This window comes from Novosphingobium fuchskuhlense, assembly GCF_001519075.1.
GTDB lineage: Bacteria > Pseudomonadota > Alphaproteobacteria > Sphingomonadales > Sphingomonadaceae > Novosphingobium > Novosphingobium fuchskuhlense.
In genome coordinates this window covers 168,824-226,494 of the sequence record NZ_KQ954246.1, presented here as the reverse complement: position 1 = coordinate 226,494, position 57,671 = coordinate 168,824, and the positions used below count along the sequence as shown (strand labels likewise).

Here is a 57,671-nt window from a genome sequence, read left to right as displayed (position 1 = left end):
GTGAACGCCGCCTCCAGCGCGCCCGAGGCCTGCGCCACACGGGCAAAAGCGCCCAGCGCCTGCAGGTCCACGTCGCAGGCCGCCGTTGCCGCCGCCGCGCCGGTGAAGGTGACGGCATCCCACGGCTCGCCCGCAGGCGAAAGGCCTTCGTCAAAGCTGCAGGCATCGGCGCGGTAGAGCGAGAGCGTGCCGCCCTCCACATGCACCACAGCCGCAGCATGGCGGCCATAAGGCACGCGGCTGCCGGGGGCGGAAATCGAGACAAGGCCTTCCGGCGCGGCGATCCCCGCCTTCGCCAGCAGGTAATGCGCGATCACCGGCTCGGCCAGCGGCGCGTTCAGCGCATTCAGCCCGGCGAGGCGCAGCACGGCGAGCACATCGCCCCAATCGCCGCCGAAGCCGCCCGCATCCTCGGGCACCAGCAGCGTGGAGAACCCGGCCTCGGCCACTTGCGGCCAGGCCTCGGCAAAAGGCTTCCTCGCCAGATCGGCGAACAGGCCAGCGGCCATATCGGTGAGCAGAGTACGATTGTCGCTCATCAGCGCAGCCCCAAACCTTTAGCGATAATTCCGCGCAGCACTTCCGGCGTGCCGCCGCGCAGCGAGAAGCTCGGGCTCGCGACGAGGATCCACGAGAGCAGGCGCGAAAGATCGCTCTTCCCTGCAAGGTCCGCGTCCACCGCCGCCTGCACCGCGCGCGGCAGGGCCTGTTCGTAGGCGTTGCCGAGGTCCTTGACGATGGCCGCCTCGACCACCGGGTCCTCGCCTGCGGCCAGCTTGGCGATGGTCGACATCGACATCTGCCGCAGCGTCCACATCTCGGCCGTCAGTCGCCCGATCAGCTGCGCGGTCGGCGCGTCCGGCTCAGGCCCAACGGCGTCGATCAGCGCGACAAGCAGCATGTGGCTGGAGAGATAGCGCTCCGGCCCCGAGCGTTCGAGCGCGAGTTCGGCGACGACCTGCTTCCAGCCGTTGCCCTCGACGCCCACCAGCGCGTCGTGCGGCAGGAGGACGTCTTCAAACCAGATCTCGTTGAAGTGGTGCGTGCCCGTCATGTCGATGATCGGGCGGATGGTGATCCCCGGCGTATCGAGGTCGATCATCATCTGCGAAAGGCCGGTGTGGCGCTCGCTGCCTTCCTCGGTGCGCAAGAGGGTGAGCGCGGCGTGGCTCTTGTGCGCGCCGCTGGTCCACACCTTCTGGCCGTTGATGCGCCAGCCCTCGTTGGTCTTCTTCGCCGAGGTGCGCACGCTCGCAAGGTCCGATCCCGAGCCGGGTTCGGAGAGGCCGATGCAGGCGTAGATCTCGCCGCGCGCCATGCCGGGGAGATACTTCTCGCGCTGCGCCTCGGTGCCGTAGCGCAGGAGGAGCGGGCCGGTCTGCCGGTCGGCGATCCAGTGGAGGCCTGCCGGCGCGCCTGCCGCGAGCAGCTCTTCGAGCACGACATAGCGTTCGAGCATCGTGCGCTCGTGTCCGCCATATTGCTTGGGCCAGGTCATGCCGAGGAGGCCGGCGGCGCCGAGCGCCTTCGAAAACTCCTCGTCGAAGCTGAACCAGCAGTTGGCGCGCAGTTCGACCGGCCACTTGGCCTCATGCTGCGCCACAAGGTCGCGAACCTGTTGGCGCAGGGCGGGAATGTCCCCCTCGGGGAGGAACGGATGGAGCGGGAATATTTGCATCGCCGTCGTCACTATGGCAGCGCGCGGGCCATCGCAATCGCAAGATTGCTAGTGGAACCGCCCAGAGGGGCAATTGGGAGAGAAGCCAAGATGATCACCCCGTTCCTGCACGAAGAGCGCCGCGGGCGCGTCGCCATCCTGACCATGGACCGCGCCGAATCGATGAACGCGATCGGCACGCTGGAGGATTGCGACAACATCGTCGACACGTTCTTCCGCCTTGCCAACGACCGTTCGGTGAGTGCCATCGTGCTGACGGGCGCGGGCCGCGCGTTCTGCACCGGCGGCAACATCAAGGGCATCCGCGACCGCAAGGGCATCGGCCCGCTCGACCAGCCCGATTCGACCGCCGCGAACTATCGCCGCGGCGTGCAGCGGGCGACCCGCGCGATGCTCGACTGCGAAGTGCCGATGATCGCAGCGATCAATGGGCATGCCATTGGCCTCGGCCTTGATCTCGCTTGCGTGTGCGATCTGCGCCTTGCCGCCGATACCGCGAAGATGGCGGCGAGCTTCATCAAGGTCGGCATCATCCCCGGCGATGGCGGCGCGTGGACGCTGCAGAAGATCATAGGCTATTCGAAGGCGGCGGAGCTGTTTCTGACGGGCCGCACGTTCGATGCAGCCTATGCGCAGTCCATCGGCCTCGTCGGCGATGTCGTCCCGGCGGACCAGCTGCTGGAGAAGGCGATTGCGCTCGCGGAGGAAATCGCCGCCAACAGCCCCCGCGCCCTGCGCCTGACCAAGCGCCTGCTGCGCGAGGCCCAGCACGGCCGGGCCGGCGATGTGCTCGAGCTTTCGGCCGCATTCCAGGCCATCGTGCACGAGACGGCAGACCACAAGGAAGCCGTCAACGCGATCCTCGAAAAGCGCGCGCCGGTGTTTACGGGGGACTGACATGTCGTCAGGCGAGGCCGCCTTCATCGCCGCGCTGCGAGGCCTTGTCTCGCACCCGGCGGCACGCGGCCTTGCCGATGATTGCGCTGTGCTGGAATTCGGCGGCGAAACGCTGATCGTGACCCATGACATGATGGTCGAGGGGGTCCACTGGCTGCCGGAGCAGGACCCGGCAGACGTGGCCTGGAAGCTCCTCGCCACCAACCTTTCGGACCTTGCCGCCAAGGGTGCGGAGCCCATCGGCGTCCTCCTGGGCTATACCCTGACAGAGGACAACGCCCGTTTTGCCGCCGGGCTGGGCGAGGCGCTGGCCCACTTCGCAGTCCCCCTGCTGGGCGGCGATACCGTCCGCAGCCCCGGCGCGCAGACCGTGGGCCTGACCGCGCTGGGCCGCGCCACGTGCAAGCCGGTCCCCAGCCGCAGCAGCGCGCGGGCCGGAGACAGCGTGTGGATCACAGGCCCCGTCGGCGCGGCGATGCTGGGCTTCGAGGCGCTCTCGTCCGGTAACCCATCAGCCGACACATCCGTTTACCGCCGCCCCGTGCCGCGCCTTGCTGAAGGCCGTGCGCTGGCACCGCTGGTGACGGCGATGATGGATGTCTCGGATGGCCTGCTCCTCGATGCATCACGCTTGGCAGAGGCGAGCGGCGTGACACTCGCGCTCGATCCTCGTGCGATCCCGCTGCCTGCGGACCTGCCGAACGAGCGCGCGCGCGATGCGCTGAGCTGGGGCGACGATTACGAGCTTCTGTTTACCCTTCCGTCCGGCGCCGTGCCGCCCTGCCGGGCACATCGCATCGGCACCGTCCTGCCTCGCGGCGACGCCCCGCTGCTCCTCGGCGAGGCTCCGCCTGCAGGCCCGCTCGGCTTCGAACATTGCTGAATAATCACACACAAAGGCTTGCGGCATGAAAATTATGCACTAGCCTCCTGCCCCGACCCGCGAACGACGGGGACCGGCTGAAAACAGGCCGGTAATAAGAAGGGGGTGTCTGAAGTGAGTTTAACCGTAACCGCAATTGCATTGGGGCTGCTGGCCATTGTCTATGGCTTCATCACCAGTCGCCAGGTGCTCGGCGCTGATGCCGGCAATGCCAAGATGCAGGAAATCGCCGCCGCGATCCAGGAAGGCGCCCAAGCCTACCTGCGTCGCCAGTATACCACCATTGCCATCGTCGGCGTTGTTGTCGCCGTCATCGTCGCAGCAGCGCTCGGGCCGATCTCGGCCGTGGGCTTCGTCATCGGCGCGGTCCTTTCGGGCGTCGCCGGCTTCATCGGCATGAACATCTCGGTCCGCGCCAACGTGCGCACCGCCGCCGCCGCGCAGAAGGGCCTGCAGCAGGGCCTGACGCTGGCGTTCAACGCGGGCGCGATCACCGGCATGCTCGTGGCGGGCCTCGCGCTCCTCGCGATCGCGGTGTTCTTCTGGTACCTCACCGGTCCCGCCGGTTTTACCGTGAACGGCACCGACCGCACTGTCGTGCAGGCGCTCACTGCGCTCGCCTTCGGCGCCTCGCTCATCTCGATCTTCGCGCGTCTGGGCGGCGGCATCTTCACCAAGGCGGCCGACGTCGGCGCCGACCTCGTCGGCAAGGTCGAGGCCAATATCCCCGAGGATGACCCACGCAACCCCGCCGTGATCGCCGACAACGTGGGCGACAACGTGGGTGACTGCGCCGGCATGGCCGCCGACCTGTTCGAGACCTATGTCGTCACCGTCGGCGCCACCATGGTGCTCACCGCGCTGCTCCTCAAGAGCGCGCCCAACCTCCTCGATCTGATGGCCATGCCGCTGCTCATCGGCGGCGTCTGCATCGTCACCTCGATCATCGGCACCTATTTCGTCCGCCTCGGCGGCGGCAAGAACATCATGGGCGCGATGTACAAGGGCTTCCTTGTCACCGCCGTCCTCTCGGTTCCCGCGATCTGGTGGGCGATTGCCCACAGCCTCGGCGGCGATATGGAAGCGTCCATCGGCGGGCAGGCCTATTCGGGCCGTATCCTGTTCTATTGCGCGCTGCTCGGCCTCGTCATCACCGGCCTGATCATCTGGATCACCGAGTACTACACCGGCACGAACTACCGCCCGGTTCGCTCGATCGCCAAGGCTTCGGAAACCGGCCACGGCACCAACGTGATCCAGGGCCTCGCGATCAGCCTTGAATCGACCGCGCTGCCCACGCTGGTGATCTGCGCCGGCATCATCATCGCCTTCAAGCTCGCCGGGCTCATGGGCATTGCCTATGCCGCCACCGCGATGCTGGCACTGGCCGGCATGGTCGTCGCGCTCGATGCCTATGGCCCTGTCACCGACAACGCCGGCGGCATTGCCGAAATGGCCGGCCTCGATGATTCGGTCCGCGAGAAGACCGACGCGCTCGATGCCGTGGGCAACACCACCAAGGCCGTCACCAAGGGCTATGCGATCGGTTCGGCCGGCCTTGCCGCGCTCGTGCTTTTCGCCGCCTACACCACCGACCTCAGGGAGTTCTTCCCGAACCTCAACGTGTCGTTCAGCCTTGAAAACCCCTACGTCATCGTCGGCCTCCTGCTCGGCGCGCTCCTGCCCTACCTCTTCGGAGCCATGGGCATGACCGCGGTGGGCCGTGCCGCAGGTGACGTGGTGAAGGACGTGCGCGACCAGTTCCGCGAAAACCCCGGCATCATGACCTATGACGTGAAGCCGGACTACGCGCGGACCGTCGACCTCGTGACCAAGGCCGCGATCAAGGAAATGATCATCCCGTCGCTGCTGCCGGTGCTTGCGCCGATCGTGGTGTACTTCGTGATCGCTGCTGTCGCGGGCCAGGAGAACGGCTTCGCCGCGCTCGGCGCGCTGCTGCTGGGCGTGATCGTCGGCGGTCTGTTCGTCGCCATCTCGATGACCTCGGGCGGCGGCGCGTGGGACAACGCCAAGAAGTACATCGAGGACGGCCACCACGGCGGCAAGGGCAGCGATGCCCACAAGGCTGCCGTCACCGGTGACACCGTGGGCGATCCCTACAAGGACACCGCGGGCCCCGCCGTGAACCCGATGATCAAGATCACCAACATCGTCGCCCTGCTGCTGCTGGCAGCGCTGGCGGCGCAGGCGGGCCATTGATCCGGCCTTGATCTGAAAAGCCTTCAGGAAAAGCCCCTCCCTGACCGGAGGGGCTTTTTTTGTGCCTGCGACTGCGCCCTCCAGCGGCAGCACAAATCCGTTTCCTATATTCGCAGCCGATCCAATTTGCAGAGACTAGGCGTGTTAGAGTGTCATCTGCGACCAGCATGGCAGCCCTACAACATACAGATTGGTTTCCTTCTGTGCTGTTGAGCGAACTGCAGATTTAACGACTTGAATTGATGATATCGAGTTGGTTACGCCCCCGTAAGGCAGGATGGCTATATGTCGCATCGTTGCCGAAGGGATCGAGTGCTTGACGATGAATGAAGACCATGGGGTTCAGTCGCTTGCACCGCTGGCGTACCATGAACTGGTTGTCGCGCATCTGCGGAGCGAGGAACGGCACGCCTGGGAATGGTCGTCGTCCGGCGTGCTGACGCAGGAAGGGGCCAATGGTGCCCGGGGACGGAGTCGAACCGCCGACACCGTGATTTTCAGTCACGTGCTCTACCAACTGAGCTACCCGGGCATTGCCGTCGTGGGGCGCCGCAAGGGGGCGCTCCGCGCGTTGGAAGCGCGCCTATGGCGAAGGCTGTATCGGTTGTCCAGCCCCTAGATGACGAAATCTAGGCGTCCGGGTCGCCTTCCGGATCGTGGACCGGTCCTGGCAGGGCATAGCCTTCCTCCAGCCAGTTCACGAGATCGCGGTCGCGGCAGCGGGCCGAGCAGAACGGGGTGAAATCGGCCACGCGCGGTTTGCGGCAGATCGGGCAGCGGCGGCCGGAAGCCGCGATGGCGGGCGGGGCGGAGTCGGTCATACGGCTATGGCCTGCGCGAAGGTGGCGCTCGGCGCAAGGGCTGCATCTTCATGCCACTGGATGCGCCGGCCGGTGCGGCGGGTCAGTTCGGCCTCCCAGTCGGCGCGCATCGCGCGGCGTACGGCAGGGTGCGCGGTGAGCAACAGCACACCGGGCTGCGCCACACGCTCGCCCTGCCGCAGCAGGCGGCGCGCGGCGGCGGCCGCCGGGCTGCGCGCGAACCGCGCCACGAGCGAAGGGCGCTCCAGCCGCGAGACCAGCTGAACGAAGCCGAAGCCGTTCATGCCGGTGCGCTCGCCTTGCCAGCCCGTCCCGGCCCCCGCTCCCGCCAGCGCGGCGGCAAGCGCGGCATCGATGGCCTGGCGCTGTGCCTTCTCCGCCAGCGAAGGGAAATCGATGCCCACCGATCCGGCGATATCGAGCCGCAGCAACGCCTGAACGGCCGCCGGCACCGCCGCCAACGCCAGAGCGGGCAGCGGCGGCGGGCCATCGATGTCGATCAGGGTCATCGCCGGCGTGGGGCTGATCACGAGGCTGCCGCCGGCAAAGGAGACCTCGCCCGTCAGCGCCTCGGCCACGAGATCGTCCCACCCGGCCTCGGCAAAGGCGGTGCCATGAATGGGCACGCTGCGCACCGGGCAGGGCCCGGCCGCCAGTTCCTCCTGCAGCGAAGGGGCGGGGCGCGGTTCTTCTCGCGCCGCAGGGCGAACTTGCGGCAGCTTGGTGCGGCCCTTTTCGGCAATGGCGGACCGGGTCACGCGGACCATGACCGGACGCCCCTCGGTCAGCGCGGGATCGAAGCCTTCGCCCAGGGCCTCGGTGCCATCCGGCAGGCGCACCACGGCGCGGCGCGTGCCGGGAATGCGGCTGACGAGCCGCGCTTCGGCGATGGCCCCCACCCGCCATGGTTCATCCCAGACCACGCGTGCGGCCACGATCTCGCCCGCATCGACAAGGACCGCGCGGTCCTCGCCGATCCCCTGTTCGATGAGCCACTCAGGCAATCGCCAGCCCTGCCGCGCGCAGCAGGCGGCGCGTTTCGTAAAGCGGCAGGCCGACCACGCCCGAATGGCTTCCGGCCAGCCACGTGCAGAACCCCTCGGCGCTGCCCTGGATGGCATAGCCGCCTGCCTTCCCGTGCCATTCGCCGCCGGCGATATAGGCTTCGATCTCGGCGGGCTCGAGCCTCTTGAAACGCACGATCGTCTCGCTCAGCGCCTCACGCAGCAGGCCGTCCGGCGCAAGCACGGCGATGGCCGAGAACACGCGGTGCCGCCGCCCGGAGAGAAGTGCGAGGCAGGCCCGCGCGGTCTCCTCGTCCTCGGCCTTGGGCAGGATGCGCCGTCCCACGCCGACCACGGTATCCCCCGCAAGGATCACCGCATCGGGCGCCTGACCGGCCGCCGCCCGCGCCTTGGCCGCGGCAAGGCGCACGGCATGGGCGCGCGGCAGTTCGCCGGGCAGCGGGCTCTCGTCGATATCGGTCGCGACTACGCGCGATGCGGCGATGCCAAGCCGACCCAGCAGCTCGCGGCGACGCGGACTGGCCGAGGCCAGAACGAGTTCGGGTTGTGGTGAAGCCGACGGCACGGCGGCCGTCCCGGCCCTAGAAGCCGCCAGGCCCCGAACGGCCGGGCATGAAGCGATAGGTGATACGGCCCTTGGTCAGGTCGTAGGGCGTCAGTTCGACCAGCACCTCGTCGCCCACCAGCACGCGAATGCGGTTCTTGCGCATCTTGCCGGCGGTGTGGCCAAGAATCTCGTGCTCGTTCTCGAGCTTCACGCGGAACATCGCGTTGGGCAGGAGTTCGACAACCTGGCCGCGCATCTCGAGGAGTTCTTCTTTCGCCATAGGCGGGGTCGTCTGCCTTTTCGTGTGATCGGTTTCAACGCATCGCGGGCGCCAAATCGCGCCCATTTGCGGGGCGCATAGCGGCTAAGTCGCCAAAAGGAAAGCACCAAGCCGTTTGCTGCACTGCGACAAATTGATACGAAAGGGTCATTGTCCGGTGCGACTGCCCCGACCTAGGAGCGAGGCGGGGGCAGCAACCTTTCGCCGGACAGGAATGGCCGGCCAGCCGATGGGATTTGTCACGATGGTCCTGCCTGATCGCGCCGCCCCCCGCCGACGAGCCCTGCCTCTGGCTGGGTCTCGCCCCGGCCTTTTGCTGGCGATGGCCCTCCTCCCGCTGCCGGCCCTCGCGGTGCCGCCCGTGCAGGACGCAGACGAGACCCCTGACCTTCCTTCCTCCACCACCCCGCCTGCCCAAGCCCAGCCCGCCGAAGCGCAGGCGCCCGCTACCGATCAGGCCGAACCGGACGGCGACATCGTGGTGGTCGCCACACGCGTGCGCGGCGAGGTAGACACCATATCGCCGCCGATCATCTCCCTCGGCGAGGCGGATATCGCCGCATATGGCGCTGGATCGCTGCAGGCGTTGCTCACCGCTCTGGCACCGCAGACAGGCACCGGACGCGGTCGCGGCGACGGCGCGCCCTCCGTGCTCCTCAACGGCCTGCGCATCGCCAGTTTCCGCGAGATCCGCTCGATCCCGCCCGAGGCGATCCGCCGCGTCGATGTGCTGCCAGAGGAAGTCGCGCTGAAATACGGCTTCCGGCCGGATCAGCGCGTGGTCAACTTCATCCTCAAGGACAAGTTCCGCAGCTTCGGCAGCGAAACCGAGTTCAAGGTACCCGGCGCAGGGGGCTTCAACGATCTCAGCGAGGAAATGACCCTCACCCGGATCGAGAAGGCGAGCCGGCTCAACCTCACCGGCACGCTCGAGCGCCGCACCCCGCTGACAGAGGCCGAGCGCGGCATCATCCAGCCTGTGGCGAGCGGGGCCGCCCGTGTCTCCACCGATCCGAAACAGGGCGATTTCCGCACGCTGCTTGCCGATGCGCGCAGCGCCGTGCTCAACGGCACCTGGGCACGGTCGCTCGGCACCGGCGCGTCGGTCACGCTGAACGGCCTCGTCCAGCGCAACGACAACCGCAGCCTCAACGGGCTCAACAGCGTCGTGCTAACCGCCCCCGATGGCAGCCTGATCCAGCGCAGCACGCTGCTGCCTGCCCCGCTGGCCAGCCGCACCGTGGCCGATACCGTATCCGCCGGGGCGACGCTCAATCTTCCCGTCGGCGCATGGCAACTGGCTTGGACGGCGGACGGCAGCCACGTCGCCACCACCACCACGATCGATGCGCGGGCAGACCTTTCCGGGCTGCAGACCCTGGTGAACCAGGGCACGCTGCTTGCCTCGGGCGCGTTGCCGGCCGAGGCGATTCTCCCGGCGCCGCAGGGCATCGCGCGCAGCAAATCGGATACCGCGACCACGCTCGCCACCGTCACCGGCACGCCGCTGCGCCTGCCGGGCGGTCAGGCCGCGCTGACCCTCAAGGCCGGGTTTGCCTATGCCGGCCTGCGCTCTGCGGATTCGCGCCAGCTCGCCGCGCCCGCCAATCTCCGGCGCGGCGATGCGCAGGCCGGTCTCAGCCTCGACCTTCCCATCACCAGCCGCCGCGAAAACTTCGGCGGCACGCTTGGCGACATTGCGCTCAACGTGAATGCCGAGGCGCATACGCTGTCGGATTTCGGCAGCCTGACCGCCTGGGGCGCGGGGATCACCTGGGGCGTCACGCCCCGGCTGACCTTCGCCGCCAACTATATCTCAGGCGAGAAGGCGCCCGGCCTTGCCGATCTCGGCGCGCCGGTCACCGTCACCACCGGCGTCGCGCTCTATGATTTCACGCGCGGGGAAAGTGTGCTGGCCACCGTCATCACCGGAGGCAACCCCGCGCTGAAAAAGGAACGCCAGCGCGACATCAAGCTCTCAGCCAACTGGGACCTGCCCATCGGCAAGGAGTCCGCGCTCTTGCTCGAATATTTCCGCAACCGCTCGCTTGATACGACGAACGCCTTTCCGCTGCTCACCCCCGATGTCGAGGCGGCCTTCCCGGGCCGGGTCACCCGCGATGCGACGGGCCGCATCGTGAGCGTGGACCAGCGCGCGGTGACCTTCGCCGAAACCACCGGTTCGCGCCTGCGCGCCAGCCTCAATTTCGGCGGCCCCTTCGGCAAGCCCGATCCGAACGCGAGGCGCAGCGCCTTTGCGGGGATGCGCCGGCCTGGCGGTGGCGGCGGTCCCGGCACCAGCGGCGGAACTGCCGGTGCCCGCACCGGAGGCGGCGGTAGTGGCGGGGGCGGCGGACGCGGCCCCGGTGCGGACGGGCGCGGCCACTGGAACCTCAGCCTGGCCTATACGCAGGAACTCGACGAGACGGCACGGATCGTGGCGGGCGGGCGCGTGCTTGATCTGCTGAACGGCGATGCGCTTTCGGGCACCGGCATCGCCAGGCGCAGCGCCACGCTCGAAGGCGGCGGCTTCTATCGCGGGTTCGGGCTGCGCGTGTCCGGCACTTACGCCAGCGGAACACGTGTCGACGGTTCAGGCGTGCCGGGTACGAGCCGCCTCGATTTCGGCGATCTCGCCACCTTCAATCTGCGCGGCTTCATCGATCTTGGCCGTATGCCGGGGCTTGTCAGCCGCGCGCCGTTCCTCAAGGGCACACGTGTCGCGCTCGGCGTCAACAACCTGTTCGACGCGGTTCAGCGTGTCACCGACCAGACCGGCGAAACACCGCTGCGCTACCAGCGCGGCTATCTCAATCCGGAGGGCCGCGTGTTCTCCATCGAGTTGCGCAAGCAGTTCTGAAGCTCAGGTCTGGCGCTGCAGCCGAGGCGGCCCCTGCACGAATTGCCGCGCGTTGCTGCGCGCAAGGTCGGCCTCGTGATCGACATAGGCATCCGCGAAGTGGCGCAGGTTTACCACATCGTGCAGCGGCAACACATCCTCGAACTGGATGCCGAAGCGCGCGCTTTGCGACCAGACCACCGTGCCGAACGCGTCGAGTCCTTGTATCCTGAGCACCAGGTTCGCCCCGGGCGTGGGCATGCGCCCGGCCATCGTCACCCGCGCGCCGGTCTGCGAAAGATCGTCGAGCAGGCAGTTTGCCGTACCCTGCAGCAACTCCACTTGCGCCGGAACGTAGAGCCGCACGCGCGGCATGGCCCTACGCCCGGTGATCCGAGGCATCGGGACGATCGGCTGGGGTGTGGGCGTACTCATGATACGCCCGTGTCTGCGCGCGGACCTCTTAAACGACCCTCCCGTCGCGCCTAGCAGCTTTCCCTTATGGGCCGGTCGCGGTGCGGGGATATCTGCGCCGCGCCCCTCCCCAAGCCTGCGCCGAGCGACTATCTGAAGCCCGGCCATGGCGCGCAGCAAGCCCCCTTCTCCATCCGAAACACACTCCGGCCCGCACGTGCCTGAGCCCCTGCTGCCGCAGGCCTCCGAGCGCTTCAACGAAGACAAGGCCACCTATACCGTCCGCGGCTCAGACCAGCCCGATATCGAGCGCGGAGTGGCCGCGATCCGCGAAGTCGTCGCCACGCTGAAGCCGAAGCCGGGCGTCTACCGCATGCACGATGCGCGCGGCGATGTGCTCTATGTCGGCAAGGCGCGCGCGCTGAAGAACCGCGTCGCGAACTACACGCAGGTGGATCGCCTTCCCCAGCGCCTCAAGCGCATGGTCAGCCAGACGCGTTCGATGACCATCGTGACGACCAATTCGGAAGCCGAGGCGCTCCTCCTCGAAGCGCAGCTGATCAAGCGCTATCGCCCGCCCTACAACGTGCTGCTGCGCGACGACAAATCGTTCCCGTTCATCCTGCTGCGCGCCGATCACGCTTTCCCGCGCATCCAGAAGCACCGCGGCGCGCGCCGGGCCAAGGGCAATTACTACGGCCCCTTCGCCAGCGCCGGCTCGGTCAACACCACGATCAACGCGCTGCAAAAGCTGTTCCTGCTGCGCAGCTGCAACGATGGCTACATGGCGCGGCGCGATCGCCCGTGTCTGCTCTATCAGATCAAGCGCTGCTCGGCCCCGTGCGTCGACCGTATCAGCGAGGCGGACTACGCCGAGCTTGTCCGGCAGGCGAAGGACTTCCTCGGCGGCAAATCGGGCGCGGTGCAGAAGGAGATCGAGGCGCAGATGACCGAGGCCGCCGAAGCGCTCGACTACGAGCGCGCGGCCATGCTGCGCGACCGCCTGCGCGCGGCGACCTTCATTCAGGGCAGCCAGGCCGTGAATGCCGAAGGCGTCGGCAATGCGGACGTCTTCGCCATGGCAAACAAGGGCGGGCAGATCGGTATCCAGGCCTTCTTCATCCGCGGCGGTCAGAACTGGGGCCACCGCGCCTTCTTCCCCGGCCATACCGAGGGGCTGGAGGAGCACGAGGTCATGACCAGCTTCCTCGCCCAGTTCTACGAGGAAGTCCCGCCGCCACGCCTGATCCTCGTCGACCGCGAGTTGCCGGAAGCGGACCTTCTCGCCGAAGCCCTGCATGGCGCGGCGGGCGGCAAGGTCGAGATATCGGTCCCCCAGCGCGGCGACCGCCGCCGCCTGATGGAACAGGCCCAGCGCAACGCGGTCGAGGCGCTCGAGCGGCGCATGGCCGAAAGCGGCACCAAGGCGCGCACCTGGCGCGAGATGGCCGAATTCCTCGAACTCGGCGAATCCCCGAACCGGGTCGAAGTCTACGACAACTCCCACGTGCAGGGCGCCCACGCGCTCGGCGCCATGATCGTCGCGGGGCCGGAGGGCTTCCTCACCGGCCAGTACCGCAAGTGGAACATCAAGACAGCGCAGACCAACGACGATTTCGGCATGATGCGCGAGGTGTTCCAGCGCCGCTTCGCCAAAGTGCAGGACGACGACCCCGACCGCGAGGCGGGCATGTGGCCCGATCTTGTGCTGATCGACGGCGGCAAGGGACAACTGTCCGCCGCGCGCGAGACGCTGGAGGCCATGGGCATCGAGGACGTCACCCTGATCGGCATCGCCAAGGGCCCGCACCACGGGCGCGAAGGGCGCGAGGTCTTCCATTTCATGGACGGGCGCGAGAAGATGCTCCCGGTCAATTCGCCCGTGCTTTTTCACCTCCAGCGCCTGCGCGACGAGGTGCACCGCTTCGCCATCGGCGCGCACCGCGCCAAGCGCAGCCGCGCGATCACCGCCAGCCCGCTCGACGAAGTCCCCGGCATCGGCCCGGCGCGCAAGCGCGCGCTGCTGCTCCACTTCGGCACTGCCAGCAGAGTCCGCGCCGCCAGTCTGGAAGACCTCCAGCGCGCACCCGGGGTCAGCGCCGCCGTCGCCCAGGCGGTCTACGATTTCTACCATCCGGGCGCCTGAAACCGGCTTCTTACCGACCCTATAGGGAGAGCTACGCAGCCTCCGCTTGAAATGATCTCCACCACGCGCGGGGCATACCCTGTGGCACGGTCGCATTGCCTTCAGAGCGGCCGTTGATCCAATCTCGACGGGAGCTGCGGCGTGACGCGAAACCGAGTTCTGAAAGGCCTGCTGGCGAGCGCGGGTCTCGTGCTCGCCGCCCCGCCCGTGCTGGCGCAGGACGCCGCGCCCGATGCCGAGCGCTTGCGCTCAGCTGCCCAGGCCGCCAACGCCGCCGCAACGGCCGCCGCCGAAGCCGCGAAGGCTGCCGCCCCCTCCGCAGCTGCCATCTCCACCGCCGCGCCGCCGCCGACCATCGCCCAGCTCACCCCGCCGCCCGCCGCCACCGCACCGCCGGCACTCACGTTTGCCGCTGCGCGCCCTGAACCGGCGCAGGATCTTCTGGGCAACCCCGATGGCATGCCCGTTGCAAGCGCCAGCCTGCTCGCAAGGCTCTCGGCCGACCCCGCGCCTGCCAACCCTGCTGCATCCACCGCCACCGCGGCGCCCGCTGCCCCGCTTGCGCCCACGGCTACGCCGGTCTTCCGCCCAGCCGAAGCCGCTCCACCGCCTGCGCCCATCGCCACGCCAACGGTGCTCGCCGCGCTCGGCGCCGCGCCGGTCGCGCTGCCCTCCGCTGCCGCACTGGAAGCTGCCATCGCCGCCCAGACCACGCCGATCCCGCCCCCCCGCGCCGAAACGCCGGCAGCCCCGGTCTCCGCAGCTGCGCCTGCCCCTCGCGCCGAGTACGCCAGCTTTGCGCCCCGCCGTAGCCGCCGCTCAGCCAACGCGGCGGGCAATGCCCGCTTCATGCGCGCGGTTGTCTCGACTGCTGCTGTCTCGATCGAGATGCCCGACGTCGGCCGTCAGGTCTCGCCGCTCGGCCTCCTGCTCGGCCAGCTCGTCACATCGCAGGAAACCCCCGGAAGCCAGTATGGGCTGCAGGAGGAAATGGCGATGCCCACCCGCCCGCGCCTGATGGCCATGCCCGAAGTCGCCATTCCGCAGAGCTTCTGCTCGGCCGAACAGCGCGGCGCCTTCATGGAAGGCGTCTACCAGCCCGCGCTCGCCATCGCGCAGCACAACAGCGAAGTCGCCGCCGCCTACGTGCGGCGCCTGCGCACGCTCTATGACAACTATCAGCTGAGCGGCGACACCCGCGCGCAAGGCGCGATCGCTGCCGAAGCCCGCGATTTCGCGCGTACCGCCAATGCGGCCGGTTCGATCCAGGACGAGATCTCGGGCCAGTTCGAAGACATCATGACCACCCCCGTCAGCACTTGCGGAGCAAGCCAGTGAAGCCTTTCCTCCCCCGCACCGCCGCCGTCTTCGCTCTCGGCAGTCTCCTGTTCGCGGCCCCCGCGCAGGCCGCCTGCATCGACAGTCAAACCGCGACCGCCGCGCGCATCCACCAGTTCGAGACAATGATGATGGTCGTCTCGCTGCGCTGCAGCCGCATCGGCTACGACATGCGCGGCACGTACGAGACCATGGTTGTCGCCCACCAGGCCCCGTTCGGCCAGGCCGCCACGCGGCTGCGCCACTACCTTGGCGGCGACGGGATCGATCCGCACAGCGGAGGGTTCGATCGTTATGCCACGATCCTCGGCAATACCTATGGCGGCGGCGCAACGACGCTCGCCACCTGCCAGACGCTCGATCAGGTTGCCGGCGAACTCGCCAAGGTGCCCGATGTTCGCCTCCTCGCCCAGGTTGCCGAAACGCTGATCGCGCGCCCCAAGCTCGACGAGATGGCCTGCGCCGCGGAGCATTGAGCTCTCGTAAAAAACACGGTGAGTTTCAGGTTAACCGCATGCCTTTGGCGCTCGTCCACCAATCACCGGGCAAGGAACGCGGCAAGGGAGACCAGACTGTAGGAAAGGGCGCGTCGTCGCACGGTACAGCCTGCCGCCGCCTGTCACATGGGGAGCACATGATGCGCATGCAACGCTTTGGTACCGCCGCCCGGCCCGCCCTGATCGCCGCGCTCTTCGTGTGCGCCGCGGCCCCCGCCGCGCTGCAGGCCCAGATCGCCATACAGTCTCCGCCCGCGCCCGCCGCACCGGTGGCCGCCGCGCCCAACGGCGTCGGCTCGGCCTTCGAGCTGACCTTCTGGCAGTCGGTCACCGGCAGCGAGGACGTTGGCAGCTACGAAGCCTATCTCGCCCGCTATCCCGATGGCACCTTCAGCGGCCTTGCCCGCGCGCGCATTGCCGCGATCCAGCGCGCGACGGCGGTGCAGCCGGCGGTGGCCGCCCCGGTACCCGCAATCCAGCAGGCCATCACTCCGCCCGCCCCGACCCCGGCTGTGCTGACGATGCCGCAGGCTACCGCACCGCTCGCACCCACGCCGGCCGTCTCCACTGCACCCGCCATGACGGCACCCGTCCCTGCCCCAGCCAGCATTGCCACCACGTCCGCCGCCCCTGTCCCGGCAAGTGCCGCCACAAACACTGCCGACACACCGCTGACCCGCCTGCTGGCGCAACTGCGCAGCCCGGATGACGGCACGTCCCAGCCCGCCGCCGGTGCGGCAAGCGCACCTCTGATCACGCCCGCACCGCCGGTGCAGCCGTTGCCCGCGGCAGCCCCCGGTCTTTCCGCGCCGGCAACGCTGCAGCCGGTCAGCGCCCCGGCAGCCGTGCCTGCACCCGCAACTGCACCCGGGCCCATTGTTCCTGCTGCCGCTCCGGTCGCCAGCTATTCCTCTGCCCGCCCGCTGCTTCTGCCGGTGCCCAATGTCGTGTTGCCAAGCTATTTCTGCAGCATCGATGCGCGCAACGAATTCCACAATTCGGCCTATCGTCCGGCCGTGGAAATCGCGACGCGCAACAACGAAGCCGCCGTGGCCTATCTGCGCCAACTCCAACAGACCTATGACCGTGGTCAGCTTGGCCGGGATACCGCCGTGCTCAACGCCATCGCGGCAGAAGCGCGCGCCTATCAGGCAGAGGCCGCCCGCGCCTATGCTGTTCAGACCGCGCTCGTGCACCAGTTCGATGCGCTCATGGCCGTCCCGCTGCGCACCTGCGTCGCCCTGGCACAATAGCGGGTGCAGAGGCGTCTTATTCGGTTCCCTGAGTAGAGAATCAGAATTGCCAAAATGGCACCGATTTTCGCACAGAGCCTCGTTTTGGAGTCCTGAAACCGTCCCCAAGCCGTCCGAAAAGCGCTTAAAACGCGTGCGCAACGTGGCAAATTGCCTCGTGAAAGCGACATATTTCCAACACTATCGCCGATTCGCGGGACTTTCGTCACTGTCTACTTCGAATCGGTACCATACTGTGTTAGTCGCTCTGCAATCAGGGCAAGAACATCGGCCGTCACAACAACGGGCGATGTGGGGAATCAGAGTGGCGGACAAGGCAATCGGGGGATTGTATAATCAGGCACGCTTGCCTGCATCGGCACGTTGGCTTGCCGGTGCTGCGGCAAGCGTATTGCTGGTAACGGTGCAGGCCCATGGGCAGGCTGCGGCTCCGGGCGCACCCGTGTCTACATCCCAAATCGAAAGTCAGTTCTGGGCCTCGGTCGACAATTCCGGCGATCCTGCCCAGTACGAAGTCTATCTCGCCAAGTATCCCAACGGCTTCTTCGCCGATCTGGCGCGGCTCAAGATCAGCAAGCTGCGCTCCGCCGCGCCTGCCTCGCCGCCAGCGCCAGCGCCTGCGCCTGCACCCGCACAGCCACCCGCCCCGCCGACAGGTTCTCAGACATTTACCCCGACCGCTGCGTCGGTTGTCACGCCGCCAGTCGCCACGCCGCCGGCTCCCGGCGGCATGTCTGGTTCCGCGGCAGACATGCCCGAACCTGGCCTGCCCCCCGTGGTGGAGAAACCGACCGATCCTGCCGACCAGCCTGCCTTCGTCACTCCTGCCCCGAAAGCAGAGGGTGAGGACGGTTCGAAACTCAAGAACATCCTGGACAAGATCAAGGGCCCGGCGAAGCCGCAGGGCACCGAGAGCACCCTGCCCCCGGCGCAGACCTCAACCCAGGTGTCGCAGCCGGTAACGCAGTCGGGCCCGCCTCAGGGAATGGTACCCCAGCCGCAGCAGCAGATGGCGAACGGGTATGGCGCGGCCCAATACCCGGCCCCACAACAATACCCCGCACCGCAACAATATCCGCCGCCGCAACAGTATCCGGCGCAGACCATGCAGCCGTCCGCTCCGCCGCCGGCACCGCCGGTGATGCAGCAGCAACCACCGCAGCAAGCGCCATCCTATGGCAGCACGAGCGGCGACCCGGGCAATCAGCGCCCGATCGCGGTTGGCGTACTGCCGGCCGATTTCGCCCTGCCGCCGCGCCCGATCCTGGTTCCGGTTCCGCAGATCAACTTCCCCGCCAGCTTCTGCTCGGCGGATGCGCGCAACGCCTTCCACAACAACGTCTATCGCCCGGCGGTAGAGGCAGCCACGCGCAACAACGATCTTGCCGGCGCGTATCTGCGCGAATTGCAGTCGATCTATGATCGCTACAATCTCAGCGGCACGGTGGAGCCGCAGAATGCGGTGGCGGCGGAATCGCGCGCCTACAAGCAGATCTCGGATCAGGCCTTCTTCACGCAATCGGCGCTCGTCAACGCGTTCAAGGCGCTGATGGTTGTGCCGATCATTCCCTGCGACGCGCCGCGATGAGCACGCTCGGCGCCACGCTCGCGAAGCAGGGGCGCGCCGCGGCGCTCGGCATGGCTGCCTTTGCGTTCGTCTTCACATCATCGAAAGCGCAGGCTGCCGAATGTCCGGATGCATCAACGGTCAGCGCGGCGCGATTGATCGAATTCAAGACCATGCTGATGGTCGTAGGGCTGCGTTGCAAGTCGGTCGGCGTGATGATGGCCGATCACAACGACGAGATGGCCAACCTGCGCAGCACGATGTTCGAGGAAGCGAACCGCCGGTTGCGGCGCTACATTGCCGAAAGCGACCGGATCACACCGGTTGCTGTAGCGCCTGCCCCGCCGGTTGAGCCCGAGCCCGAAGCGGCCCCGCCGCCGCCCAGGGCAAGAGCGGTTGCCGGCCCGCGCGGCAAAGCGGGCGGCCGCATGGCCTCCAAGGGGCGCGGCAGGGTTGTGGCTAGGGGCGGTGCTGCCAGAGGCGGTGCTGCCAGAGGCGGTGCTGCCAGAGGCGGCGCTGCGAGAGGCGGTCTTGCCAAGGGTCCGGCGCGGCCGCCTGCCGCTGGCCCGGCAAAGGCGCGCGCAGGCCTTGCCAAAGCAGCGCCTGCCGCCGCGAAGCCCGCTCCCCGGTCCAAGCGCGAGGATCCTTACGAGATGTACCTCACGCGGGTCGGCACGCTCTACGGCATGGGCGACAACAGCCTCGGCACCTGCCGCAACTTCGACGAGCTGGTGGTGTATCTCTCCGATCCCACCACGCCCAACCGCGCGCTCACGGATGCGGCGGAACGCATCGTGCCCACCACCGTCCTCGAAAAGCAGCGCAACTGCGTGGCACGGCCCTAGGGCTTGCCCCGGGTCAGGGCGCGGGCGGAGTGCCTTGCCGACGGCATTCGGACGTCAGGCCTCGCTCTTGCGCGTCAGCGGGCGGATCAGCCCTTCCTGCGCCACATTGGCCACCAGCCGGCCCTCACGCGTGAAGATCCGTCCACGGTTGAACCCGCGCGCACGGCCCGCCCACGGGCTGTCACACACATAGAGCAGCCATTCGTCGGCGCGGAAATCGTCGTGAAACCAGATCGCGTGATCCAGGCTCGCGCCCATCATGTTGCCCTTTGACCAGCTGATCTCGTGCGGCAGCGTCGCAGTGCCGAGCAAGGTCATGTCGCTGGCATAGGCGAGCACCGCGCGGTGCAGCTTGGGATCGTCGGGCAGCGGCGCCACCGCGCGCATCCAGGTGTGGGAGAGCGGCTCACGCGGAGGGCCGCCCATCCAGTGGCGGGATTCGACCGGTCGCAGCTCGATGGGGCGCGGGGTGAGCATCTGCTGGCGCAGCCGCTCGGGCACCTTGTCGGCATATTCGGCGCGCAATTCGGCTTCGCTGCGCAGGCTCTCGGGCTCGGGCACCGCCGGCATCGCTTCGGCATGTTCCACGCCCGGCTCGCGCTTGTGGAACGAGGCGACCATGGTCAGGATCGGCCGTGTCGCGCCATCCTGGCCCGGCTGGCTTGCCACCACGCGCCGGTTGGCAAAGCTCCCGCCATCGAGATCGCGCATCACCTCGAAATCGATGCCGAACGCCTCGTCTCCGCCGCGCAGGAAATAGGCATGGAGCGAATGGACCGGCCGATCCCCGGGCACGGTGCGCTCGGCGCTGGCCAGCGCCTGCCCGATCACCTGCCCGCCGAACACGCGGCCCACCCCGCCCGGCTTGCGCGCACCGGCAAAGTGGTCGCCGCCGCCATCGGCCACATCGAGCAGACGCAACAGGCCATCGACCAGCGCGGCGGGATCGGCGTTTTCAGGAGCATCGGTCATGGCCAAGGCGCATTGCCCACCTTGACGTTTGCGTCAACGCAAAGCTGACCTCACCCGGCCCCCGGCAGCCGCCGCAGCACCCGCCAGCCCGCTGCCTTCAGGCGATTGTCCACCGGCCAGCGCCCCGGCGCGCGCGGGCGCAGCCCCATGCGCCGGAGCACCGCGTTGAACGCCCGCGCATCCGCTTCGGCAAAGCTCCATTCCGAACGCCACGTGATCGAAAGCGAGATCGCGCTCGAGGGTCCATTGCGCACATAGTGCGGCGCCATCACCGGCACATAGAGCGCCTCGCCCGGTCGCAGCTTCCATTCGGTGCCACCCCGCGCCATGTCCTCGCGCCAGAACAGCTCGCGCCCGCCGCCAGTGTGATAGGTCTCATGCGTTTCGTCGGGCGCGTAGCGGGGGTCACCTTGCGGAAACAGCGTCATCGTCTTCACGCCCGCCAGATGCAGCAGGATGTTGTGCTCGGGATCGAAGTGATACGGCGTCACCCCGCCCGGGCTGGTGATGAAGACAAAGCCTTGGGGCCGCAGCATCGCGCCGGTCCTGGCCTCGATCGCCGGACGCAATTCCTCCAGCAGGGCTTGGAGCAGTTCGCGGTAGGTCGGTACTTGCTCGATGTTCTTGAGCGCTGCCCAGCTGCCGGTCTCGCCAATCCGCCGGATCGTCTCGCCGATGCCAAGCCCGTTGGACGGCGGCACAACGCCATTGAGCCCTACCGGCAGATCGGCGCGGTTGTATTCGCGCGATCCCTCCGGCAGCGCCTCAGCCAGCGCCGCCAACGCATCGAGCGTCAGCAGCGGATGACCGCGCAGGCCATGCGTCAACCGGTGCGGGACTTCGGGATAGGCCGCAGCAAACGCGGTCCGGGCCTCCCGTTCGAAGACAGTGTCACTCATGTCAGACCCTGCGGATTGCGGGAAAGTTCAAAGGCGGCAATGCGGCCAAACAGCGCCCGCCGCGCCGCGCCGCCGATGGCGATGGAATAGCGTCCGATGACGCGCCGCTCGCGCCACAGCGAATCGATCATGGGATGGTCGGGCGCCGCGCAACTGTCGGCCCAGCGCACCCCCGCCCGTTCCAGCAGCGCCAGGTTTTCAAGCTGCAGCAGCACCCCCGGCGAGAAACGCGCAAAATGCTCGTCGAACGCGGTCTTGTAGGAAAACGCCCCTGGCGGGCTGATCAGCGTCGCCAGCATGGCAATCGGCTGGCCATCAAGCTCGAGGCTCAGCCGCTCGAGACAGCCTCGCTCCGCCGCAGCCGTCATGCTCGTTCGAAACAGCCCCGCCGTCTCGCCCGCACAGGCCAGCGCGCTGCCTGCGCTGCCCTTCCAGCCTCGCGCCTCGAGTGCGAGGAACTGTTCGATCCAGCCGGCGATCTCTTCGCTGTCCTGCCGGCGCACGAAGGCGAGCGCGCCCTGTTCGGCCAGCCGCGCCTGCTGGCGGCGCAATTCCTTGCGCTTCTTGCCCGGCAACGCGTGTTCGAGATAGGCCGCCGGCCCCAGCGGCGAGGCGAGCATTGCGCGCTCCTCACGGTGGACCAGCACGACCCGCCGGCGCTGCCGCGCCCCGACCGCAAGCAGAGCATCGGTCAGCGCCGCGTCCAGCGGCAGTGCTGCGGCATGGAGAAACAGCGCGGCACTCGCATGGCGGTCGGCCCAGTCGAGCAGGGCTTCCCAGAAGGTCTCTTCGTATCCCGCCGCCACCAGCGGCGCACCGAGGAAGGCGTTGGCGTGAAGCCAGACCGCCAGATGCGGCAGCGGGTGCTTGCCATAGCGCCCCGCGCGCTGCAGCGGCGCCAGCCCGGCGGCTTCTTCCCCGCTGCGCAGCGCGGCGATTTGCAGACGACCGCGCGGATCGAACCGGGCCAGCCCCGGCAGCAGGTACCAGCTTTCGAAAAAGGGATTGGGGGTCCCCGCCCGCGCCGCCAGCGCATCCCACGCCGCGCGCGCATCCGGCGAATCCCATGCGCGCCAAGGCAGCACGGCGAAGCTGGCACCAGCCTCGCCTGCGCCGGGAAGGTCCGTCTTCCCCGGGCGGATGGTAAAGGATTCGTCGTTCAAGATCGGGTCTCCAGCCGGCAGAGCTAGCAGGAGCGACCCAACATGCGGTTAACACCTAGGCATATTACGCCTTCCGGCGCACGGGCTCAGGCGGGCGCTGTCCCGCCCCGCGCATTGCGCCACCTGCCGATGGCCAGCGGGATGAAGCCCAGCGCCAGCCCGCCGATCCCAACCGTGAGCACCACCGGACTGAAGGTCGGAATGCTCCATGCCGCCACAAAGGCCATGAAGATGCCGCCGATGAAGGGGAACACCGTCTGCGTCATCGCCGCGCGCCTGTCCGTCTTCAAGAGCCCGCGGAAATGCCACGCGCAGGCGAACCCCGTCAGCCCCATGTAAAAGCAGATCTGCAGGCCGATCGCCGCGATCGAGGCCTGCAGGATCGCGGCGACCGAGGGCATGTAGGACGAGGAAAACAGCAGCACCATGCCAAAGCCCCAGATCACCAGCGTCGCGGCCCACGGCGTCTGCCACTCGGCATGGACCGCAGCATAGCGCGGGTGCAGCACCCCTGCGCGCGACATCGAGAACATGCTGCGGCTGAACTGCAGGATCTGCGTCTCCAACGCGCCCACCGTGCTCAGCATCGTCGCCAGCACGATCAGATAGCTCCACGGCGCGGGGAATATCTTGGCCGATATCGCATAGAGCACATTGGTGCTCGACGCCTCGATCTCCTGACCCGAAAGCGCGATCAGGATCACCATCATCAGCACCACGAAAAAGACGATGAGGTTGATCATCGCCCAGAACGCCCCGCTCGATGCATCGGCGGGCTCGGTCTCCTCGCCAAGGTTCATCGTGACGTCCCAGCCCCAGTAGAGAAACACCGAGACCATCGCCCCATCCGCGAACGACTTGAAACTGAACGCGGCCGGCGAAATCCACACCAGCGAAACCGGGTGCGCCGGCTTTCCGGCGAACACATAGACCGCCGCTGCCATCACCGCGAAAATGATCACCGCCTCGGCAATCGTCACGATCACCTGCGCGTAGCTCGCGTGGCGGATGCCGCGCAGCACGATGGCGGTCACCGCGGTCAGCCACACGGCGGCAATCCCCGTTACCAGCGGGGTATTGTCCAGTTGGCCGGGCGCAACCAGCAGCAGGGTCGCCGTCGCCGCGGGCAGCGTGGCGGAGACCATGAACACCACCGAGGCGACCATCAGCCCCCACCCGGCGAAGAACCCCCAGGTGGGGCCGAACACCTTGCCCACCCAGGCAAAGGCCGCGCCGGCGTCGGGCATCACCCGGTTGAGGCTGGCGAAGGCAAACATCAGCCCCAACATCAGCAGCCCGCTGTAGAGCAGACTGCCGACCGAAAGCGTGCCGATCGCGGCGTAGATCGTGCCGGTCGTCACCGCGATGGAGAAGGCGGGCGAAGTGCCGGCAATGCCCATGATGGTCGATTCCACTGCCGAAAGTGCGCCTTTCGCCAGGCTCTGGCCGCCCGCATCGCTCATGCCATGAATTCCCCCGCGCTAGACTGCCTCACGCACACTATCCGCTCGCCCCGAGCCCGTCGAAGGGCCTCGCACAGCACCCGCAGCGCCGCCCAAGGCCTCGCTGCGGATGAGCGTGCTGCCGATATGCGCGATCCCGTCGCGGATATCGGCCTCGATCGCGATCCTCAGCGCCATGGTGTCGCGCCGCCGCAGCGCCGCCAGCGCCTCGCTGTGCCGATCCACCGTGTAATGGCCCGAAATGGTGCGCATCGCGCGGCGCAGGAAAGGCCCCACCTGCAGCCACAGCGATTCGATCAGCGGCAGGAAGGCCGATTGCCCCGCTGCTCCGTAAAGCGCGGAATGAAAAGCATAATTAGCACCAATCCAGCGATCGTAATCGCCCGCCGAGACGGCTGCGTTGATCGCTGCATCGTCCGCCTCCAGCCGCGCGATCAGGGTGTCCGTCACATAAGGCATGGCCCGCGCCGCCGCTTCGGCTTCCAGCACGACGCGCGCGGCGATCAGGTCCTCGAACCGCTCGATCGTCATCGGCGGGATGCGCACGCGCCGGTTGTCCATCAGCTCCAGCGCGCGCTCGGCCACCAGCTGGCGCAGCGCCTCGCGCACCGGCTGCGCACTGACACCCAGCTCCGCCGCGAGGCCCCGTATCGTCAACGCCTGCCCCGGCTCGATCCGCCCGAGCAGGATGGCCTCGCGCAGCCGCATCAGCACCTGCTGGTGCAGCGTGCGCGCGTCTTCCTCCGCCAGTGGACCTGTTGCCGTCATGCCGCCATGTGATCACATTTTTGCGCGCAGGCCAAGCGTGATTGACACCCCCCGCCCCGCTCCATACCACCTTTGGCCAGTGCTCTTCGAGGACCCTGCCGACCGATGACTGCCCCGCAATCCATGATCGCCGATCCGGCAGAAGCGCGCGATTTCCTCGCCGCCAATCCGGAGATCGCCTTCATCGAAGTGATCTTCACCGCGCTCTCCGGCGTCCCGCGCGGCAAGCGCGTCCGGCGCAGTGAACTCATGGCGATCTACGAAAGCGGCCGCCTCTTCCCCAGCTCGATGCTGGTCGCGGACATTACGGGGCAGGACTGCGAAGACACCGGCCTCGTCTGGGGCAACGGCGATCCGGACTACATGCTGCGCCCCGTCCCCGGCACGCTCGTCAAGGCGCCGTGGCTGGGCGATGATGTCGCGCAAGTGATCACATCGATGTACTATGCCGACGGCACGCCCTGCGAACTCGATCCGCGCCACGTCCTCGCCCGCGTGGTGGAACGCTTCAAGCCGCTGGGCCTCATCCCGGTCGTCGCCTGCGAGATCGAATACTATCTCGTCGATCCAGTCCGCGGCCCCAAGGGCGAAGTCCACCTCGCCCGCTCGCCGCATTCCGGCGCGCAGCCCCACCTCATCGACGTCTTCAGCCTGACGGACGTTCAGGATTTCGCCCCCTTCTTCAAGGAGCTGTGGCGGCAGGCCGACGTGCAGGGCATCCCGCTCGAAGCCGTCATTTCCGAATACGCAGCTGGCCAGGTCGAACTCACCCTCCACCACCGCCCCGACGCGCTGCGCGCCGGAGACGAAGCGCAGATGTACAAGCGCCTCGCCAAGGGTGTGGCCCAAACCCAGGGCATGACCGCCACTTTCATGGCCAAGCCCTTCATCCATTCCGCGGGCAGCTCGATGCACCTCCACTTCAGCATGGCGGACGCTGCGGGCAAGAACATCTTCGCGAGCGAAGACCCCGAAGGCACCGGGCAGATGCGCCATGCCATCGGGGGCCTCCGCGAAACGCAGTCCCAGGCCTTCGGCATCTTCGCGCCCAATGCCAATTCCTACCGCCGCTTTCGCGCCAATTCCTACGCGCCCACCGCGCCGATCTGGGGCGTCAACAACCGCTCGGTCTCCTTGCGCGTTCCCGCCGGCCCGCCCGCCTCGCGCCATGTCGAGCACCGCTTTGCCGGGGCCGACGCCAACCCCTACCTCGCGCTCGCCGCGATGCTCGCGGGCGTCCACCACGGCATGGTGAACCGGATCGATCCCGGGCCCGCCGTTGTCGGCGATGGCTACAAGGCGGCGGCGGACAGCCCCTATCAGGTTCCCGGCAACTGGTACGCCGCCATCGACGCGCTCCACGCCTCCACGCTCATGCGCGATTACCTCGGCGATACCTTCGTCGAGATGTACTGCGCGGTGAAGCGCACCGAACAGGACCGCTTCTTCAGCGAGGTCACCGCGCTCGACTATGACTGGTACCTCCGCAACGCCTGACTCTGGGCCTGACGAGGCCCTGCTCCAGCGCCGCGACCGCGCTTTCGGGCGCGGCGCCAAGCTGTTCTACGATGAACCGCTGCACCTCGTGCGCGGCGAAGGGGCCAGCCTCTTCGGCGCGGATGGCCGCCGCTATGTCGACATGTACAACAACGTCGCCTCCGTCGGCCACGCGCATCCGCGCATTGTCGAGGCGATGGCGCGCCAGCAGGCCACGCTCAACACCCACAGCCGCTACCTCAGCGAACCCGCGATTGCGCTTGCCGAACGCCTCACCGCACTCCAGCGCCTGACGGAAAGCGCGGTGTTCTCCTGCTCCGGCACCGAAGCCATCGAAATCGCCCTGCGCATGGCCCGCATGGCCACCGGCGCGCGAGGGATCGTCTGCACAGACCACACCTACCACGGCAACAACCTGGTCGTCGGTGCGCTGACGAACCTCCCCGCCGGCGATACCCGCCACCCCGATATCCGCTCGATCCCCTTCCCCGAAACCCTGCGCCCCGTCGCGCCTGGCCTCGACGAAGAAACCCTGGCAGATGCCTATGTCGCGCGCCTCAAGGCTGCAATCGAAGACCTCAAGGCCAGCGGCCATGGCTTCGCCGCGCTCATTCTCTGCCCGATCCTAGCCAACGAGGGACTGCCCGATATCCCCGCCACCTTCATGGCCAAGGCCGCCGCGCTGGTCCGCGCCGAGGGCGGCCTGATCATCGCCGACGAAGTGCAGGCGGGCTATGGCCGCACCGGCACTTGGTGGGGCTACGACGAAGTGGGCCTAACGCCGGACATCGTCGTCACCGGCAAGCCGATGGGCGCCGGCCTGCCGCTCGCCGCCACTTGTGCCAAGCGCGACGTCGTCGAGGAGTTCCGCGCCGAAACCCGCTATTTCAACACCTTCGCCGCCAGCCAGCTGCAAGGCGCTGTTGGCCTTGCTGTGCTCGATGTGATCGAAGAGGAGGGCCTTGTTGAGCACGCCCGCGTCCTCGGCGCCGAATTGAAGGCCGCGCTGCGCCAGCGCCTCAGCCATGCCTCCGGCCTGATCGACGTACGCGGCAAGGGCCTGTTCCTCACCGCCGAATTCGTCACCCCCGAAGGCGAACCAGACGCGCCCCGCGCCTTCGCGCTCGTCTGCGCGCTGCGCCGCGAAGGCTTCCTCACTTCGGTCGACGGCGCCTTCAACAACTGCGTCAAGATCCGCCCCCCGCTCGTCCTCCCGCGCGAAGATGCGCTCGCCTTCCTTGATGCCTTCGACCGCGTTTGCGCACATGCCTGATATCGCGGCCTACCTCCCCGCCGCCCGCGCCGCGCTCCGCCAGTTCGGCCTCCCCGAAACCGAACCCCACCCCATCGGCAAGAGCGAGAACGTCGTCTTCCGCGCCGATGCGCCGGACGGCACCATATGGGCCCTGCGCCTCCACCGCCCCGGCTACCACGCACTCCCGGCGCTGGAGTCCGATCGCGAACTCACCGCCCATCTTGCCGCAAACGGCCTCCTCGTTCCCACCGGCCGCCGCACCGCCTCTGGCGCTTGGTACACCGAAGTCCAGACACCCGATCCCGAAGGCACCCGCCTTGCCGGGATGACCCTCTGGCACCCCGGCCAGACGCTTGAAAGCCTCATCGGCAGGGCCCGCGGGCCCGACACCTGGCACTGGTTCGAACGCACCGGCGCGCTCCTCGCTGATCTGCACACCATCACCGCCAGCTGGACTGCCCCCCATGGCTTCACCCGCCACCGCCTCGATGCAGACGGCTTCGTCGGCGATGCCCCTTTCTGGGGCCGCTTCTGGGATCTGCCTTGCCTCACCGCCGAGGAGCGCCAGATCCTCACCGATGCGCGCACCCTTGTCACCAGCCGCCTCGCAAAGCTGGCTGATCCGCTCATTCTCATCCACGCCGACGCCCACCCCGCCAACGTGCTCGTCAGCGGAGAGCACTTGGGCCTCATCGATTTCGACGACTGCGCCTGGGGCTGGCCAGCGTTCGACATGGCCGTCAGCCTGTGGAGCGCCTCCAGCGAACCCTGCTTCCCGGAGTTGCGCGACCGCTTCCTCGCGGGCTACGCCGCCCGCCGCGCGCTTCCGCCCGGCGCTCTGAAACAGCTTGATCTGTTCCTGCTCACGCGCACGATCATGCTGATTGGCTGGTTCGCCGAACGCCCTGAATTGGTCGGCCCGGAGTCCGCATGGAAGCCCGGCCTGATCGCTAAGGCATTGAAGGGAATCGCAAACCTGAATCGCACCTCAAGCTGACTTGAGATTCAGGATTCATCCCTAGATTCCAAGGCGATCCCTGAGGCCATAGTACCAGGCGCCCAGCACGCAGTAGGGCACGCGAAACAGCTTGCCGCCTACGAAGGGGATGTAGGGCAGCGAGGCAAAGACGTCGAACTTGGTCATCTGACCGTCGATGGCTTCGGCCAGACGGCGGCCCAGCATCTGCGTCGTCGTCACACCGTGGCCGCTATCGCCTTGCGAGAAATAGACGCTGTCGGAAACGCGCCCCATCTGCGGATAGCGCGTCATCGTCAGCGCGAAATTGCCGCTCCACTGGAAGTCGACCTTCACGCCCTTCAATTGCGGGAACGTCTGGTGGAGCTGCGGCAGGATCTTGCCCTCGATCGAGGCCGGATCGAACCCGCCATAGATCGTGCCGCCGCCATAGAGCAGCCGGCCATCCGCAGTGCGCCGGTAGTAATCCGGGATATAGCGGATATCCTCGATGCAGTAGTTGGTCGGGAAGAGCGTTTCGAGGAGGTCATCCCCCAGCACCTCGGTCGCGATCACCTGGCTGGAGACGGGCAGGATGCGCCCCGAAAGATCGGGCGCGGCATCCCCCAGATAAGCATTGCCGCAAACCAGCACCTTGTTCGCGCGCACCGTGCCCTTGGCCGTGTGCACCACCGGCGCCGCCCCGCGGTCGACATGCGTCACCCGCGAGTGCTCGAAGATCCGCCCGCCCAGGCTCTCGAATGCAGCAGCCTCGCCCAGCACGTAGTTCAGCGAATGCATGTGCCCGCCGATGGGGTCGAACATGCCGCCGATATAGCGGTCAGAATTGATATGCTCGCGCGCCGCCGCGCCTTCGGCGAGGAACATCTGGGTATGGCCATGGCGGTGCCATTCCTCGGTCCGCTCCGCCAGCGTCTTCAGCTGCGGCTTGCTCATTGCCATGATCGCGTTGCCCGCGCGCAGGTCGCACGCGATGCCGTACTTCGCCACGCGCTCGCGGATGATCGACTGCCCCTCCAGCGCCATCGCGCCGAACGCCTTCTCGGCTTCCGCGCCGTAGTGCTGGCGCACTTCCAGCATCCGGCGGCTGTAGCCGTTGACCAGCTGCCCGCCATTGCGCCCCGAAGCGCCCCAGCCCACGCGCTCACCCTCGACCACGATCACCTTGTAGCCGCGCTCGGCCAGCTCCAGCGCCGCGCCCATGCCGGTGAAGCCCGCGCCCACCACGCAGATATCGGCCATTTCCTCGCCCAGCAGTTCGGGGCGTCGCGGCGTCGGATTGGCGCTCGCGGCATAGTACGTCGGCATCCCGGCATAGGGCGAGGCCGGCGAAAAGGTGTCGATCACGCGGTCGGTCGTCTGGAGATTCATGGCATGGCGCTCGCAGAGTGAGTTCTGCTGCCTAACGCCGTCGCTCCCGTTTCGTCAACGGAAATGTGATCACATTATTTGAGCGATGCCTCAAAAGCGCAGCAGACATGGCCAAGCGCGCGCCATTTTGTGATCATGTTTCCACCTCAATCGTGGGACTCGCGCACCGTCTCCATCGCCACGAAAGTGGACGTGCTGGCCACATGCGGCAGGCTCGAGATCTTCTCGCCCAGCACTTCGCGGTAGCGGCGGATATCCGCCGTGCGCACTTTCAGCAGGTAGTCGAAGCTGGAGGCGATCATGTGGCATTCCTCGATCTCGGGAATGCGCAGCACCGCCGCCGCAAAGGCCGCAAGCGCCGCCTCGCGCGTATCGGACAGCTTCACTTCCGTGAAGGCCACATGGTCCAGGCCGAGCTTCCCGGGATCGAGGATCGCGCGAAAACCCCGGATATAGCCTTCCCCAATCAGCCGCTTGAGCCGCGCCTGCGTGGGCGATTTGGAAAGCCCGATGCGCTGCGCCAGTTCGGTGATCGGCAGCCGGCCGTCCACCGCCAGATGAACGAGGATCGCCCGATCAAACCGATCCAACGGCCCGCTATTCGAGCCATCTGCACTTATATCGCCTGCCATATGGCCGAATTTAGGGCGATACGGATTATTGAACAACGAAAATCAGGCAAAAGACCTGACCGAAATCACGTATTCTGAACCACATGAGCAAGCAGCCCGCCTTTGCCCCCCGCATTTCGCCCGAAACCCCGCTGCGCCGCGCGATCACGCAGGCCACGCGCATTCCCGAGCCCGACGCCGTGCGCCCCCTGCTTGCAGCCGCCACGCTCCCCGAAGCGGATCGCGCGCGGATCGCGGCAACCGCCCGCGCCCTGATCGAGGCCTTGCGCGCCAAGGCCCGCCCCGGCCGCGTACAGGCGCTGGTGCAGGAGTTTGCGCTTTCCAGCCACGAGGGCGTCGCGCTCATGTGCCTCGCCGAGGCGCTCCTGCGCATCCCCGACGACGCCACCCGCGATGCCCTGATCCGCGACAAGCTCAGCACCGGCAACTGGGCCGCGCACCTCGGGCAGGGCAAGCCGCTGTTCGTCAACGCCGCCACCTGGGGCCTCGTCATCACCGGCAAGCTCACCGCCAGCGTCGATGCCACCGGCCTCGGTCACGCGCTCACCCGCATGGTCCACCGTCTGGGCGAGCCCGTCATCCGCCGCGGCGTCGATGTCGCCTTGCGCATGATGGGCGAACAGTTCGTGATGGGCGAAACCATCGAGGATGCCCTCGCCCGCGCCCGCCGCCGTGAAGCGCAAGGCTTCGCCTTCAGCTACGACATGCTGGGCGAGGCTGCCGCCACCGCGCAGGACGCCGCCCGCTATCTGGAGGCCTACACCGCGGCGATCCACGCCATCGGCCAAAGTGCCAATCGGGCCAGCGCCGGGCGCGGCGTATTCGCGGGCCCGGGCATCTCGATCAAGCTCTCCGCGCTCCACCCGCGCTACACCCGCGCGCAGGCCCACCGCGTTATGGCCGAACTTGCCCCCCGCGTCCTCGCGCTCGCCGAACTGGCCAAAAGCTACGACATCGACTTCAACATCGACGCCGAGGAAACCGACCGCCTCGAACTCTCGCTGGATATCCTCGAAAGGCTCGCCCACGCGCCCGTCCTCGCCGGCTGGCAAGGCCTCGGCTTCGTCATCCAGGCCTACCAGAAGCGCTGCCCCGCGGTGATAGACTGGATCGTCGATCTCGCCCGCAGCAGCGGCCGCCGCATCATGGTCCGCCTCGTTAAAGGGGCCTATTGGGACGCCGAGATCAAGCGCGCGCAGGAAGCCGGGCTCAGCGACTTCCCGGTCTACACCCGCAAGGTCCACACCGATCTCGCCTATGTCGCCTGCGCCCGCAAACTCCTTGCCGCGCGCGATGCCGTATTCCCCCAGTTCGCCACGCACAACGCGCAGACCCTCGCCAGCGTGCTGCACCTTGCCGGACCCGATTTTACCCCGGGCGACTACGAGTTCCAGTGCCTCCACGGCATGGGCGAACCACTTTACGAAGAGGTTGTCGGCCCCGAAGGCCTTGACCGCCCGTGCCGCGTCTATGCCCCGGTCGGCACACACGAGACACTGCTTGCCTATCTCGTCCGCCGCCTGCTGGAGAACGGCGCGAATTCCTCCTTCGTCAACCGCATTGCCGATCCCGATGTGCCGGTCGAAGCCCTGATCGAAGACCCCGCCGCCGTGATCGCCGCCGAGCCCGAGCCCGGCGCGCCGCACGATGCCATCGCGCTCCCGCAGGCGCTGTTTGCGGACCGCGCCAATGCCCAGGGCCTCGATCTCGCCGACGAACCCACACTGGCCGCCCTCGCCGAAGCCCTTAGCGGCAGCGCCGCGCAAGACCACCGCGCCGGCGATCCCGCCCGCCCGGCCGAACCGGTGCGGAACCCCGCCGATCACCGCGACATCGTCGGCCACGTCCACGCCGCCACCATCGAGGACGCCGCCCGCGCCGCAGCAGATGCCGCCGCCTCGCGCTGGAGCGCCACCCCCGCCGAAGCCCGCGCCGCCGCGCTCGAACGCGCCGCCGATGCGATGGAAGCCGCCCGCGTGCCCCTCATCGCGCTCCTCATCCGCGAGGCGGGCAAAAGCGCCGCCAATGCGCTCGCCGAAGTGCGCGAGGCGGTCGATTTCCTGCGCTACTACGCGGTGCAGGCCCGCCACTTGCCGGAAACCGCCCAGCCGCTCGGCCCCGTGGCCTGCATCAGCCCGTGGAACTTCCCGCTCGCCATCTTCACCGGGCAGATCGCCGCCGCGCTCGCCGCCGGCAATCCGGTCCTCGCGAAGCCCGCACCGGAAACCCCGCTCGTCGCCGCCGAGGCCGTGCGCCTGCTTCACGCCACAGGCATTCCGGCCGCAGCGCTCCACCTGCTCCCCGGCGGTGGAAAGATCGGCGCGGCCCTTGTTGCCGCGCCCGAAGTGCAAGGCGTCGTCTTCACCGGCTCCACCATGACAGCGCGCGCCATCCAGCAATCGCTCGCGGGCCGCCTCAATGCCCACGGCGCCACCATCCCGCTCATCGCCGAAACCGGCGGTCTCAACGCCATGGTGGTCGACAGCTCCGCGCTTCCCGAACAGGTCGTCGCAGACGTCCTCGCCTCCGCGTTCGACAGCGCGGGCCAGCGCTGCTCCGCGCTGCGCCTGCTCTGCCTGCAGGATGACATCGCCGACCGCACCCTCTCGATGCTCAAAGCCGCGATGGCCGAACTCGCCGGGGGCAATCCGGCGCAGCTTGCCACCGATGTCGGCCCGGTCATTTCCGAACGCGCCCGCGCCGGCATCGCCGCCCACGTTGCCCGGATGCGCGCCGCCGGCTTCCCCGTCACCGAAATGCCGCTGGGTGAGCAAACCGCACACGGCACCTTCGTCGCGCCTACGCTCATCGAGCTCAACACGCCGACCGACCTTACGGCCGAGGTCTTCGGCCCCGTCCTCCACGTCGTCCGCTTCCGCGCCGAGGCCATCGACAGCCTGATCGAAGGGATCAACGCCTCGGGCTACGGCCTCACCTTCGGCCTCCACACCCGCATCGACCAGACCGTCGAGCGCGTGTGCGGCCGCATCGAAGCCGGCAATCTCTACGTGAACCGCAACATGATCGGCGCGGTCGTCGGCGTGCAGCCCTTCGGCGGGCGCGGCCTTTCGGGCACCGGCCCCAAGGCGGGCGGCCCGCTCTACCTCGCCCGCTTCGCCCCCGGTGCGGTGCCTGTCCTGCCCCAGGGCGACTATCCTGCCGTGCCCGATCCGGCGCTGGCAGCTTTCGCGCAGTGGGCCTCCCAGCAAGGGCTCGCCGCCGCCGCGCAGACCGCCTGGAACGCCGCAAAAGCCTCACCCCTCGGTTTCACGGCCACGCTCCCTGGCCCGGTAGGCGAACGCAATACCTACCGCCTCGCCCCGCGCGGCCGGATTGCCTGCGCGGCCACTGGCGTCGAGGCGCTCTGGCAGCAGGTGGCTGCCGTCCTCGCCACCGGCAACACGGCGGTGATCGTCGCTCCCAGCCCCGTCGCCGCCCGCCCGGCGGGCTTCCCGCCCGCGCTCGCCGCCCGCGTCGAATGGAGCGACGAGCACCTAACCCGCGTCCCCGATCTTGCTGCCATGCTCATCGACGGCCCGGCAGACCGCATCGCCGAGGCCAGCCGCCAGCTCGCCGCGCGCGAACATGCCATCGTCCCCTTGCACACCGGCACGCCGCTCCACCTGCTGCTCGAGGAGGTCACCCTCTCGGTCAACACCACTGCCGCCGGCGGCAACGCCAGCCTCATGGCGCTTGCCTGAGGGAATTTCACCGCAAGCATCGGAGCGCGCCCGCGCGCCCCTGCCGTTACCCCTCCTGCACAAACAGGAGCCCCTATGCCCATGGCAATCCCCGCCCCCGCACGCTACGCCGACGCCGTGGCCGACCTTGAGACACTCGACGAGACCCGCTGGCAGCAGGTCACCACGCGCGACAGGGCGGCGGACGGCCAGTTTGTCTATGCGGTGAAGACCACCGGCATATACTGCCGCCCCTCGTGCCCCTCGCGCCTCGCCAAGCGCGCCCATGTCCGCTTCTTCACCACCACCGCCGAGGCCGCGGAAGCCGGTTTCCGCCCTTGCCGCCGCTGCCACCCTGCCGCCGCGCAGGAACCGGCGGCCTCGCTGATGCAGGCCATGGCGCACTACATCGCGGACCACGCCGGAGAGAGCCTCCCGCTCGCCCGCCTCGCCCGGCAAGCGGGGATGGCGCCGACGCATTTCCAGCGCACCTTCAAGGCCGCGCTTGGCGTGTCCCCGCGCGAATACCAGGCCGCCCAGCGCCTCGCCCGCTTCAAGCAGGCCTTGCGCGAAGGCGAAGGGGTGCTCGAAGCCGGGCTCGATGCGGGGTTCGGCTCAACCAGCCGCGTATACGAAGCCGCCGATGGCAGCCTCGGCATGACCCCCAGCGCCTACCGCGCGGGCGGGGCGGGCGAACATATCGTTCATGCCACACGCGAAACGGCGCTCGGGCCCCTGATGATGGCCGCCACCAGACGCGGCGTCTGCTTCGTCCAGTTCGGGGAAAGCGCCGAAGCCCTGCTGACACAGCTCGCGGCCGAGTTCCCCAAGGCCGCGCTGCTGCGCGCCGCGCTCGCTGCCGCTGCCCCGCTCGATGACTGGATGGCCGCGCTCGCCGCCCACCTCGAACAGGCTGCGCCGCGGCCCGATCTGCCGCTCGATCTGATCGGCACCGCCTTCCAGATCCGCGTCTGGCGGTTCCTCATGTCGGTCAAGCCTGGCGATGTCGTCAGCTACAGCGAGCTCGCCGCCGGTGCCGGCAAGCCCCGCGCCATCCGCGCTGCCGCCAGCGCCTGCGCCGCGAACCGCATCGCCGTGCTCATTCCCTGCCACCGCGCCTTGCGCGCCGATGGTAGCCTGGGCGGCTACCGCTGGGGGCTTGAGCGCAAACGCGCGCTGCTCGATGCGGAACGGCGGGTCAGAACATCCGCCGGATGATCTCCCGCGCTGCCGCGCTCACATCCGCCCATGTCTCGGCGAAGTCATCCGCCGTCCCGCCATAGGGATCGATCACCGCCGTCCCCTCGCGCCCGGGCACAACGTCCATCAACAAGCTGAGCCGTGCGCTGGGTCCCGCGATGGGCCGCCCCATGAATCCCTTCGGCTGGATCCGCCGCAAATCGCGCAGGTTCTGCTGATCGAGCGCATAGATCTGGCCGAAACGCCGGAAGTCGTCCACCCGCACCTGCCGCGCACGGTAATGCGAGATATCGATGCCATGCCGCTCGGCTTCGGAAATCGCGCGCGGATCGGGCGCATCGCCGGCATGCCATCCTCCGGTCCCGGCGGAATCAATGGTCACTGCCACGCCCGCCAGCACCGCCTCGGCCCGCAAAGCGGCTTCGGCAAGCGGGGAGCGACAGATATTCCCCAGGCAAACGAACAGGATGGAAGGCTGGCTCAAGAACGGCCCCATGCGATCATTTGGTGACGCCTCGTCGCTGGGCTTCGCGGCCCATGGCGACGAGAAACGGATCATCTTCTTGCCTTAGGGAAAACACATATTTGCTGTCGATGTCCAGCCATTGCAGAGCCACAATGGCTTGACCGATCGCGCCGCCCAGCGTCTCGCCCGGCCCCAGCAGCACCACGCGGTCCGGCGCGAACTCGCGAATCGCCACGGTCATCGCCGCCGTGAAATCATAGGGCGCCAGAATCTGGTGCCCGAACGTATAGTCCCACAGCGCCGCCGCCTCGGTCTCGAAGCGGCGCCACACCTTTCCGCGCCCGTCGATCAGCGGCACCTGCGGCGTACCGAACCAGTCCGCCGGCAGCGCGGCACGCGCCGCATCCGCGCTCGCTTGCATGAGAGGCGTGTGGAAGGGCCCATGTCCCGGCAGCCGCAGCGGCGGGCGCGGTAGCGGCGGCAGCTCGGCGTTCAGCGCATCGAGCGCGGTTTCAGGCCCCGCCACCACCAGCATCCCGCCCAGCCGGATCGAGGGCAGCACGCCCGCCCGCGCGCAAGCGGCCTCCACGGCGCGGGCCGTCTCGGGATCGACGCGCCAGTCCTCCCCCGCCATCACGATCACTGCCTGACCGCCGGGTTCATGCGCTTGCGAATTCACGCCCATCGCATCGGCAATCGCAAACCCGTGTTCGCCCGAAACCGCGCCGGCGCAGGCAAGCGCGGTGTACCAGCCCATCGAATTGCCGGTGACGGCGACCACCTCGAACCGCTCCCGGTCCAGTTCTAGAAAATCGAGAAACGCGCAGGCGTGGATCAGCGGCGCCGCCACATCCCCGCGCGGATGCAGCTTCGGGTCGAACTTCGCCGCGCCGTCCAGCGCGGTCAGCGTCGGCTTGCCCGCACCGTCGCGCACCGTATCGAAATGCGCGAGCCAGGGCGAACCGCCATGATGCCGTGCCAGATAGCCCAGTTCCGGGGCGTTGTAGGTCCCCCGCCCGGGGCATACGACAACCACAGTCTCCTTAGCCACGCACCATCTCCAGCGCCTTGGCCACGATCCCGTCACGGCTCGGCAAGGTATGCGTCGCCGCCCGCGCCAGCGGGATGAAGCTGTCGGTCGCCGCCAGCACGCCGAGGGCCTTGTCCGGCGCGCGCAAGGCCATCAGCGCCAGCAGCGCCTCGCTCTGCGAGCCCGTCTCGCGGCACTCGTCCACCACCAGCACGCGGCTGCAGGGCGCCACCGCATCCAGCAGCGCGTCCTGTGCCAACGGCGCGATCCAGCGCAGGTCGATCACCCGCACCGCCACCCCAGCTTGCGCGAGGAGCTCCTGCGCCTGCAGCGAAAGGTAGACGCCGTTGCCATAGGTCACCACGGCCAGGTCCGTGCCTTCTCCATGCACCCCGATCTCGCCCACGCGGATCTCGCTCGCACCCGGCGCTTCATAGACCGAGGTCCACAACCCATCCCCCTCGGCGTGCAGGTCGCGTGTCATGTAAAGCGCGATCGGCTCAACGAAGATCACCACACGCTGCTCTTCATGCGCCAGCCGCACGCATTCGCGCAGCATCAGCACCGCCTCGCGGCCACATGAAGGCACCGCGATCACCAGCCCCGGAATATCGCGGAATACTGCGAGGCTGTTGTCGTTGTGGAAGTGCCCGCCAAAGCCCTTCTGATAGGGCAGGCCCGCAATCCGCACGACCATCGGATTGGTATATTGCCCGTTCGAGAAGAACGAGAGCGTCGCCGCCTCGCCGCGGATCTGGTCCTCGGCATTGTGCACATAGGCGAGGAACTGGATCTCCGGCAGCGGCAGCAGCCCGTTGTGCGCCGCCCCGATGGCGAGGCCCAGAATCGCCTGCTCGTCCAGCAAGGTGTTGATCACCCGCGCCGAACCGAACCGCGCGTGGAGCCGCGCCGTCGCATTGTAGACGCCGCCCTTGGGCCCCACGTCCTCGCCGCACACGATGGCATTGGGATATTGCAGCAGCAGGTCCGCCATCGCCCACGAAATCAGCCGCGCCATATGCTGCGGCTTTTCCATCACCGCCGCTTCGTCGGCAAAAATCGCCGCGCGCGCCTCGGCGCTGGCCAAGGGCTGCTCCACCCCTTCGCGCTTCGGCGGCACGATGCTTGCCATCACCGCCGCCGCATCGGGCAGCTTGGGCCGCTTTATCGCCAGCTCCACCTGCCGCAGCAATTGCGCCTCGATCGCGTCGTACTCGGCCCTCACATCGGCGGCGCTCATCACGCCTTCCTCGATCAGCAAGGCGGCAGAGGCCAGCAGCGGATCGCGCGCGTTGTCCGCCGCAATGTCCGCCTTCGACATATAGACCTGCTGCACGTCGTTCCCGGCATGGCCATAGAGCCGCACTGTCTTCATGTGCAGGAACACGGGCTTCCTGTACCGCCGCGCATAGTCGACCGCTTCGGCGGCCCCGCGCCACGCGTCGGCCAGATCGCAGCCGTCACACTGGATGTAATGCAGCCCCGCGCGGCTCGACCAGTTCGCCTCGATCCAGCCCATCGGTGTTTTCGTGGAAATGCCGATCCCGTTGTCCTCGCACAGGAACACGATGGGCATCGGCGTGCCCTGAAACGCCGCCCAGGCCGCCGTGTTGAGCGCGCCCACCGCCGTCGAGTGATTGGCCGAGGCATCGCCGAACGAGCAAAGCACCACGCCGTCCTTCGCCAGCGTCGTCTCCTCAAGCCCCATCCGCCGCGCGATCCCGATGGAAAACGCCGCGCCCACCGCCTTGGGCAGGTGGCTCGCGATGGTTGAGGTCTGCGGCGGAATCGCCAGCCGTTTCGAACCCAGCACCTTGTGCCGCCCGCCCGAAATCGGATCCTCCGCGCTCGCGGTGAACGAAAGCAGCATGTCCCACATCGGGTTCTCGCCCGGCACGCGGCTGGCGCGGTGGATCTGGAACGCGGCATCGCGGTAGTGGAGGAACGCGATGTCATCCACGCGCAGCGCCTCGGCCAGCGTGGCATTCCCTTCATGCCCTGACGACCCGATGGTATAAAACCCTTCGCCCCGCGCCTGCAGCTTGCGGCTCAGCCGGTCGAGCTGCCGGCTCACCATCTGGCTGTGCAGCAGCGCAGCCGCGCGCCTGGGATCGAGCCCCACCGCGCTCAGCCCCAGATTGCGCAGTCGTTCATTGTGCCGCTGCAAGGTGCCTGCTTCCAGCGCGGCGACAAACTGCTCATGAACCTGCTGTGCGGCGTCCATCAGCGTGAACCGGTTTCGTTTGCGATCATCTGCCACGCACTAGCGGAAGGTGCGCAAGGCGTCACCCCCGCTCGTCCAGCGCCGCGCGCGCCAAGGCCGGATCGTCGGTGAAGAACCCGTCTACCCCGGCCGCCACGAACGTGCGCACATCCGCCATCATCCCGTGCGGCCAACGCTCGCCCGGACCACCGTTCTGCAGGTTCCCGGGCAGAAACTGGTTTTCCGGCCGGAAGGTGAACACCCCCACCTTGAGACCGGTCTTGTGCGCGTCCGCGATCAGCATGCTCGGCGCGCCAGCATTGCCTGCGCCGTCGAGCGGGATCACCCGCCGCAGTGGCGGGCCGATCCACTGCGCATACGTCGCGATCTCGGCCAGGCCCCTTGGCGTCACCATCTCGTCGAACGTCAGCGTGCCCCCGGCCGCGATGATATCGGCGGGCTGCTTCACCTCTGGCGACTGGATCAACTGGAACAGCGCCACATTGCGCCGACCCGCCAGTTCCCGGTGCAACCGCTTGAGGGTCGCAACTTCGAAACACTGCACGATCACCGGCGCGCGCCTGAGGGTATTCGAAGCCTTGATCGCTGCAACCAGCTTGCCCGGCGTATCAAACCCGAGCCCCGCAAAATACGTCGGATGCTTCAGCTCCGGGATCAGCCCGACGCGCTTTCCATGCCGGGCCGCCAGCGCCACGATCTCTTCGAATGTCGCCACCTCGAACGCGCCATCATGCGCCATGCTCTCCGGCCGCAGCGCGCCCAGGCGCTCCTTCGCGCGCAGCGTCTTCAATTCCGCGAGCATGAAGTCCTCGGTAAACCAGCCCTCCTGCCGCTGCCCGTCGATCACCTTCACCGCCCGCCGCGCGGCAAATTCCGGATGCGCCGCCACATCGGTCGTCTCGGTGATGTTGCTTTCATGCCGCGCCACCAGCACGCCGTCCTTCGTCGGCACCAGATCGGGTTCGATGAAGTCCGCGCCGTCCGCGATCGCCTTCTCGTAGGCCGGCAGCGTCTCCTCAGGCAGCCAAGCCGAAGCCCCGCGATGCGCGAAAACAAGCGGCTTGGCGGCAAGCGGCACAGCGGTCATCACCATCCCCAGAACCAGCATGGGCGGCAGAGCGAGGCGGATCACCATGGCGAAACTCCCTGTGAAATCCAGCCGTTATGTTACGCCCATTATAGCAGCGATACCACCCTCAGCGGCGGCAGTGGGCCCGCGCCGGGCTGATCGCGCCAGTCCCGCGCATTCAGCACGCCGCCATCGGCCCGCAAGTCCGCCACCCGCGCCAGATCGATCTCGGCAAAGACCCACTGGTTTTCGCCCTCGGCCCCCAGTGCGATGACGCCGTCCTCGGGCATCCCGCGATCCGGCGGCCCATAGACCCCCGCCGCACCCCGGTTCACATCGACCGCGGGTGACCAGTCGGCGATCCCCACCGTCGGCGATTGCACCGCATAGCACTGCCCTTCGAGCGCCCGCGCCTGCGCGCCCAGCCGTACCCGCCAGTAGCCATGAAGGCTGTCCGTGCAGCTCGGCACCAGCAGCACTTCGGCCCCGGCCTCCACCGCCGCGCGCGCCAGCAGCGGAAACTCGCTGTCATAGCAGATCAGCACCGCGATCCGGCCCAGCACGGTCTCGAACAGCGCAAGGCCGTCCACTCCAGCCGAAACGAACCACTGCTCGCGCTCGAAGCGCGTCATCACCAGCTTGTCCTGCGTGCCCACCTTGCCATTTGGCGCAAACAGTCGCGCCGCATTGCGATAGCGCCCATCCACATCGCGCCGGGGCAGGCTTGCTGCCAGAATGTGCAGGCCAAAGCGCGCGGAAAGCGCGGCATGGAGCGCGTCGACGCGCCCGATCAGCCCCGCCACGCTCGCCAGCGAACCCGCCAGATCACCCATCGTCGCGGGCTCGAGGCTCGCCAGCTCCATTGCGCCATACTCGGGAAACACCGCCAGCGCCGCGCCGCTCTCGGCCGCCCCCGCCACCCAGCGCGTCAGCTTGGCCTCATAGGCATTCCAATCGGCCAGTTGCTCGATCGGATATTGCGCGGCGGCAATAGTGTAGCGGGTCATCACCAGCTCCTCAGCCAATACTGCATGGCTTTCAGACTCTCGCCCTCCTCGCCATGCTCCTTCCACGCAAGGTTCGTCACCAGCCCCGGCACCACGGCATAACCGCGCTTCGTCCAGAACGCATCGTGCGGCACATAGCCCGCGGGCTTCGCCGGGTGGTTCTCAGGCCGGATCACCGCCGCAAAACACGCCGCATTTGCCCCACACGCCCTTGCCTGCGCCTCGCGGTGATCGAAAAACGCATGGCCGATCCCCTTCCCGCGATACGCCGGCATCAGGACGCTTTCGCCAAAGTAGAACAATCGCTCCACGTCGAGCCCCCGCGCCGCAAAGGGCTCGCGGAACTCGGCCTTCTGGTGGATCATCGGCGCCGCCGTCGCCGCCCCCACGATCCGGTCGCCATCAAATGCCGCAACCAGCACCGCGTCCGTTGCCGCTGCATATTCGGTCAGGTACGCGGCCTCGTAGGCCGCATCACCGTCGTAGAGATAGGGGTACGCCGCAAAGACCGTGATCCGCAGCTTGGCCAGATCCCCCAGCGCCGCGCCGATTTCCGCGCCGGTCAGCGGACGGACGGTGACGCTCATCCCCCAAACCTCAACCGACCACCTGGGCAGTCCAGTCGGCGAGATTGTAATACATCGTCAGCCGCGTGATCTTCCCGCCGTCCACCGCAATGAACGCGCCCGCCGGCAGCACATAAGTCTGGCCATCGGCCTCGGGCAGCCCCTCGTCGGTCGCAAGGTAGGCGCCGTGGACCACGAACTCCGCAGCCGCACGGCTGCCGTCGTCGTTCGCCATCAGCACGATGTCCTTGAGCTCTTCCTTGTAGCAGCGCTCCATATGACCGAGGAACGCGGCAAACTTGTCCTTGCCGATCACCCGCTCGCCCTGGTTCACATCGTGCGCGACATCGTCGGCCAGGCAATCGAGCATCCCCTGCCAGTCGCCCGCATTGAAGGCGGCATAGTAGCGGGTCAGCAGGGCAATGGTGTCGGCACGGCGCGTCAAAGATGTCATGGGGGGCGTTCTCCTTCAGCGCTGGGTATCTAGCGAGGCTGGCGGTAATGCACCACATTACAAAAACGCAAAACGCCCGCCGGTCCTCCCCATCTTTGCAAAGCCCAAATGAGGAGTTTGGCAGCCCGCAACGCTGACGGAGGGGTAATCAGGCGAACAGCTTCGCCGCCGTCGTGGCCACGCGCGCACCAAGATAGCGCGCGCCTTCGAGTTCGGTTTCGCTCGGGCTTCGGCTGCCGTCGCCGCCCGCCACCGTCGTCGCCCCGTAAGGCGCACCGCCGACAACCTCGTCATGCCGCATCTGGCCCTGATGCCCATAATCGAGGCCGACGATAGTCATGCCGAAGTGCAGCAGATTGGTGATTACCGAAAACAGCGTCGTCTCCTGCCCGCCGTGCTGCGTCGCGGTCGAAACGAACGCCGCGCCGACCTTGCCGTTCAGCGCGCCGCGCGCCCACAGACCGCCCGCCTGATCGAGAAACGCGGCCATCTGGCTGGAAATCCGGCCAAAGCGCGTGCCGGTGCCGACCACGATCGCGTCGTAGTGCTCCAGCTCCGCCACCGTTGCAACCGGCGCCGCCTGATCGAGCTTGAAATGATGGGCCTTGGCGACGTCCTCGGGCACCGTCTCGGGCACACGCTTCACGTCCACTTCGGCGCCCGCCCCGCGCGCGCCCTCGGCGATGGCATTGGCCATCGTTTCGACATGGCCATAAGCCGAATGATAAAGCACCAGAACCTTTGCCATAACTGTCATTCCCTTGTTGCGCGGAAGGACGCCGAATCGCGCTCTCCGGTCTGTCCGGAATGCCTTTACTGCGCGCCGACCTTCCGGATCAGCCGGATAAACTCGTGCATTTTGTTCGATTTTCCAGAACAAAAGTCCCGAGACCTGGCCATTTGCGCAAGCGCGCATTTTGTCCTATGGGCCGTGCCGTTGCCCCGGCCCAGTGCAGGTTTTTCACGCTTCGTGTGGAATACCCGCGCCGCCGGGGCTTTTGATTTGCCGCGCACCGCCTATCTTCGGTCCAGCGCCAGTGAAAGAATCGCCCATGTCCCGTCGCCGCCAGATCTACGAAGGCAAGGCCAAGATCCTCTACGAAGGTCCCGAGCCCGGCACGATCATCCAGTATTTCAAGGACGACGCGACCGCCTTCAACGCGCAGAAGCGCGGCACGATCAACGGCAAGGGCGTGATCAACAACCGCATCAGCGAGTATGTGTTCACCCGCCTCGCGCACATCGGCATCCCCACGCACTTCATCCGCCGCCTCAACATGCGCGAGCAGCTGGTCCGGCAGGTCGAGATCATCCCGATCGAAGTCGTCGTGCGCAACGTGGCCGCCGGCTCGATCAGCAAGCGCCTCGGCATCGAAGAGGGCGAGCCGCTGCCCCACACCCTGATCGAATACTACTACAAGGACGATGCGCTGGGCGATCCGATGATCGCCGAAGAGCATATCGCCTGCTTCGGCTGGGCGAGCAACGAGGAGATGCAGGACATCTCCAGCATGGCGATCCGCGTGAACGATTTCCTCGTCGGCCTGTTCGCCGCGATCAACATCCGCCTCGTCGATTTCAAGCTCGAGTTCGGACGCATCTGGGACGGCGACTACAGCCGCGTGATCCTCGCGGACGAGATCAGCCCCGACGGCTGCCGCCTGTGGGACATGGTCACCGGCGAAAAGCTCGACAAGGACCGCTTCCGCCGCGATCTCGGCGGTGAGGAAGAAGCCTACCAGGAAGTCGCCCGCCGCCTCGGCCTGCTCGAAAACGACGGCGGCCCCAGCGAAGTCTTCGACCTCGGCGCCCACCGCAAACTGCGCGGCAAGAAGTAAGCTTCAAGGCCAGAGCTTGACCACCTCCGCCTGTCCAGCGGTTGGTTTTCCGTCACTATCGCCCGCCGGCACGAACTTCGCGTTCTTCATCCACGCCTTGCAGGTCGCGTTGTCGAGGACTGTACTACCGCTTGAGCCGGTAACAGTGCAGCTTTGCGGCATGCCGTTCGTGTCTAGGTTCAAGATGGCCTTGACTCGCCCATTCAGCCTGAGCCGGTACCCTTCGATCGGATAGTCGATAACCGTCACCCAACGGTCCGGATCACCGATCGGTGTGGGGGCCTGGTTCGGCACGAGCCGCCCAACCTCGCACTTCCACACCGTGGCTCCTGTATTGTCGACGATGGCTATCGCCTCGAGCCTCGCGTAGACCGTGGTGGTCTTCGTGTAGACGTCATAGGGATTGTCGAGGCTCGGCTCTCCAGGTGTTTCCGACGTCTTTACGTAGGGCGGGGCCAAACGTGCGATGTAAGCGATCCTGCCACCGTACTTGATCAGAGGCGCCTTTTCGAGCGTTGCCGGGACGCTAAAGCTGCTCGACCCATACTTCGTGGAAAGGCAGCCGGGGATCGTATCATCGATTGTTAGGCTGACATCATATTCCCATTCGACCGATGCCTTCACCGTCATCGGGATGCCCATGCGGGTGCGCGACTTGTAGCTTCCGAGAGACTTGGAGTCCCGCCAGACGTTGTGCGAAGCTGAGAATGATCCGGAGAAGCGCTGGTTCTCGGTGTCGTACCGAAACTCGATATCCGGATTGTCATTTAGTGGTTCACAGATAGCGATACTGTCGCCTGCCATCACCCCGGCGAGCTTTGCAGATCTTTCCTGATACTGCTGATCGGTTTCGAATTCACCCTTCTGGCTCGTCAGCAGCCCAGCATTGAGATCTAAGACGGTGGCAAGGTACGCAAACTTGGTGCGGCGACAGGTCGCACCCAGATCCTCCCCGATCTGATAGCTGTTGCGAATCAACTGGTTAGCAAGGAGCTCGCCATTTGTAGGCTTCTTGGCTGCTGGTGCTGTCTGTCGCTTCTTGGCCGGTGCAGCTTCGCAACTTGAGTATGTCGTCAAGGCAAGCAAGGTGCCGAGAACGAGACGGATGATCGACATGTTATTCCAGTCAAATAGTTGACGCACTGCTTCACCTTTGGAGGAGCGTTGGCGGTGCCAAACTGACGCGCAACACTGAATTATGGCGACACTTCACTAAATCCCCAAACACCCCTCACTCCACCACCGGCAGCGCAATATAACTCCCATCAGCCCCGCCAACGCTCACCTTCTGCGTGGCCTTCACGTAATCTCCCGGCTTGGCGTCCAGAATAGACGGCACGAAGGTCTGCGGGTTGCGGTCGTAGAGCGGGAACCAGCTGGATTGCACCTGCACCATGATCCGGTGCCCGGGCAGGAACACGTGGTTCGCCTGCGGCAGCTCGAACACATAGCCCAGCGGCGCACCCGCCTTCAAAGGCCGCGCCTCGGCCAGCGTCTCGCGGAAGCGGCCGCGGAAGATGTCCATGCCGATGGCCAGCTGGTAGCCGCCCATCGCGCGGTCGCCCGCCACGGCATCGGGGTAGACGTCGATTAGCTTCACCACCCAGTCGCTGTCCGTCCCACTCGTCGAGGCGGTGAGGTGCACCACCGGCGCGCCCGCGATCGTCACCGCCTTGTCCAGCACCGGGCCGACAAAGGCCAGCACATCGGGCCGCCCTGAAACCGCGCGCTGGTCGCCCACCAGCCAGGTCGGCCAGGGATTGCCGTCATAGCCCTCCTGCTGGTTCGGCCGGGGATAGTAGGTGACGGGCTTGGCCGGATCGGAGACGTAGTCCACCGTCCCCGCCGCGGCTGCGGGCGCGAAGCCCAGCCCCTCGCCCGGCAGCAGGTAGAGCTTCTTTTCGGCCTTCGCAGCAGGCCAGCCGCCCAGCTTCTGCCACTGGTTGGTGCCGCTCTGGAACGCGGTCACGGTCGGCACATCCATCGGCTTGTCATAGAGATAGTGCGCCAGGAACGGCGCGAGCACGTTCATCCGCCACCACTTGCCGGTGTCCTGATCCAACTCGAGCGCGCCCAGCGTATCGGCCTTCTCGATGGCCTGCCCGTGATACCACGGCCCGATCGACAGATGCAGCAGGCCATTCTTGTCCTGCGGCTTCAACGCCTTCCACACCGCCGGCGCGCCGTAGATATCTTCCTGATCCCACAGCGAGTGGACGAGCAGCGTCGGCACCTTGAGCGGCGCCTTGGCCAGCACCTTGTCCATCGCCTGTTCCTGCCAGAAGCCATCCCAGGCCTGGTGCGCCTTCAGCTTTTGCCAGAACCCGATCTGGTCGAGGCCTTGCGCGGTTGCCAGGGCTCCGGCCGAGCCATACTTCATGTAGTGGGCATAGGCGTCGGCCTCGGCGACCTCATACTTGTTCTCATTGCCCCGCGTCGCCACCTGCTCCCAGATGTAGCTGATGCCGATCTGGCGGAATGCGCCGTTGTGGAACCAGTCGTCCCCGCGCCAGCCATCGACCATCGGGTTCATCGGCACCGCCACCTTCAGCGCCGGATGCGGGTTCACCAGCGCGGCGAGCGCGGTAAAGCCGTCATAGCTGATGCCGATGATGCCCACGCGCCCATTGCTTTCGGGCACGTTCTTCACCAGCCAGTCGATGGTGTCATAGGTGTCCGTCGCGTGGTCGGTCTTCGTCGGGTTCAGGGACGTGCCCACGAAGGGCCGGTTCATCACATAGGTGCCCTCGGAGCCGTGCTTGCCCCGCACGTCCTGCACCACGCGGATATAGCCGCCCGCGGTCACCACGTCGGGTGCATGGTCATAGCCATCGAGCGCCACCGCCATGATCGGCGAGCCGTGCTGGCTGGTCATTTCCTCGGCGTTGTAGGGCGTGCGCGTCAGCAGCATGGCAGGCTTCTGGGCGGCCCCATTCGCGCCCTTTGGGATCATGATCACGGTGTGCAGTTTCACCCCGTCGCGCATCGGGATATCGACCGCGCGCCGTTCGTAGTCGCGCGCTGCCACCGGCTGCACGATGGCGGCCGGCCGCTCGTCATAGACCGGTCCCTTGGCGGGCGCGGCGATCGCCGTCCCGGCACTCGCCAGCAGAAGTCCCAGCAGCAGCCCCGCGCGCAGTGTCATGATCATGCCCCTCCCAATCGAAAGGAGGAGCTTATCAGCAGCCGCCGCGCTGCCAAGCCCCGCGTCAGATCATCAGCGCTGTTTCCAGCCCGTAGATCTGCTGGTTGAACGAGATATCGGTGATCAGGATGAGGTCGCTCGCGGCCAGCGCCGTGCCCGGGGAGAAGGTCGCCAGCAGCTGCTTCGCCTGCGGGCCATTGCCATCATAATCGACCCACAGGTTGCCGCTGTTCTGGTCATAGATGGCAATGTCGTTGGCATCGCGCGCGCTGGTGCCATAGACGAAGCCCTCCGCCAGCAGATAGCCCGAGACATACGGGTTCACCACAAGCAGCGTGTCGGTGCCCGATACGAAGTCGGTGATCCGGTCGAGCCCTTCGGAGGTCGCGGTGCCGATCACGAACTGATCCGCGCCCGCTCCGCCGGTCAGGGTATCGGAGCCGGGGCCGCCGTAGAGGAAATCGTTGCCCGCCCCGCCGATCAGCGTATCGCTGCCGCCTTGTCCGAACAGGTTGTCGGCTCCGTCGCCCCCATCGATGACGTTGTTCCCGGAATTGCCGCCCAGGAGGTTGTCGGTCGCGCCGCCGGTGATCGCAAGCGCGGCACCGCCCTTGAGAACGCCGATCTCCACGTCGGCGCCCAGCGTCACGTTGACCGAGGCGATCACCTTGTCGGTGCCGCCGTTCGGTGCCTCGACAATCTTCGCGCCGGGCCCGTCGATCAGGTATGTATCGTTGCCGAGGCCGCCGATCAGGATATCGGTGCCGCCGCCACCCGCCAGCACGTTATCGCCGTCATTGCCGGTGATCGTGTTGTCGCCCGCATTGCCCGTCGCGTTGATCGCGGCGCTGCCGGTCAGCGTCAGGTTCTCGAGATTGGTGCCCAGCGTCCAGGTGACCGCGGACAGCACCGTATCGGTGCCCTCGCCGGCGTTCTCGATGATCTTGTCGCCGGCATTGTCGACCACATAGGTATCGCTGCCCTTGCCGCCCGCCAGCGTGTCCGCCCCCGCGCCGCCGTCCAGCTGGTCGCCGAAGGCCGTGCCGGTGAGCGCGTTCGCGCCGGCATTGCCGACCAGCCAGATCTTGTGGTCCAGCGCCGCAGCATCGATCCCCACCGCGCCCGTGCCGCTCGTATCGGCAGAGAGCGCGGTGCCGGTGCCCGCCACGATCCGGTCGATCCCGATGTCCCCGGCAAATGCCTTGTACGTGCCCGTCTGCGCGGCAAAGCGGATCTCGTCGACGCCGCTGGTGCCGCTGTCGTGGATTTCGGCCTGCGTCTCCTCGCCCACCGCGCCGACGATATAGACATCGCCGCCAGCCCCGCCGTCGAGCGTGTCCTGCCCCTTGCCGCCGGTCAGCACATCGTTGCCACCCAGCCCCAGCAGCACGTTCGCCCCGTCGTTGCCGGTGATCACGTTGCCGCGCGCGCTGCCTGTGCCGCGCAGCGCTGCAGATCCGGTCAGCGTGAGGTTCTCGATCGCCGAAGTCAGCGTCCAGTCGACTGCTGCGCGGACCGTGTCTGCCCCCCCGCTCGACGATTCCACGATGATGTCGAGCGTGTCGTCGATGATGTAGGTGTCATCGCCAGCGCCGCCGACCAGCCGGTCCGTGCCCGCACCGCCATAGAGCGTGTCGTTGCCCGCAGCGCCCACCAGATAGTCGTTGCCGCCGCCGCCGTTGATCACGTTGTCTGCGGCATTTCCGGTGATCTTGTCGCCAAAGGCCGAACCATTCACGATCTCGACATTGGCAAGCTGCCCGACCCCGCCGATGGTGCCGCCGCCAAAGGCATCGACCATCTGCACGGTGACCTTGGCGCTGGATGTGCCGTAGTCGGCCGTATCCGTGCCATCGCCGCCATCGAAGAACCCGGCCGCGTTGCCGCCGTTCAGCCGGTCATCTCCCGCTCCGCCCAGCACGGTCAGCGCAAGGCCATGGGAGGTGATCACATCATTCCCGCCGCCAGCATCCAGCGTCTGCGGGAGGCCGCTTGCCTGAATATCAATCGTGTCGGCAAAATCGGTCAGGCCAAGATACTGCAGCACCTCGACATTCCTGATCACGCCGCCACCAAACACCGCCGCGCCTGCCGTCAGCATACCCTCGGTCGATAGCGTCACGCCCGCGCCCGCGCCCGCCAGCGAAAGCCGCAGTGTGTCGGTGCCGTCACCGCCGTCGACATCATCTCCGATGCCCGCCGCGATCAGATCGTTGCCGCCGCCCGCCGAAACGGTGTCCTTCTCGCTTCCGGTATCGTCGTAGATCGGCTGCTGGATCACGGCAGGCGCATCGCCGGTGGCCAGCGTATCATCGCCGGCGTCGCCGATCAGCGTATCGCGGCCCGCACCGCCATAGGCGGCCATTGGCCCACCCTCGACAGCGGTGATCGTGTCGTTGCCCTCTTCGCCGAACATGAAGCCGCGGTAGCTTGAAGCGTGGGCGAATATCTTGTCATCTCCGGTGCCGCCGTGGGTTTCGGACGTCGCCTGGATCGTGTCGTTGCCGGCATCGCCATAGACCCTGGCGCCGTTGTTGATCACCGCATTGATCGTGTCGTTGCCCGCACCGCCATGGAGCACCGGCGAATAGGCGGAAGAACCGACGTCGATCACATCGTCGCCATCGCCGCCATCGATCGATTGCGTGTAGTAACCGCCGATCAGGTGATCGTTGCCGCCCATGCCGAGCACGGTGCTGGATTCGGAATAGCCGGTAGAGCGATCGTTCGCGTTGATCGTGTCATCGAAATTGCTGCCCTGTACCCAGGTCAGGTTCTGGATGTTCTGGATCGTCCCGCCACCGACCTTGATCACCGCCTGACTGAAATCGACCGTCACCCCCGATGATGCGCCCATGAAGCTGATCGAGAGGTAATTGCCATAGGCTTCGTAGGACCCGCCATCCACGTTGTCGCCATAGCCGGCATAGAGGTGATCGTTGCCGTCGCCGCCGATCAGCGTGTCGCGCTCTGCTGTGGTATCGATCGAGATCGCGCGCCCGGAATAGACCCCGAAATTGGGCGCCCGGTCACCCGAAGCGATATAGTCGTCCCCTGCGCCGCCATTCAGCGTATCCGCGCCCGCACCCCCGCTGATCGTGTCGCCATCGGCTGTGCCGGTGAAGGTGTCCTTGCCAGTGGTGCCGCTGAAATCTGCCATTGTGCCTCCGCGCCGCGCACCGGTGTGTCCGGTGCCGGTCAGGCCCCCGAGCTGGGTGTGACGATCTGGTCCGGATCTGGCAATCGTTAAAAAGGACCGTATCGGTCTTCGCCGCGGTGCGGCGGCCTCCAAGTGTCATTGCGCATTAAGGCGCCAGCGGCCAAACACCGCAGCCGATGATTCCCCGCGCCCTTGCCCGCATCGCCCTGCTCCTGCTCGCCGCGTTTGCGCTTTCTCCGCTCCCGCTCGCGGCCAAGGCAGCCCCGTCCCCCGCCCCCGCCGATCCGGTGTGGTCGTTCGAACGCAGTGATCTGCCGCTCGATCCCGCCTTCCGCTTCGGCAGCCTGCCCAATGGCATGCGCTACATGGTCCGCCGCAACACCACGCCCAAAGGCACCGGCGAAGTGCGGCTCCAGATCGACGCCGGGTCGCTCGACGAGGGCGATGGGGAGCGCGGCTTTGCCCATTTCGTCGAACACATGGCCTTCAATGGCTCGAAGCGCGTGCCCGAGGGCGAGATGGTCAAGCTGCTCGAACGCGACGGTCTCGCCTTCGGCGCAGATACCAACGCGCAGACCAGCTTCGAACACACGCTCTACATGCTCAGCCTCCCGCGCAACGATCCGGCGCTGCTCGATACCGCGCTGATGCTGATGCGCGAGACGGCGAGCGAGCTCTCCTTCGATCCCGCCGCCGTGGAGCGCGAGCGCGGCGTCGTCCTCTCCGAACTGCGCGACGGGCAGGGCTATTCGCTCGACAACGCGAAGGACCAGATGGCCTTCCTCTACCCGGCCGCGCATTATCCCGACCGGCTGCCCATCGGCACCGTGGATTCGCTCAGGAACGCCAGCGCCGCCGCGCTCAAGGCGTTCTGGGCGCAGCACTATGTGCCGGCGCGGACCACGCTGATCGTCGTCGGCGATTTCGATGTCGATGCGGTCGAAGCCGCGATCCGCGCCCGCTTTGCCGATTGGCCCGCCCGCGCGCCGGTGCCGCGCCCGGATCAGGGCCGTGTCCTCCCCGATCAGCAGGGCACGGCGCATGTCCACCTCGATCCCGCCTTGTCCGAACGCGTCACCATCTCGCGCCACGGCGACTGGAAGGACGAGCCGGACACCGCAGAACAGCGCCGCATCAGCCTCCTGCGCCAGATCGGCTACGGCGCGGTCAACCGCCGCCTACTGCGCCTCAGCCGAATCGTCCCGCCGCCGTTTCGCGGTGCCGGGCTCGGCACCAGCCCGGTGTTCCACATCGGGCGCACCACCAATCTCGTCGTCGATACCGCAGACAAGGGCTGGCGCGCGGGCCTCATCGCCGCCGCGCAGGTCTACCGCGAGGTGCTGAAGTCCGGCTTCACCGAGGCCGAGATCGCCGAGCAGGTCGCCAACACCCGCACCAGCATCGAAAACGCTGCCGCCTCCGCCGATACGCGCAGCAACGAGACGCTGGTCGGCATTGCGCTCCTGTTCCTGCGCGATGAAAAGGTGCCGACCACGCCCGCCTCTGTGCTCGAGCGTTTCAACCGCAACGCCGCCAGCATCACGCCCGCCGCCGTGCTCGCCGCGCTCCGGGCCGATGCCATGGCACTCGAAAACCCGCTGATCCGCTTTCAAGGCCGCTCTGCCCCCGCCGGCGGGGAAGCCGCCCTGCGCGCCGCGTGGGACGAGGCGATGCGCGCGCCCACCCGCATCACCGTGCGCCCGCCCAGCGGCACGTTTGCCTATGCCGATTTCGGCCCCCCGGGCGCGGTCGCCAGCGATACCACCCGCGCCGACCTCGGCATCCGCCTGATCCGCTTCGCCAACGGCGTGCGCCTCAATCTCAAGCACACCGATCTCGAGAAGGAGCGCGTGGTCGTGCGCCTCGCCATCGATGGCGGCGAGATGCTGGATACGCGCGAAAACCCGCTCGGCACCGAGATGACCTCCATGCTCCCCAACGGCGGCCTCGCGAAGCACAGCCAGGACGACCTGCAGACCTTGCTCGCCGGCCGCTCGGTCGGCGCCACCATCGCCGCTGCGGGGGACACTTTCGCGCTGGGCGCGGGCACCACGCGCCGCGATCTCGAGATCCAAATCCAGCTGCTCACCGCGCTGGTCACCGATCCCGGCTGGCGGCCGTCTGCCGACGTCATTTACCACCAGTCGATGACCAACTTCTTTGCGCGGCGCGATGCCACACCCGCCGCCGCGCTCGCCAACACGCTCCCCGGCATTCTTGCCGAGGGCGATCCGCGCTTCACCATCCAGCCGCCCGAGGCCTATCAGGCACTCACCATGGCCGGACTCAAGGCAGCCATCGGCGATCGCCTCGCGCACGGGGCGATGGAGCTCACCATCGTCGGCGATGTCGATCCCGATGCCGCCATCGCCATGGTCGCGCGCACGCTCGGCGCGCTCCCCCCGCGCGAGGACGCGTTCCGACCCTATGAGGACGCCCGCCAGCGCAGCTTCACCGCCCGGCGCGGCCTCACCGTGATCCGCCACAAGGGCGAGGCGAACCAGGCCGTGGTCCGCTATGTCTGGCCCACCACCGACGACCGCGACGCGCAGACCACCCTCGCCTTCGAACTCCTTCAGGAAGTCGTCGGCATCGAAGTGCTCGACACCGTGCGCGAGGCGCTCGGCAAGGCCTATTCCCCCGGCGCCGCGGCCTCGCTTAGCCGGGTCTGGCGCGGCTGGGGCACCTTCAGCGTCACCGCCTCGGTCGATCTCGCCGACGTGGCCGCCACCCGCGCCGCGATCGAGGACACCATTGCAGGGCTCGCCGCCCGCCCCGTCGATCCCGATGTCATCGCCCGCGCCCGCGCCCCCATGCGCGAACGGCTCGACAACCTGCTCAAGACCAACGGCGGCTGGCTCGCGCTGGCCGAACGCGCACAATCGCAGCCCGATCGCATCGAGCGCTTCCTCAAGGCCCGGACGCGGCTCGACGCGCTGACCGGCGCCGATCTCCAGACCCTCGCAAGGCGCTATCTCACCCCCGATCAGGCTGTCGTCGCGCTCGTCCTGCCCGAAGGCGCGCCCGCCCCGGCCCGTTAGGGCGCTATCGGCCAGCCCCGCCCCGGCATACCCTCGCGGCGTATTCGCTAGGGGCCATCCGCTTTGCGGCAATCGTCGCCGAGCCGGACCCGGCCCCCATCTTCACGCTGCGCAACTTCGGCACGATCACCGGCAAAACCGGCGTCACCACTGGCAACGGCCTTGCCCGGATTACCAACGAAGGCCTCATCGTCACGACCGACCAGTTCGCCATCCAGACCGGCGATCTGGCTGACACCGTGCTCAATCTTGGCCGCATCCGGGGCGATGTGGCGCTCGGCGGCGGGAACGACACCTTCACCAATGAAAGCACGATCACCGGCGATGTCGATCTGGGCGCGAACGAAGATGCCTTCCGCAACAGCGGCACCATTCGCGGCACGGTGCTGGGCGGAGAAGGCAATGACCGGTTCGATCACGAGGCCGGGACAATCTCCGCCATCGATTTAGGCGACGGCCTCAACAGCATGGTCAATTCCGCACGGATTACAGGTACGGTGACCGGGGGGATTGGCGACGACACTCTGGTCAACGATGGCGGCCGCATCGGCAGCATCGCGCTCGGCGATGGCAACAACACCCTCATCAATCTCGGCCGCATCGATACCTCTGTCACCATGGGTTCGGGCGCGGATGTCTTCAACAATTCCGGCGCAACCGGCCGCGCTGCGCTCAATGTGGCGATGGGCGACGGTGCCGACCTTTTCGTGCCGGGTGCGGTGATCGAAACGGCCGTCGGCGGTGAAGGGATCGATACGCTGGATTTCAGAGCAACCAGCGGCATCGTCATGGCGCTGGATGGAAGCCGGGCCAACAGCGGCGTTGCCAAGGGCGATGTCTACGCCGGCTTCGAACGGATTTTGGGCTCACTGACGGGGGCCAACACGCTGATCGGCGATTCATCCGGCAACCAACTCACAGGCGGCGATCTGGCGGACACTCTCCACGGCAAGGACGGCGCCGACACTCTGAACAGCGGCGCTGGCGACGACACGATCAGCGGCGGCGACGGCATCGACACCATCAGCGGTGACATCGGCAACGACATCCTGAACGGCGATGGCGGCGATGGCAATGACAGCCTTACCGGCAGCTTCGGCAATGACATGCTGAACGGTGATGTCGGGGACGACACGCTGGACGGCAGTAACGGCAACGATACGCTGAGCGGCGGGGCGGGGCTCGACATCCTGGTCGGGGGGCTCGGTGACGACACCATGACCGGCGGTACGGGGGCGGATATCTTCCGCTTCTCCGTAGCGCAGGGGATCAAGGATATGATCACCGATTTCAGCCGCACGCAGGGGGACAAGATCGACCTTTCCGCGATCGACGCCAACACGGTGCTGGCCGGCGATCAGGCCTTCACCTTCATCAACAAGCAGCTGTTCCACGGTGTGGCAGGCGAATTGCGTTTCACCACTGCCAGCGGAGTGACCGCGATCAGCGGCGACACCGATGGCGATGGCGTAGCCGATTTCACCATCAACCTGCTCAACTTTGCAACGCCGGTCGCCGCGGACTTCGTGCTGTAGAGTGTCAGCATGCGGGCCTGTCCTACACGGCCCGCTTCTGCGAAGGGGTAGCGGGTGCAGCGCCATCCGCTACCCTTTGCCGTTTCCGGCCCATCGCTTCCGGTTTTCCCCGCAAATCCGCAGCGGGAGATTTCTTCTCTGGACCGTGTCAACTGTGTCAACTTGCGCCTGAACTTGCTCTGGCCGCCGCATCGGGGCATAGGCGCAGCCGAGTCTCACAGCCTCTCCGCGAAAGGCCTCCTGCATGAAGATCCGCGTCCACGTCAGCCTCAAGAACGGGGTGCTCGATCCGCAGGGCCGCGCCATTCATCACGCGCTTGAAGGCCTCGGCTTCGATGGCATCAACGATGTGCGCGCGGGCCGCCTGATCGAGATGGACGTGGCCGACGGCACGACCGATGCCGCGCTTGAAGACATGTGCCGCAAGCTCCTCGCCAACCAGGTGATCGAGAACTTCCGCATCGAAAAGGTCGCCTGAAGCCATGGCTTTCACCGCCGCCGTCATCACCTTCCCCGGCTCCAACTGCGACCGTGACATGGCGGTGGCGATCGAACGGATCACCGGCGGCACGGTCCACCGCGTGTGGCACGGCGATGCCGAGCTGCCCTCCGGCCTCGATTTCATCGCACTGCCCGGCGGCTTTTCCTATGGCGACTATCTGCGCTCGGGCGCCATGGCGGCGCGCTCGCCGATCATGCAGGCGGTCGTCGCCGAAGCGGGCCGGGGCACTGCCGTGCTCGGTGTGTGCAACGGCTTCCAGGTTCTCACCGAAGCCGGCCTGCTCCCCGGCGCGCTGATGCGCAACGCCGGCATCCGCTTCGTCTGCCGCGATGTGCCGCTCGTTGTGGAAAACAACCAGTCGCTGTTCACCGCACGCTACTCTGCCGGCCAGCGCATCACGATCCCCGTCGCGCACCACGATGGCAACTACTTCGCAGATAGCGAGACGCTGGACCGCCTCGAGGGCGAAGGCCGCGTCGCCTTCCGCTACGCCGATGCCGTCAACGGCTCGCAGCGCGATATCGCGGGTGTGCTTAACGCTGCGGGCAACGTGCTCGGCATGATGCCGCACCCCGAACGCATGATCGAGCCCGCCCACGGCGGCAGCGATGGCCGCGCCCTGTTTGAAAGCGTGCTGGCGGGTCTTGGCGTAGCGGCCTGATCTCAGGCCTGCTGGCGCCGCCACGCGATGGTGTCGAACAGCGCCGTCGCATCGTGCGCGGTCATCGGTCGGCCGAAGTAGTAGCCCTGGATCTTCTTGCAGCCGAGGCGACGGATCACCGCCAGCTCTTCCTCGGTCTCGACGCCTTCCGCCGTGGTCGACATCTCTAGGCTGTCGGCCATCGCCACAACGGCGCGCACGATCGCCAGGCTCTCCGGGTTATCGCGCGCCGCACCCTGCACGAAGCTGCGGTCCACCTTGATCGTCGAGAACCGCAGTTTCCTGAGGTACCCCAGCGAGGAATAGCCCGTACCGAAGTCGTCGAGCGCGACGCCGCAGCCCAGCGACATGATCCGCTCCAGCGTCTGCTGCGCCGCCGTGCCGTCGCGCACGAAGATGCTTTCGGTCACCTCGATCTCGAGCCGGTGGGGCGGCAGCCCGCTGGCCGCGAGCGCCGAGACCACCACTTCGGCAAAGCTCGGATCCAGCAGTTGCTCGCCTGAAACGTTGACCGCGACCTTGATCGGGGCAGGCCAGTTCATCGCCTGGAAGCACGCCGTGCGCAGCACCCACTCGCCGATCGGCACGATCAGGCGGGTGTCCTCCGCGAGCGGGATGAACTTGGCCGGGCTCACCGGCCCATGGTCCGCCGAATGCCAGCGCAAGAGCGCCTCGAAGCTCAGCGGCGCTTCGGTGATCGCATCGACCACCGGCTGGTAGGCCAGTGCGAACTCGCCGCGTTCCAGTGCATGGCGCAGCGAGAATTCCAGCTTGCGCCGCTCCTCGGCATGGGCATGCAGCGCCGGCTCGTAGTCGAAATGCAGCCCGCCGCCTTCGTCCTTGGCGCGGTAGAGTGCGAGGTCGGCATTGCGCATCAGCGTTTCCACCGTCGCCCCGTCGCGCGGCCCGATCGCGGAACCGACGCTGGCACCGACATAAAGCGTGTGATGGTCAATCTCGTAGGGCTGAGAGAGCGCGGTGATAACCGCCGCAGCCACTTCGCGGATCCGCGTGCCGTCCCCGGCATCGCGCACGACAATGGCGAACTCGTCGCCGCCCAGGCGCCCGCACAGCTCGTTTTCGCTCATCAGCGATTTCAGCCGGCCCGAAACCTTGGCAAGCAACTGGTCGCCGACGAGGTGCCCCAGCGTATCGTTGACCGCCTTGAACCGATCGAGGTCGATCATCATGAAACCGCAGCGCATCCGCCAGCGATCCGCCTCGCGCATCGCCTCGCCCAGCGTCTCGGTCAGCATCAGGCGGTTGGGCAGGCCGGTGAGCGTATCGTAGCGGGCCAGGTAGGCGATCTTGTCGGCGCTCTCGCGCTGCTCGGTCACGTCCGAACCCACGCCGCGGAAGCCGATGAAATTGCCGTTGTCGTCAAAGCGCGGCGAAGCGGAAAGCTCCCACCAGCGGTTGTTGCCGTGCAGCGTCACGTGGACGAGGAGGTTCGAGAAGCTCTCGCGCCGCTTGAGCCGCTCGGCAAGGTCATGGAGCGAGGAATGGAAGTGGCCATTTTCCCAGCTCGTTCCGGCAATCAGCTGGATCAGCGGCTTGCCATCGATATCCTCGGGGTCTTCGCCAAGGGCAAAGGCAAACCGGGGGGACGCCGCCCGCACACGCCGGGTTGCGTCGGTCTGCCACAGCCAGTCCGCCTCGCCCTCCTCGAACTCGCGCAGCAGCAGCGAGACGACCTCGCTCTTTTCCGCCATCCCCGCCTCGGCGACCTTGCCGGCAAGGAACATCCGTGCGGCCTCAAGGCTGCCGACCCACAGGAAGATCACGAAAGTGACCGCCGCAGCCGCCGCCGTCACTTTGCCGAAAAACAGGAACACCACGACACTCGC

The 57,671-nt window shown here is 67.2% G+C and carries 47 protein-coding genes and 1 tRNA gene (2 of these 48 running past the window's edge); 20 read left to right on the top strand and 28 right to left on the bottom strand.

What is annotated here, in order from left to right:
- Positions 1-539, bottom strand: the 5' portion of a protein-coding gene (locus AQZ52_RS15015) for an acyl-CoA dehydrogenase family protein (protein WP_067912749.1). It extends 418 nt beyond the left edge of the window; 539 of the gene's 957 nt are visible here — the first part of the coding sequence; its start codon is at positions 537-539; the stop codon falls past the left edge of the window.
- Positions 539-1,678 (bottom strand): acyl-CoA dehydrogenase family protein, encoded by a 1,140-nt coding sequence (locus AQZ52_RS15010; protein WP_067912746.1) that lies wholly within the window; start codon positions 1,676-1,678, stop codon positions 539-541. The genes AQZ52_RS15015 and AQZ52_RS15010 overlap by 1 nt, the downstream gene beginning before the upstream one ends.
- Positions 1,679-1,768: 90 nt before the next feature.
- Between AQZ52_RS15010 and AQZ52_RS15005 the strand changes: the two genes are divergently transcribed.
- The 3 genes from AQZ52_RS15005 (at position 1,769) to AQZ52_RS14995 (ending at position 5,678) form a co-directional block, all read left to right on the top strand.
- Positions 1,769-2,575, top strand: a complete 807-nt coding sequence (locus AQZ52_RS15005) for a crotonase/enoyl-CoA hydratase family protein (RefSeq protein ID WP_067912743.1) — start codon at positions 1,769-1,771, stop codon at positions 2,573-2,575.
- A 1-nt stretch (position 2,576) separates the two neighbouring features.
- Entirely contained in the window at positions 2,577-3,458 is an 882-nt protein-coding gene (thiL, locus tag AQZ52_RS15000; RefSeq protein ID WP_067912740.1) for a thiamine-phosphate kinase, read from the top strand.
- A 114-nt stretch (positions 3,459-3,572) separates the two neighbouring features.
- Complete coding sequence (locus AQZ52_RS14995) at positions 3,573-5,678, top strand: sodium-translocating pyrophosphatase (RefSeq protein WP_067912737.1); 2,106 nt, start codon at positions 3,573-3,575, stop codon at positions 5,676-5,678.
- A gap of 456 nt (positions 5,679-6,134) precedes the next feature.
- On the opposite strand, the gene AQZ52_RS14990 is transcribed toward AQZ52_RS14995, so the two are convergent.
- The 5 genes from AQZ52_RS14990 to infA all read right to left on the bottom strand — a co-directional run bounded on the left by AQZ52_RS14990 (position 6,135) and on the right by infA (position 8,351).
- Positions 6,135-6,210, bottom strand: a tRNA-Phe gene (locus tag AQZ52_RS14990).
- Between the two features lie 97 nt (positions 6,211-6,307).
- Positions 6,308-6,499, bottom strand: a complete 192-nt coding sequence (locus AQZ52_RS14985) for a DNA gyrase inhibitor YacG (RefSeq protein ID WP_067912734.1) — start codon at positions 6,497-6,499, stop codon at positions 6,308-6,310.
- Complete coding sequence (locus tag AQZ52_RS14980; protein ID WP_067912731.1) at positions 6,496-7,503, bottom strand: ribonuclease; 1,008 nt, start codon at positions 7,501-7,503, stop codon at positions 6,496-6,498. Before AQZ52_RS14980 ends, AQZ52_RS14985 begins: the two co-directional genes overlap by 4 nt.
- Entirely contained in the window at positions 7,496-8,089 is a 594-nt protein-coding gene (locus AQZ52_RS14975) for a Maf family protein (RefSeq protein WP_240481689.1), read from the bottom strand. The genes AQZ52_RS14980 and AQZ52_RS14975 overlap by 8 nt, the downstream gene beginning before the upstream one ends.
- Before the next feature lie 16 nt (positions 8,090-8,105).
- Positions 8,106-8,351 (bottom strand): translation initiation factor IF-1, encoded by a 246-nt coding sequence (infA, locus tag AQZ52_RS14970; protein WP_054120758.1) that lies wholly within the window; start codon positions 8,349-8,351, stop codon positions 8,106-8,108.
- Between the two features lie 244 nt (positions 8,352-8,595).
- Here infA and AQZ52_RS14965 point away from each other — a divergent pair, with 244 nt between their 5' ends.
- Complete coding sequence (locus AQZ52_RS14965; RefSeq protein WP_240481686.1) at positions 8,596-11,211, top strand: porin family protein; 2,616 nt, start codon at positions 8,596-8,598, stop codon at positions 11,209-11,211.
- 3 nt (positions 11,212-11,214) lie between these two features.
- Here AQZ52_RS14965 and AQZ52_RS18230 read toward each other — a convergent pair whose 3' ends face one another.
- Positions 11,215-11,625 (bottom strand): PilZ domain-containing protein, encoded by a 411-nt coding sequence (locus AQZ52_RS18230; protein ID WP_169793756.1) that lies wholly within the window; start codon positions 11,623-11,625, stop codon positions 11,215-11,217.
- 145 nt (positions 11,626-11,770) lie between these two features.
- Between AQZ52_RS18230 and uvrC the strand changes: the two genes are divergently transcribed.
- The 6 genes from uvrC to AQZ52_RS14930 all read left to right on the top strand — a co-directional run bounded on the left by uvrC (position 11,771) and on the right by AQZ52_RS14930 (position 19,250).
- Positions 11,771-13,750 carry an excinuclease ABC subunit UvrC gene (uvrC, locus tag AQZ52_RS14955; protein ID WP_082698093.1) on the top strand — a complete coding sequence of 660 codons (1,980 nt, stop codon included), beginning with the start codon at positions 11,771-11,773 and terminating at the stop codon, positions 13,748-13,750.
- Between the two features lie 141 nt (positions 13,751-13,891).
- Positions 13,892-15,088: a hypothetical protein gene (locus AQZ52_RS14950; RefSeq protein ID WP_156424978.1), complete on the top strand. Its 1,197-nt coding sequence runs from the start codon at positions 13,892-13,894 to the stop codon at positions 15,086-15,088.
- A complete protein-coding gene (locus AQZ52_RS14945; RefSeq protein WP_067912716.1) occupies positions 15,085-15,564 on the top strand; it encodes a hypothetical protein in 480 nt (159 codons plus the stop codon). The genes AQZ52_RS14950 and AQZ52_RS14945 overlap by 4 nt, the downstream gene beginning before the upstream one ends.
- Positions 15,565-15,722: 158 nt before the next feature.
- Entirely contained in the window at positions 15,723-16,838 is a 1,116-nt protein-coding gene (locus AQZ52_RS18615) for a hypothetical protein (protein WP_067912713.1), read from the top strand.
- 442 nt (positions 16,839-17,280) lie between these two features.
- Positions 17,281-18,426 carry a hypothetical protein gene (locus AQZ52_RS14935; protein ID WP_156424977.1) on the top strand — a complete coding sequence of 382 codons (1,146 nt, stop codon included), beginning with the start codon at positions 17,281-17,283 and terminating at the stop codon, positions 18,424-18,426.
- Positions 18,423-19,250 carry a hypothetical protein gene (locus AQZ52_RS14930; protein ID WP_067912707.1) on the top strand — a complete coding sequence of 276 codons (828 nt, stop codon included), beginning with the start codon at positions 18,423-18,425 and terminating at the stop codon, positions 19,248-19,250. The genes AQZ52_RS14935 and AQZ52_RS14930 overlap by 4 nt, the downstream gene beginning before the upstream one ends.
- Positions 19,251-19,304: 54 nt before the next feature.
- On the opposite strand, the gene AQZ52_RS14925 is transcribed toward AQZ52_RS14930, so the two are convergent.
- The 5 genes from AQZ52_RS14925 to AQZ52_RS14905 form a co-directional block, all read right to left on the bottom strand.
- Complete coding sequence (locus AQZ52_RS14925) at positions 19,305-20,222, bottom strand: acyl-CoA thioesterase (RefSeq protein ID WP_156424976.1); 918 nt, start codon at positions 20,220-20,222, stop codon at positions 19,305-19,307.
- A 50-nt stretch (positions 20,223-20,272) separates the two neighbouring features.
- On the bottom strand, positions 20,273-21,121 hold the full coding sequence (locus AQZ52_RS14920; protein WP_067912701.1) for a cupin domain-containing protein: 849 nt from the start codon (positions 21,119-21,121) through the stop codon (positions 20,273-20,275).
- On the bottom strand, positions 21,118-22,284 hold the full coding sequence (locus AQZ52_RS14915) for a GNAT family N-acetyltransferase (RefSeq protein WP_240481684.1): 1,167 nt from the start codon (positions 22,282-22,284) through the stop codon (positions 21,118-21,120). The genes AQZ52_RS14920 and AQZ52_RS14915 overlap by 4 nt, the downstream gene beginning before the upstream one ends.
- Before the next feature lie 86 nt (positions 22,285-22,370).
- The gene (locus tag AQZ52_RS14910) at positions 22,371-23,747 is read right to left on the bottom strand and encodes an APC family permease (RefSeq protein ID WP_067912697.1); all 1,377 of its coding nucleotides are present in this window, start codon (positions 23,745-23,747) and stop codon (positions 22,371-22,373) included.
- 18 nt (positions 23,748-23,765) lie between these two features.
- Positions 23,766-24,515 carry a GntR family transcriptional regulator gene (locus AQZ52_RS14905; RefSeq protein ID WP_067912694.1) on the bottom strand — a complete coding sequence of 250 codons (750 nt, stop codon included), beginning with the start codon at positions 24,513-24,515 and terminating at the stop codon, positions 23,766-23,768.
- A gap of 105 nt (positions 24,516-24,620) precedes the next feature.
- On the opposite strand from AQZ52_RS14905, the gene AQZ52_RS14900 reads away from it, so the two are divergent.
- From AQZ52_RS14900 to AQZ52_RS14890, 3 genes are read left to right on the top strand one after another with little or no spacing between them, the layout of a single operon-like run.
- Positions 24,621-26,012: a glutamine synthetase family protein gene (locus AQZ52_RS14900; protein WP_067912691.1), complete on the top strand. Its 1,392-nt coding sequence runs from the start codon at positions 24,621-24,623 to the stop codon at positions 26,010-26,012.
- The gene (locus tag AQZ52_RS14895; protein WP_067912688.1) at positions 25,987-27,285 is read left to right on the top strand and encodes an aspartate aminotransferase family protein; all 1,299 of its coding nucleotides are present in this window, start codon (positions 25,987-25,989) and stop codon (positions 27,283-27,285) included. The genes AQZ52_RS14900 and AQZ52_RS14895 overlap by 26 nt, the downstream gene beginning before the upstream one ends.
- Entirely contained in the window at positions 27,278-28,264 is a 987-nt protein-coding gene (locus AQZ52_RS14890) for a phosphotransferase enzyme family protein (RefSeq protein WP_169793755.1), read from the top strand. The genes AQZ52_RS14895 and AQZ52_RS14890 overlap by 8 nt, the downstream gene beginning before the upstream one ends.
- 21 nt (positions 28,265-28,285) lie before the next feature.
- Here the strand turns inward: AQZ52_RS14890 and AQZ52_RS14885 are convergent, their stop codons facing one another.
- Entirely contained in the window at positions 28,286-29,614 is a 1,329-nt protein-coding gene (locus AQZ52_RS14885; protein WP_082698084.1) for an NAD(P)/FAD-dependent oxidoreductase, read from the bottom strand.
- 146 nt (positions 29,615-29,760) lie between these two features.
- A complete protein-coding gene (locus AQZ52_RS14880) occupies positions 29,761-30,246 on the bottom strand; it encodes an Lrp/AsnC family transcriptional regulator (protein WP_067912683.1) in 486 nt (161 codons plus the stop codon).
- A gap of 83 nt (positions 30,247-30,329) precedes the next feature.
- Between AQZ52_RS14880 and putA the strand changes: the two genes are divergently transcribed.
- Both putA and ada read left to right on the top strand, forming a co-directional pair.
- Entirely contained in the window at positions 30,330-33,947 is a 3,618-nt protein-coding gene (gene putA / locus AQZ52_RS14875) for a bifunctional proline dehydrogenase/L-glutamate gamma-semialdehyde dehydrogenase PutA (RefSeq protein ID WP_067912680.1), read from the top strand.
- 81 nt (positions 33,948-34,028) lie between these two features.
- The gene (gene ada / locus AQZ52_RS14870) at positions 34,029-35,144 is read left to right on the top strand and encodes a bifunctional DNA-binding transcriptional regulator/O6-methylguanine-DNA methyltransferase Ada (RefSeq protein ID WP_082698082.1); all 1,116 of its coding nucleotides are present in this window, start codon (positions 34,029-34,031) and stop codon (positions 35,142-35,144) included.
- Here ada and AQZ52_RS14865 read toward each other — a convergent pair.
- The 8 genes from AQZ52_RS14865 to wrbA form a co-directional block, all read right to left on the bottom strand.
- On the bottom strand, positions 35,125-35,610 hold the full coding sequence (locus tag AQZ52_RS14865; RefSeq protein ID WP_082698232.1) for a low molecular weight protein-tyrosine-phosphatase: 486 nt from the start codon (positions 35,608-35,610) through the stop codon (positions 35,125-35,127). The genes ada and AQZ52_RS14865 overlap by 20 nt on opposite strands.
- Positions 35,611-35,626: 16 nt before the next feature.
- The gene (locus AQZ52_RS14860; protein WP_067912674.1) at positions 35,627-36,643 is read right to left on the bottom strand and encodes an acyl carrier protein; all 1,017 of its coding nucleotides are present in this window, start codon (positions 36,641-36,643) and stop codon (positions 35,627-35,629) included.
- Positions 36,636-38,846 carry a dehydrogenase E1 component subunit alpha/beta gene (locus tag AQZ52_RS14855; RefSeq protein WP_067912671.1) on the bottom strand — a complete coding sequence of 737 codons (2,211 nt, stop codon included), beginning with the start codon at positions 38,844-38,846 and terminating at the stop codon, positions 36,636-36,638. Before AQZ52_RS14855 ends, AQZ52_RS14860 begins: the two co-directional genes overlap by 8 nt.
- Before the next feature lie 61 nt (positions 38,847-38,907).
- Positions 38,908-39,981 (bottom strand): glycerophosphodiester phosphodiesterase family protein, encoded by a 1,074-nt coding sequence (locus AQZ52_RS14850; protein ID WP_067912668.1) that lies wholly within the window; start codon positions 39,979-39,981, stop codon positions 38,908-38,910.
- A 41-nt stretch (positions 39,982-40,022) separates the two neighbouring features.
- Positions 40,023-40,922, bottom strand: a complete 900-nt coding sequence (locus tag AQZ52_RS14845) for a carbon-nitrogen hydrolase family protein (protein WP_067912663.1) — start codon at positions 40,920-40,922, stop codon at positions 40,023-40,025.
- On the bottom strand, positions 40,922-41,509 hold the full coding sequence (locus AQZ52_RS14840) for a GNAT family N-acetyltransferase (protein ID WP_067912660.1): 588 nt from the start codon (positions 41,507-41,509) through the stop codon (positions 40,922-40,924). Before AQZ52_RS14840 ends, AQZ52_RS14845 begins: the two co-directional genes overlap by 1 nt.
- A 10-nt stretch (positions 41,510-41,519) precedes the next feature.
- The gene (locus AQZ52_RS14835; RefSeq protein WP_067912657.1) at positions 41,520-41,942 is read right to left on the bottom strand and encodes a ketosteroid isomerase-related protein; all 423 of its coding nucleotides are present in this window, start codon (positions 41,940-41,942) and stop codon (positions 41,520-41,522) included.
- Between the two features lie 148 nt (positions 41,943-42,090).
- Positions 42,091-42,690: an NAD(P)H:quinone oxidoreductase gene (wrbA, locus tag AQZ52_RS14830; protein ID WP_067912655.1), complete on the bottom strand. Its 600-nt coding sequence runs from the start codon at positions 42,688-42,690 to the stop codon at positions 42,091-42,093.
- A gap of 304 nt (positions 42,691-42,994) precedes the next feature.
- On the opposite strand from wrbA, the gene purC reads away from it, so the two are divergent.
- On the top strand, positions 42,995-43,780 hold the full coding sequence (purC, locus tag AQZ52_RS14825) for a phosphoribosylaminoimidazolesuccinocarboxamide synthase (protein ID WP_067912652.1): 786 nt from the start codon (positions 42,995-42,997) through the stop codon (positions 43,778-43,780).
- Between the two features lie 3 nt (positions 43,781-43,783).
- On the opposite strand, the gene AQZ52_RS14820 is transcribed toward purC, so the two are convergent.
- The 3 genes from AQZ52_RS14820 to AQZ52_RS14810 all read right to left on the bottom strand — a co-directional run bounded on the left by AQZ52_RS14820 (position 43,784) and on the right by AQZ52_RS14810 (position 50,085).
- Positions 43,784-44,896 carry an energy transducer TonB gene (locus AQZ52_RS14820; protein WP_067912650.1) on the bottom strand — a complete coding sequence of 371 codons (1,113 nt, stop codon included), beginning with the start codon at positions 44,894-44,896 and terminating at the stop codon, positions 43,784-43,786.
- A gap of 115 nt (positions 44,897-45,011) precedes the next feature.
- A complete protein-coding gene (locus AQZ52_RS14815) occupies positions 45,012-46,931 on the bottom strand; it encodes a CocE/NonD family hydrolase (RefSeq protein ID WP_067912647.1) in 1,920 nt (639 codons plus the stop codon).
- 58 nt (positions 46,932-46,989) lie between these two features.
- Entirely contained in the window at positions 46,990-50,085 is a 3,096-nt protein-coding gene (locus tag AQZ52_RS14810; protein WP_067912643.1) for a beta strand repeat-containing protein, read from the bottom strand.
- 176 nt (positions 50,086-50,261) lie between these two features.
- On the opposite strand from AQZ52_RS14810, the gene AQZ52_RS14805 reads away from it, so the two are divergent.
- Complete coding sequence (locus tag AQZ52_RS14805) at positions 50,262-53,126, top strand: M16 family metallopeptidase (protein ID WP_067912640.1); 2,865 nt, start codon at positions 50,262-50,264, stop codon at positions 53,124-53,126.
- A 47-nt stretch (positions 53,127-53,173) separates the two neighbouring features.
- Here AQZ52_RS14805 and AQZ52_RS18610 read toward each other — a convergent pair whose 3' ends face one another.
- Positions 53,174-53,545 carry a hypothetical protein gene (locus AQZ52_RS18610; protein ID WP_156424975.1) on the bottom strand — a complete coding sequence of 124 codons (372 nt, stop codon included), beginning with the start codon at positions 53,543-53,545 and terminating at the stop codon, positions 53,174-53,176.
- Positions 53,546-53,593: 48 nt separating this feature from the next.
- Between AQZ52_RS18610 and AQZ52_RS14800 the strand changes: the two genes are divergently transcribed.
- The 3 genes from AQZ52_RS14800 to purQ all read left to right on the top strand — a co-directional run bounded on the left by AQZ52_RS14800 (position 53,594) and on the right by purQ (position 55,824).
- The gene (locus AQZ52_RS14800) at positions 53,594-54,661 is read left to right on the top strand and encodes a calcium-binding protein (protein WP_156424974.1); all 1,068 of its coding nucleotides are present in this window, start codon (positions 53,594-53,596) and stop codon (positions 54,659-54,661) included.
- Between the two features lie 244 nt (positions 54,662-54,905).
- A complete protein-coding gene (purS, locus tag AQZ52_RS14795; RefSeq protein WP_067912635.1) occupies positions 54,906-55,139 on the top strand; it encodes a phosphoribosylformylglycinamidine synthase subunit PurS in 234 nt (77 codons plus the stop codon).
- Between the two features lie 4 nt (positions 55,140-55,143).
- Positions 55,144-55,824: a phosphoribosylformylglycinamidine synthase subunit PurQ gene (gene purQ, locus AQZ52_RS14790; protein ID WP_067912633.1), complete on the top strand. Its 681-nt coding sequence runs from the start codon at positions 55,144-55,146 to the stop codon at positions 55,822-55,824.
- Positions 55,825-55,826: 2 nt separating this feature from the next.
- Here purQ and AQZ52_RS14785 read toward each other — a convergent pair whose 3' ends face one another.
- On the bottom strand, positions 55,827-57,671 hold the 3' portion of the coding sequence (locus tag AQZ52_RS14785) for a putative bifunctional diguanylate cyclase/phosphodiesterase (RefSeq protein WP_067912630.1). The gene runs 462 nt beyond the window's last position; the window shows 1,845 of its 2,307 coding nt (coding positions 463-2,307); its start codon lies off the right edge, out of view — the gene reads right to left on this strand; it ends in the stop codon at positions 55,827-55,829.

Bases quoted from the DNA above. Each gene is read 5' to 3' on its own strand.
- AQZ52_RS15010 (WP_067912746.1), bottom strand. From the start codon at position 1,678: ATGCAAATATTCCCGCTCCATCCGTTCCTCCCCGAGGGGGACATTCCC.
- AQZ52_RS15005 (WP_067912743.1), top strand. From the start codon at position 1,769: ATGATCACCCCGTTCCTGCACGAAGAGCGCCGCGGGCGCGTCGCCATC.
- thiL (WP_067912740.1), top strand. From the start codon at position 2,577: ATGTCGTCAGGCGAGGCCGCCTTCATCGCCGCGCTGCGAGGCCTTGTC.
- AQZ52_RS14985 (WP_067912734.1), bottom strand. From the start codon at position 6,499: ATGACCGACTCCGCCCCGCCCGCCATCGCGGCTTCCGGCCGCCGCTGC.
- infA (WP_054120758.1), bottom strand. From the start codon at position 8,351: ATGGCGAAAGAAGAACTCCTCGAGATGCGCGGCCAGGTTGTCGAACTC.
- AQZ52_RS14965 (WP_240481686.1), top strand. From the start codon at position 8,596: ATGGTCCTGCCTGATCGCGCCGCCCCCCGCCGACGAGCCCTGCCTCTG.
- AQZ52_RS18230 (WP_169793756.1), bottom strand. From the start codon at position 11,625: ATGAGTACGCCCACACCCCAGCCGATCGTCCCGATGCCTCGGATCACC.
- uvrC (WP_082698093.1), top strand. From the start codon at position 11,771: ATGGCGCGCAGCAAGCCCCCTTCTCCATCCGAAACACACTCCGGCCCG.
- AQZ52_RS18615 (WP_067912713.1), top strand. From the start codon at position 15,723: ATGATGCGCATGCAACGCTTTGGTACCGCCGCCCGGCCCGCCCTGATC.
- AQZ52_RS14930 (WP_067912707.1), top strand. From the start codon at position 18,423: ATGAGCACGCTCGGCGCCACGCTCGCGAAGCAGGGGCGCGCCGCGGCG.
- AQZ52_RS14925 (WP_156424976.1), bottom strand. From the start codon at position 20,222: ATGACCGATGCTCCTGAAAACGCCGATCCCGCCGCGCTGGTCGATGGC.
- AQZ52_RS14920 (WP_067912701.1), bottom strand. From the start codon at position 21,121: ATGAGTGACACTGTCTTCGAACGGGAGGCCCGGACCGCGTTTGCTGCG.
- AQZ52_RS14910 (WP_067912697.1), bottom strand. From the start codon at position 23,747: ATGAGCGATGCGGGCGGCCAGAGCCTGGCGAAAGGCGCACTTTCGGCA.
- AQZ52_RS14905 (WP_067912694.1), bottom strand. From the start codon at position 24,515: ATGACGGCAACAGGTCCACTGGCGGAGGAAGACGCGCGCACGCTGCAC.
- AQZ52_RS14900 (WP_067912691.1), top strand. From the start codon at position 24,621: ATGACTGCCCCGCAATCCATGATCGCCGATCCGGCAGAAGCGCGCGAT.
- AQZ52_RS14895 (WP_067912688.1), top strand. From the start codon at position 25,987: ATGACTGGTACCTCCGCAACGCCTGACTCTGGGCCTGACGAGGCCCTG.
- AQZ52_RS14890 (WP_169793755.1), top strand. From the start codon at position 27,278: ATGCCTGATATCGCGGCCTACCTCCCCGCCGCCCGCGCCGCGCTCCGC.
- AQZ52_RS14885 (WP_082698084.1), bottom strand. From the start codon at position 29,614: ATGAATCTCCAGACGACCGACCGCGTGATCGACACCTTTTCGCCGGCC.
- AQZ52_RS14880 (WP_067912683.1), bottom strand. From the start codon at position 30,246: ATGGCAGGCGATATAAGTGCAGATGGCTCGAATAGCGGGCCGTTGGAT.
- putA (WP_067912680.1), top strand. From the start codon at position 30,330: ATGAGCAAGCAGCCCGCCTTTGCCCCCCGCATTTCGCCCGAAACCCCG.
- ada (WP_082698082.1), top strand. From the start codon at position 34,029: ATGGCAATCCCCGCCCCCGCACGCTACGCCGACGCCGTGGCCGACCTT.
- AQZ52_RS14855 (WP_067912671.1), bottom strand. From the start codon at position 38,846: ATGGACGCCGCACAGCAGGTTCATGAGCAGTTTGTCGCCGCGCTGGAA.
- AQZ52_RS14850 (WP_067912668.1), bottom strand. From the start codon at position 39,981: ATGGTGATCCGCCTCGCTCTGCCGCCCATGCTGGTTCTGGGGATGGTG.
- AQZ52_RS14845 (WP_067912663.1), bottom strand. From the start codon at position 40,922: ATGACCCGCTACACTATTGCCGCCGCGCAATATCCGATCGAGCAACTG.
- AQZ52_RS14840 (WP_067912660.1), bottom strand. From the start codon at position 41,509: ATGAGCGTCACCGTCCGTCCGCTGACCGGCGCGGAAATCGGCGCGGCG.
- AQZ52_RS14835 (WP_067912657.1), bottom strand. From the start codon at position 41,942: ATGACATCTTTGACGCGCCGTGCCGACACCATTGCCCTGCTGACCCGC.
- wrbA (WP_067912655.1), bottom strand. From the start codon at position 42,690: ATGGCAAAGGTTCTGGTGCTTTATCATTCGGCTTATGGCCATGTCGAA.
- purC (WP_067912652.1), top strand. From the start codon at position 42,995: ATGTCCCGTCGCCGCCAGATCTACGAAGGCAAGGCCAAGATCCTCTAC.
- AQZ52_RS14820 (WP_067912650.1), bottom strand. From the start codon at position 44,896: ATGTCGATCATCCGTCTCGTTCTCGGCACCTTGCTTGCCTTGACGACA.
- AQZ52_RS14815 (WP_067912647.1), bottom strand. From the start codon at position 46,931: ATGATCATGACACTGCGCGCGGGGCTGCTGCTGGGACTTCTGCTGGCG.
- AQZ52_RS14810 (WP_067912643.1), bottom strand. From the start codon at position 50,085: ATGGCAGATTTCAGCGGCACCACTGGCAAGGACACCTTCACCGGCACA.
- AQZ52_RS14805 (WP_067912640.1), top strand. From the start codon at position 50,262: ATGATTCCCCGCGCCCTTGCCCGCATCGCCCTGCTCCTGCTCGCCGCG.
- AQZ52_RS14800 (WP_156424974.1), top strand. From the start codon at position 53,594: ATGGTCAATTCCGCACGGATTACAGGTACGGTGACCGGGGGGATTGGC.
- purS (WP_067912635.1), top strand. From the start codon at position 54,906: ATGAAGATCCGCGTCCACGTCAGCCTCAAGAACGGGGTGCTCGATCCG.
- purQ (WP_067912633.1), top strand. From the start codon at position 55,144: ATGGCTTTCACCGCCGCCGTCATCACCTTCCCCGGCTCCAACTGCGAC.